We start from the raw sequence: 44,504 nt of genomic DNA, 5'->3' as shown, positions 1-44,504 counted from the left end.
TCGGTGCGTAGTTGACATCGATCATCTCAATTCTTGTGATTTGATTAAAAAGACATTATAATTTGATTATATAATATTGGAAAGTGGGTGAGCAAGTGCAACTTTTACAACGAATTGCGGCCGGGCCGCTTGTTTTGGACGGCTCGATGTCGACGCCGCTAGAGGCCGCTGGTGCTCAGACTAATAGTGACCTATGGACGGCCCAAGTCCTACTCGACCAACCAGACCTGGTTTGCCAGGTTCACAAAGACTACTTTCGGGCCGGGGCCGATTTAACAATTACCAATACCTACCAGACCAACGTCCCTGCCTTAATGGCCCACGGGCTCAATAATCAAGAGGCGCATAAGCTAATTCAAACGGCCGTTGACCTGGCTAATCAGGCGCGTGATGACTTTGAACAAGAAACCGGCCGCCACAATTACGTGGCCGGATCAATTGGGCCATACGGGGCTTACTTAGCCGATGGCAGTGAGTACCGGGGTAATTATGAATTAACCACCATTCAGTATCAGCATTTTCATTTACCTCGCCTGATGGCCATCTTAGCCACCGGGGTCGACTGCCTGGCGCTTGAAACCCAGCCCAAGTTGAGTGAGGTTCAGGCGATCCTAACCTTGGTTAAGACCCTGGACCCGACTATCCCCGTGTACGTCAGTTTCTCCTTAAAAGATGCAACCCACCTGAGTGACGGAACCAGCCTCAAGGAGGCGGTTCAGACCGTTAGCGAAGATCCTCAGGTCTTTGCCATCGGGGTTAACTGCGTTAAATTGGACCTGGTGCTCCCGGCGATTACAGAAATCAAGGCGGTTACCAAAAAGCCCATCGTGATTTACCCTAACTCAGGGGCAATTTATGACCCCAGGGTAAAAAAATGGCACTTTGAAGCGGACGCCCCACGCTTTAGCGATCAGATTGCCAGCTGGTACCAAGCTGGCGCTACCATTATTGGGGGCTGTTGTACCACTATGCCGGCTGACATTGAAGAGGTGGCTAAAGTAATGAAGGGATATAAAAAATGGCAGCCTGGCCATAGCCGGGTTGCCATTTTTTAGTACTGGTCTAAGATGTGATCGACGGCTGGACCATACGATTCACCAAAGAGAATTAGATGCATGCACAAGTAGTAAAACTGATAGTAGGGGAGCCGCTTTTGCCAGCCGTTTTCCAAGGGGTAAGCTGCCTGATACGCCTGGTAAAAGGCCGGTCGGAACCCGCCAAAGATGGTGGTCATGGCCAGGTCGAACTCGCGATCCCCATAGACTGCATCGGGGTCGATCAGGGTTGGTACTTTATCAGCTGTGAACATGAAGTTGCCGGCCCACAAATCACCGTGCAGGAGGCTGGGGGTAATACTGCGGTGCTGGCAGTCAGTTAAAAAGTGGCCTACCATGCGTTCAAAATGGGCGTTACGCCAGTCATTCCACCGACCGGCCTGAATGGCGGCGTCAACTTCGGGCTCCAGGCGCTGGTGGAAGTAGAATTCTGCCCAGGATGGTGTGAAGTGATTATTTTTGACCAGGGCCTTGGTACGGTGGTTTTCAAAGAAACCAAATTGGTCGTGGTGGACCTGGTGAAGGGCGGCGACGGCCTTACCAAGGTCTTCTTGCGACCCGGTACCTTCGTCAATCCAATTTAGGATTAAATAAGCATCGCCCTTAATCTGACCGTTAAAAAGCGGACTTGGGACGTTGACGGCTGCGCTAAGTGCCTTTAGGCCGTGAATTTCGTGGGTGAAGTAAGTAGCCGGCTGATTTTCTTGGACCTTCATAAAGTAGGTTTTAGTAGCTGTTTCGAGGCGAAAAGCCTTATTGATATCGCCACCACTAACGGGTTGCCAAGAAATGATTGGTTCTTGAATTGGTAGTTGGGCGAGCCATTCGTGATCCATTATTTCTGCACTTCCTTAAAGTAATTTTCTAAGCCGGTAGTGACATCCTTGGCGACCCGGGCTTGGTAACCGGCCCGCCTGATCTGACGGAAATCTTTAGTAGTGTTGATGTAGCCCATCTCGCATAGGATTGCTGGTTGAGTGTTGTTACGGATTACTAAGAAGTCGCCAAAGTCGATCCCGTTGTTACGCAGGGGGAGGTTGTCAAACTGTTTATTGACTGCGGAGGCAAGCCGTTTACTGGCCCCTGTGTGATAGTAATAGGTAGTAACCCCGGTGCCCTCGTTAGCACTTGGTGAGGAGTCGAAGTGAAAGGAGATAAAGGCGTTAGCGTGGCTACTTTCAGCCAGCTTAGGTCGGGGCGAGAGGCCAACGTAGCGATCGGTATTACGGGTCATGATTACACGGGCTCCCTTGGCTTGCAAGTCTTTTGCTACCTTTTTAGCCAGGCTCAGTGTGTACGTTTTTTCCATGTAGTACTTTTTGGTGGAGTTTTTGTACTCGGCTCCCGAGTCACTTCCCCCGTGACCGGGATCAATGACGATTGTAGCCTCGGCCAGACTGGAGGCCTTCGGGTTGGTCTTATCGTTGAGCAACCAGGAGGCAACCCAACCGGTCCTGTTATTGGCTAAGCGAATCTTATACCAGCCATTTTCCTGGCCGATCACCTGGGCGTGGATTGACTTAGTTAAAGCGATTCGTTTGTAATCCATCCCAGGTCCCGTCCGGACGTTGAGTTTTTCTGGGTTAATGGTGATGGTCTTCCATTGGACCAACAGGGTGATTAAAACCAAAGCAACAATGATGAAAACGGGGCCGAGAACCTTTCCCCGCGATAGCTGGCGTAACTTTTTGATAACGATTTCCTCCGCGCTCTGTCAACATTGATTTTATTATAACATTCGCATGGAATTTTACGATGCTTAACTAGGGAAGCTTTAGCAGATAATTCTTGATTAAGTGAAGGTGAGAACGCCCCATGAAAAAGAACTCTAACGCCCATAAAAAGGGATGACTGGTGCTTGACGGCGGGGCGGTTGCCGAGTAAGGTAGGAAGGGTAAATCAAAATAATGACTGTCAATGAAGAAGAATGATCAACCAGAGTGGTTTAAGCGAGTGGGTGGTGGTGCAAGACCCAACGGATGCTGGTTGAGTGACCCTTTGGAGACTGGGCGTCTGCCCCGCTGATTATTCAGCGTTACCCACGAGTTGATACCAAGGTGGTACCGTGCATTCTGCACCCTTGTAATACGGGGGTGCTTTTTTTATTGAGAGCTTTAGGAGGAAGAACATGCGCTACCAACGGCCAAAAGGGACAGCCGATATCTTGCCAGGACAAAGCAGCGCCTGGCAATACGTCGAAGGCCAAGCCCGTCAAATCTTTAAAACATATGGCTACCAGGAAATTCGAACACCCCTATTTGAATCATATGACATCTTCTCTCGCTCGGCCGGTGATACGTCCGACGTGGTGACTAAGGAAATGTATGACTTCAAGGATAAAGGAGATCGCCACATTGCTTTGCGTCCGGAAGGAACGGCGGGGGTTGTCCGTGCTTTTGTGGAGAACAAGTTATATGGGCCAGAATTTAATAAGCCTTATAAGGTTTACTACATGGGACCAATGTTTCGTTACGAACGGCCCCAATCTGGGCGGCAGCGTGAATTCCACCAAATTGGGGTTGAAGCCTTTGGGGCTGACAATCCAGCCGTCGACGTTGAAGTCATCACGATGGCTCTGCGTCTCTTCAAAAAGCTGGGCTTAACGGACCTGCGGGTAGCTGTTAACTCCTTAGGAGACCAGCAAAGCCGGGCTGACTACCGCCAGGCCTTGATTGACTACTTAAAGCCTCACTATGACGAACTTAGTGAAGATTCCAAGGAACGCCTGGAAAAGAATCCCCTGCGGGTGCTAGACTCCAAAGATGAGCGCGACCAACGCTTTGTTGAAAATGCCCCGTCAATCTTGGATTACCTAACTGATGAAGCCAAGCAACGCTTCGATTTAGTTAAAGAGATGCTAAACAGCCTGGGAATCGACTACGTAGTCGACTCAACGATGGTACGGGGGCTGGATTACTACAACCACACCATCTTTGAAGTGATGGTTAAGGCTAAGTCACTCGGCCACGGCTATACCACCATCTGCGGTGGGGGCCGCTATTCCGGACTGGTTAAAGAACTTGGTGGTCCAGATGAAGCCGGGGTCGGCTTCGGGATCGGCCTGGAACGCCTAATCCTCTTACTGGGTGACGAAGGAATCGAACTGCCAACTCAAAACAGCTTGGACGTTTACGTGGTTGGAATTGGCGAGGAAACCAACCTGGCCAGCTTCCAGCTGGTTACTGCTGCACGCGATGCCGGCCTGGTAGCTGAACGCGATTACTTAAATCGCAAGCCCAAGGCCCAGTTTAAGACGGCGGCCAAGGAAGGTGCCAAGGTAACTTTGACGATCGGGAAGCGTGAGATCGAAGAGGGAACAGTTCACTTTAAGGTGATGGCAACTGGCAAGGAAATTTCGGTTGCAATGCAAGACTGCTTAGCCGATTTCGGTAAGGTCTATCAAGAACACGTGGAGGAAGACTAATTATGAAGCGGACCAATTATGCTGGCCGGACGAGCGAAGAACAAATCGGCCAAGAAGTTGTTGTTAAAGGATGGGTGGCCAAGCGCCGCAACCTCGGGGGCTTAATCTTTATTGACCTGTGGGACCGCGAGGGGATCGTCCAGCTCGTTTTTAACGAAGAAGAGGACCAGGCGGCCTTTGAAGTGGCTAACCAGGCTCGCAACCAATATATCTTAGAGGCCCGCGGGCTAGTTCGGGCCCGGGCTGAGGTTAACCCAGACATTGCCACTGGGAAGATCGAAATTGAGGTTAAGGAAGCTAACATCTTAGCTAAGTCCCAAACGCCGCCGTTTGAGGTTCAAGACGACGTAGACGCTTCAGAAGACTTACGGCTTAAGTACCGCTACGTTGACTTGCGCCGGCCAAAGATGATGAACTACTTGAAGTTACGCTCCAAGGTGACCTCGGTGGTTCATAACTACTTTGATAACAATGACTTCATGGATATAGAAACGCCGGAATTGACCCGGTCAACGCCGGAAGGGGCACGTGATTACATTGTGCCGTCCCGTGTTTACCCGGGCCACTTCTACGCCCTCCCACAGTCCCCGCAACTCTTTAAGCAGCTCTTAATGGCTGCTGGGGTTGATAAGTACTACCAAATCGCCAAGTGTTTCCGGGACGAAGACTTGCGTGGGGATCGGCAGCCGGAATTCACCCAGATTGATACCGAAATGTCCTTTGCTGAGCCCGAAGAGATTCAAGAGATGGCGGAAGGTCTGATCAAGCGGGTCATGAAGGAAGCCGTCGGTGTAGACGTACCAACCCCGTTCCCACGGATGCAGTGGCAAGAAGCAATGGATAAGTACGGTTCCGATAAGCCGGATACCCGCTTTGACATGTTGATTCAAGATGTTTCCGATCTAGTCAAAGACTCTTCCTTCAAGGTTTTCTCGGCGACCGTGGAAGCTGGAAACTTTGTGCGGGCAATCGTCGTGTCCGGTGGGGCAGATAAGTACTCCCGTAAGGACATTACCAAGAAAGAAGATTACATCAAGCGCTACGGAGCAAAAGGGCTGGCCTGGGTTAAGGTAACTGAAGAGGGTTACAATGGTCCGGTGGCTAAGTTCTTAAATGACGACGCAAGCGCCCTTAATGAACGCTTGGATGCCAAGGTTGGCGACTTGATCCTGTTTGTGGCCGGTTCTTTTCACGTGGTCTGCGATTCCTTAGGTTACCTGCGTGAAAGCATTGCCGCGGAGATGGAGCTAATTGATGAAGATAAGTTTAACTACCTCTGGGTGGTTAATTGGCCAATGTTTGAATACGATGAAGGCTTTGGCAAGTGGATCGCCGCTCATCACCCGTTCACAATGTTAAATGAGGACGATCTTCACTACTTAGAAGAAGGCGAAGATCCTCACAAGGCTCATGCTCAATCTTATGATATTGTCTTAAACGGGAACGAAATCGGGGGTGGCTCGATCCGTATTCACGACCCGGAAGTTCAAGAAAAGGTCTTCAAGGCCCTGGGTTACACCAAGGAAACCGCCCAGAGTCGCTTTGGCTTCTTGATTAAGGCCCTAGAAAACGGGATGCCGCCGGAAGGTGGGATGGCCTTTGGCCTCGACCGCTGGGTAATGCTCTTAGCCCACGCTGACTCCATTCGCGACGTGATTGCCTTTCCGAAGAACTCCAAGGCCGTCGAACCACTGACTGCGGCCCCAGGTACGGTTGATGATGAACAATTAGACGTCTTGCACCTGACGATTCAAGAAAAGGGAACTGACGACGCTGAATAATTCAGTTTATCCTTAGTCCGGGATTACCAGCAACCATTATTAAATCAGCTTAAAGCGGGAGGAAGTAGGCATGCGCGTAAACGTTTTACAACACGTCAGTGATGAGGGACCGGGGGCGATTTTAAACTGGGCGGCCCAAAAAAAGGCCACTGTTACCATCTATCACCCCAACGACTTTGGAATTTTACCAACCGTTGATGAGACCGATCTGTTAGTGGTGTTGGGTAGCCCGGCCAGTCCGAACGATGACGATCAGTGGATCAAGGACGAACGAATATTGATCAAGGAAATGCTAAGTGCTAAAAAGCCGCTCTTCGGTGCTTGCTTTGGCGCCCAACAGATCGCAATGGTCTTGGGTGGAAAGGTTAAGGATGCCCCGGCTAAGGAAGTTGGCTGGCTTGAAATCACTAAGCAAACCGACCTAATTCCGGACCTGCCGGACACGGCAATGCCCCTCCACTGGCATCAACAGATGTTTACAATTCCAGAGGGGGCGCAGCTTCTTTACTCATCTAAGTACTTACGGGAACAAGGCTTTATCTATCAAAATCTGGCGATCGGCCTGCAGTGTCACTTGGAACCCTTGGAATTAAACGTTCGCGAGATGTGTGCTAACGATGGTGCATACGCCGTAGGGTCAGTTTTAAACCAGAGTGCAAATGAAATCGTCGGCCATGGGGTGCCAATCGACAATCAACGGGTTATGAACCGGCTGTTGGACTACTTAATGCAACAAAGTTGAAAAAACGTTCAAAAATTGATTGACGCTTAAATTATGCTTGTTTATAATGGTAATCGTAGTGGAAAGACCAGGAAACCTTGGTCATGACAGTACGATCTTAAGCTCGGAGGGAGGGAATTTTACAATGTCAAAAACTATCGTTCGTAAGAATGAATCGTTAGACGATGCTCTTCGGCGCTTTAAGCGTACCGTTTCACGTAACGGGACTCTGCAAGAATACCGCAAGCGTGAATTTTACGAAAAGCCAAGTGTTAAGCGTAAGTTAAAGTCTGAAGCGGCACGGAAGCGCAAGAACAAGCGCCGTCGTTACTAGTCGCGAAAAGCTCCCGCCGGTTATCTGGTGGGGGTTTTTTCTTATTATACTGGGGGTTTTAAGATGAGTTTATTAGATCAATTAACCAAGGACATGGTTAGTGCCATGAAGGCAAAGGATAAGGTCACGCTATCCGTGGTTCGAATGTTAAAGGCGGCTGTTCAAAACGAACAGATTGCCGTTGGTCATGACTTAACGTCGGATGAAGAAAATACGGTTTTAGCGCGGGAATATAAGCAACGCAAGGAAGCCTTGGAAGAGTTCACGACCGCTGGGCGCCAGGACTTGATCGACCAAACTAACCATGAGTTGGCCGTGGTTGCTAAGTACATGCCAAAACAAATGTCCGAAGAAGAGGTTCAGAGGGTAGTTAAGGAAACGATCGCAGAGGTCGGCGCCGAAAGCATGAAGGACTTCGGAAAGGTGATGGGGGCTATCATGCCGAAGGTCAAGGGACAGGCCGATGGGAAGTTGGTTAATCAAACCGTAAAGGACGCACTGCAAGGATAAGGTTAAGGGGCTACCATTTGGTGGCCCCTTAACCTTGCACCCGAGGGGCGCTCCGCGGTAGAATTAAGGAAATACTCTGCGCCCGGCGGCGTTATAAAGGAGACTTACGTTTTTGAGCGAAAACGAAACTTTTGCCGTGAACTTTCAAATTGAAAGCCCGGAAGTTGAAGTGGCCCTGTTGGGGACCCAGGACAAGTATGTTGCCCTATTAGAAGAGGGGATGAACGTGACAATCAACCCCTTTGGTGACCAGTTGCAAATCCAAGGGGACCCGGAAGATGTTCACTTGACCGAAGCGGTTTTAAAGCAGCTGGTGGGCTTGATTGAACAAAAGATTCAGATTTCTTCAACCGACATTGTTTCGGCGATGAAAATGGCGCACCGGGGGACCCTTGATTACTTCAAGGATCTTTATTCTGAAACGATCATTAATGATCGCAAGGGTCAGGCGATCCGAGTCAAGAACTTTGGTCAGCGTCAGTATGTTCATGCCATCAAGAAAAATGACATCACCTTTGGGATTGGTCCGGCGGGGACCGGGAAGACCTACCTGGCCGTTGCCATGGCCGTAGCAGCCCTTAAACGTGGGGAAGTAGAACGGATCATTCTGACTCGTCCGGCAGTGGAAGCTGGTGAAAGCCTTGGTTTCTTACCTGGAGACCTGAAGGAAAAAGTTGATCCTTACTTGCGGCCAATTTATGATGCCTTAAATGCCATCTTTGGGGCCGAGCATACCGAACGTCTGATGGAACGGGGGACAATTGAGATTGCTCCCCTGGCCTATATGCGGGGGCGGACCCTGGATAATGCCTTTGTTATCTTAGACGAGGCGCAAAATACGACCAACGCTCAGATGAAGATGTTTTTAACCCGGTTGGGCTTCGGCTCCAAGATGGTTGTTAACGGGGACGTCTCCCAAATCGACCTACCCCGCGGGGCGAAGAGTGGGTTAATGGGTGCCCAGCGGATCCTGAAGGGCGTCTCAGCAATTGAGTTTGTCACCTTCAGTGCCGCCGACGTGGTTCGCCACCCGGTTGTCGCCAAGATTATCACTGCATATGAACAAGAAGAGATACATGCTCGGGAGAGTAAGTAATGGAAATACAACTGCGTGACCACACCGATGGAAAATTGACTAGGGATCAATCGGAGCTTTCAAAGCGGGTGTTAGAACAGGCGGCTCAAAAACTGGCGGTCCCTTCTAACGCCGAGATGTCATTAACCTTTGTCTTGAATCCTGAAATTCGGGAATTAAACCGTGACTATCGGGGAGTTGACCGGGCAACGGATGTAATTTCCTTTGCCATTGAAGATGATGACGACCTGGCCGGGTTACCCGAAGAAGTTCGGGCAGAACTCCCGGTTGAACTGGGTGATTTGATCATCTCAGTTGATAAGATAGAAGAACAGGCCCTCTTTTTAAACCATTCTGAAGAACGGGAATTAGGCTACCTTTTAGTTCACGGTTTTTTACACCTTAACGGTTACGATCACGAAGAATCAGATGATGAGCAAGAGATGTTTACCCTTCAGGAGGAGATTCTAGATGAACTTGGACTCAGCCGGTAAGCAAACCGAGAAGAACCGCCATTTTGGCCAGTCCCTTCACCACGCGTGGGGGGGAGTCGTTCATGTCGTCAAACAGGAGCGCAATATGCGTTTTCACCTGTTAGCCGCGGTGGGGGCAATCTTGCTTGGGTGGCTTCTGAAGGTATCAACTTTAGAGTGGCTGTGGTTAGCTCTGGCAATTTTTACGGTCATCTCCGCGGAGTTTACCAACACGGTGGTTGAAGCTCTAGTGGATTTAATCGTGCACCACCACTATGACCTAGGTGCCAAGTACGCCAAGGACGTTGCTGCTGGGGTGGTTCTTTGTGCAGCCGTTTTTGCGGTTGTGGTTGGCCTGTTAATCTTCTTACCCCGCTTAATGAAACTTATGCAATAGAAACGAGGACCTAATGGATAATCCAAACTACAAGTCGGGCTTTGTCGCCTTAATCGGCCGACCTAACGTCGGTAAGTCAACCCTGTTAAACTACATGGTCGGTCAAAAGGTTGCGATCATGTCTAATGTTGCCCAAACCACCCGGAACAAGATTCAAGGGATCTATACCAGTGATGACGCCCAAATCGTCTTCATCGATACCCCTGGGATCCACAAACCGCAAACTCGTCTGGGCGACTTCATGGAACGCTCTGCCCTCTCTGCTCTGGATGAGGTTGATGCGATCCTATTTGTGGTGCCTGCTAACGAAAAGCGGGGCGCTGGGGATAACTTCATCATTGAACGTCTGAAGAAGGTTCAACAGCCAATCTATCTGGTTATCAATAAGATTGATCAGGTTAACCCCAATGACCTGCCGGATATCATTGCCCAATACGAAGGGGCGTTGCCGTTCAAAGAGGTTATTCCAGTCTCGGCTTTGCAGGGAAATAATGTCAACGGCCTGATTAACAAGCTGGTTGAACAGCTGCCGAACGGGCCACAATACTATCCGGCTGACCAGGTCTCTGATCACCCGGAGCGGTTCGTAATTGCTGAAATGATTCGTGAAAAGGTCTTTTTAAACACCCGCGAGGAAGTACCGCACTCGGTAGCCATTGACGTAACTTCGATTCAACGAGAAAACGACGAAACAATCCACGTGTCGGCCAACATCATTGTCGAACGGCCGGGACAAAAGGGAATTATCATTGGTAAGGGAGGCTCAATGCTCAAGAAGATTGGGACAGCCGCCCGCCAAGACATCCAGGCCCTCTTAGGTGACAAGGTCTACTTGCAGCTGTGGGTTAAGGTGGTTCCGGGCTGGCGCGATAAGTCGGCCATGCTCAAAGACTATGGTTATCGTCAAACCGATTATTAATCTAAATGGGGGCGCCCTTATGGTGCCCCTTTTAATTAAGGGGGGACTTTAAATGGCACGGGTAAATGAACCCTTTGAAGGAGTAATCATGTATCGGCGTGACTACCGAGAGCGCGACCTGTTGGTTAAGATCTTGACTGACAAGCGAGGACCACTGATGTTTTTTGTGCGCGGGGCTAAACGGCGGGGGTTTAGGATGGCCGCCGATATTCTCCCCTTTACCTACGGAACTTACGTGGGACTACTTGCTGATGACGGCCTATCCTACATTGTTTCGGCCCAGGAGACCCACCAAATGCGCGGAATTGGCAAAGATCTTAACCGTAATGCCTACGCTACCTACCTGTTGGAACTAGTCGATCAGGCTTTTGAAGAGGGGGTTGCGATGGGGGGCTGGTTTCAGCAGGTGATGGCGGCTTTGAAGCTGATCGATGCCGGCCGCGATCCTCAGGTGATTGTCAACGTCATGGAGGTTCAGTTATTAAACCGGTTCGGAGTGGCCCCAATTTGGACCCGGTGCGTGGTATGCGGGCGAAGTGACCTACCTCTTGATTATTCGGAGACCCAGGGGGGGATGCTCTGTATAAACCACTTTAATGAGGATGAGTACCGCCTGCACCTTAGTCCCAAGGTGACGGCTTACCTGAGGCTCTTTGCCACCCTTAATTTGGCCCAGGTCGACCGGGTTAACGTTGCTTTGGCAACCAAGCGCCAGTTAAAACGGGCCCTAGACAAGATTTACGACGATCAAGTCGGTTTACGGCTCAAGTCCAAGCGCTTCATTCATGAGATGGACAGCTGGACCAGCCGTTTACAGAACTCCCGGCAAACATCGGTATCAGATGATGAAAAAAGCCCGTGAGGAGTTGACTTTTCTAGGTAACGTTCGTATCATAAAAAAGTGTTAATTAAAAATCTGCAACGATGACGGAAGAGATGGTTCAACCGTTTTAAAAGCGACCGGGGAAGGGTGTAAGCCCCGGATGGCGGTAAACCTGGTGGCACTCCCGAGTTGCCTTAACTAAGCTGTCCCACCTTCCTGGGAAAGCAGGGTGGAACCGCGAAGTTATTCGTCCCTGCAATGACCGGCTCGGCCGGTGATTGTGGGGGCGTTTTTACGTTTGAAAGGAGTAAGACAATGGCAAAGAAACTGAGTGTTCAAGAGATCATCTTCACGCTTCAAAAGTACTGGGCAAGCCAGGGTTGTATGCTGATGCAATCCTACGACACGGAGAAGGGGGCGGGGACGATGAGCCCGTACACCTTCTTGCGGGCAATTGGTCCGGAACCATGGAACGTAGCTTACGTGGAACCTTCCCGGCGGCCAGCTGACGGGCGTTATGGAGAAAATCCAAACCGTTTGTACCAGCATCACCAGTTCCAAGTCTTAATGAAGCCAAGCCCGGCCAACATTCAAGAACTCTATCTGGGCTCCCTTCGTGAACTGGGAATCGAACCCTTGGAACACGATATCCGCTTCGTTGAAGATAACTGGGAAAACCCATCAATGGGTTGTGCCGGAGTTGGTTGGGAAGTTTGGTTAGATGGGATGGAAGTTACCCAGTTCACTTACTTCCAAGTTGTTGGGGAGCTCCAAATGGACCCGGTCGCCTCTGAAATCACTTACGGGCTGGAACGACTGGCTGAATACATCCAAAACGTTAACTCTGTTTTCGACTTGGAATGGGCGGATGGCGTCTTGTACGGTGATATCTTCCAAGAACCAGAATACGAACACTCCAAGTACTCCTTTGAAGAAAGCAATCAAGACATGCTCTTGCAATTCTTTAAGGATTACGAGCAAGAGGCTAAGCGCTTAATCGACCTGGGATTAGTCCACCCAGCCTATGATTACGTACTCAAGTGTAGCCACACCTTCAACCTCTTGGATGCTCGGGGGGCGGTCTCCGTTACTGAACGGGCCGGCTACTTACACCGAATTCGAATCATGGCTAAGTCGGTGGCCAAGGCCTTTGTTGAAGAACGGCGCAAGCTAGGCTTCCCGCTGATCCACGACGAAGAAAAACGCCAAGCTGTTGTGGCTAAGTACACTAAACAAGCTGAAGAATTAGCTAAGCGTAATGAAAAGCGGGCGAAGAAGGGAGAAAACTAATGGCACATTCATACCTACTCGAAGTCGGCCTAGAAGAAATGCCGGCCCACGTGGTTACCCCAAGTATTAAGCAATTAAAGACCCGGGTGGCCAACTACCTCAAGGAAGAACGAATCGACTTTGATGACATTCAAAGCTACTCAACGCCACGGCGCCTAGCCCTGTTGATCTCGGGCCTGGCCGACAAGCAACCGGACGTTGATGAATCCGTCAAGGGACCAGCTAAAAAGATTGCCCAAGACGCCGATGGCAACTGGACCAAGGCCGCCATTGGGTTCACCCGCGGTCAAGGAGCCACGGTTGATGACATTGAATTTAAGACCATCAAGGGCGTGGACTATGTTTACGTGGAAAAGCACATCCAAGGAAAACCGGTGGCTGAAGTCTTAGCCGGTTTAAACGACGTGATTACGGCGATGAACTTCCCAACCTTAATGCATTGGGGGAGTTATAAGCTTAACTTCATCCGGCCAATCCATTGGCTGGTTTCGCTGTTGGATGATCAAGTAGTCCCATTTGATATCTTGGATGTAACGGCGGGCCGTTTGACCCGTGGACACCGCTTCTTAGGCCACGACGTTGAAATCAAGTCCGCCACTGATTACGTGACCACTTTAAAGGACGACTTTGTGATCGCCGATGCCAAGGAACGTAAGGAAGAAATTCAGCGTCAAATCCAAGCGATCATTGACAAGCACGATTGGGTGATCGACTGGGATGAAGAGCTCTTGGAAGAGGTTAATAATTTAGTTGAATGGCCGACTGCTTTTGCCGGCGCATTTGATGCTAAGTACCTTGAATTGCCGGAATCCGTTCTGATTACTTCCATGAAGGACAACCAACGTTTCTTCTGCGTTCGTGACCACCAGGGTAAGCTTCAGCCGGCCTTCATTTCCGTGCGCAACGGGAACGCTATCCACTTAGACAACGTTATTAAGGGGAACGAACGGGTGCTGGTTCCACGCCTAGAAGATGCTAAGTTCTTCTTTGATGAAGACCAAAAGATGACGATTGATCAGTACGTGGAACGCTTGAAAAAGGTTTCTTTCCACGATAAAATTTCATCAATGTACGACAAGATGGCCCGCACCAAGGCCCTAGCAAACCTACTGGGCCAACAATTGGGCCTGAGCGATCAAGAACTGGCCGACCTTTCTCGGGCTGCTTCGATCTACAAGTTTGACCTGACTACCCAAATGGTCGGTGAGTTTGCCGAATTGCAGGGGATCATGGGTGAAATTTACGCTAAGCGTTTTGGTGAAAATGAGACCGTGGCTGCCGCCGTTCGTGAACACTACATGCCAATTTCTGCTGATGGAGAACTGCCGGAAACGACGGTTGGGACAGTACTGGCCATTGCCGACAAGTTGGATTCAATTTACTCCTTCTTCGCCGTTGACATGATCCCGTCTGGTTCCAATGATCCATATGCCCTACGTCGTCAGGCATACGGGATTGTACGAATGGTAACCGCTCGTAAGTGGCACTTAGATCTCTTAGATTTCCAGGCAACTGCTAAAAAAGCTGTTGAAGCGGCCACTCCAGCGATGGAATTTGATTACGAAAAGAATGAGGCAGCCGTTAAGGAGTTCTTTATCGACCGGCTCAAGCAACTCTTCAACTTAGATCATCTACGCCACGATATTGTTGATGCGGTTACGGATACCCACGTTACCGATCCGGTAGCGATTGTTGAAGCAGCCACGGTTTTAGATGCCCACAAAGATGATGCTGGCCTAAAGGATCAAGTTGAAGCCCTGACTCGGGTGATCCGGCTGGCGAAGAAGGGGAACTTGGCACAAGAGGACGTTAAGGTTGACCCGAGCCTGTTTGAGAACCCGTCAGAAGGTCAACTAGACGAAGCCGTTAAGGCATTGATTGACGCCCGAGCTAACCGGACGTTAGATGAACAGTTCAGCGCCCTTTTGGCATTGGAACCAATTATCTCAGCTTACTTTGAAGAGAACATGATCATGGATAAGGACGAAGCGGTTAAGAATAACCGCCTCTCCTTGCTGACGATCTTGGCTGACCAGACGGCAGCCTTCGGGAACTTAGACCGATTAATTGTTAAGTAAGCATCTAAGTTGGCCCACCATTAAATTTGTGTTATTATGTTAGCTAGTAAAAATGGGCCCCAAACAATTTAATGCTGTTTAATCCGAAAGGTCGCATTCCGGTGGGAAGGCGACCTTTCGTAACTATCGTCTACGAGAGGGGGAATGGTGGATGTCTCAAATCCCAAGGGAAACGATTGACCAGTTGCGCAACCAGGTCGATATTGCCGACGTCATCAGTCAGGATATTCAACTCAAAAAGCAGGGGAAAAACCTGATGGGTCACTGTCCCTTTCATGAGGATGCCACCCCGTCCTTCTCGGTCAATGAAGAAAAGCAGTACTTTTACTGCTTCTCGTGTCATCGTAGTGGGGACGTCTTTAGTTACTTGGAACAGCTTCATGATCTCTCCTTTACTGAGGCTGTTGCACAGGTGGCCGATACTGCGGGGGTTGATTTGCCTAAAGCAAGTGAACAAATGGAAACCACCGCATCGCCCAATACCCCCCTGTACCGCCTTCACGAAGAGGCCAGCCGCCTCTACCACCACGTATTGGTAAACACCGTTGCCGGTCAGGAGGCCCTAAAGTACCTAACCAACCGGGGGATGAGTCGGGATCTAATCGAGCAGTTTAACCTCGGCTTTGCTCCCGCGCGAACCAAGGAGGACCTTCTGGTTAAGTACTTCACCCAAAAGGACGTCGATTATCAATTGATGCGCTCGTCAGGTCTCTTCATTGAAGATCAGACGGGCCAGCTGCATGACCGCTTTGTCGGGCGAGTTATCTATCCGATTAAAAACGGCAACGGGCAACCAATTGCCTTTTCAGGACGTCTCTTGGATCAAAAGGCGACCGAAAACGCCCCCAAGTATCTTAATAGCCCGGAAACCCCGATTTTCAATAAGCGTCGGACACTCTTTAACCTTGACCAGGCTAAGAAGGCGGCCCGAACCGAGGGTCACTTAACCTTGTTTGAAGGCTTTATGGACGTGATTTCGGCTTTTGGAGCCGGGGTAAAGTCGGGGATCGCCTCGATGGGGACCTCCTTTACTGACGAGCAGGTGGCCGTAATTACACGGACCACCAATCAGCTAACCATCTGTTACGATGGCGACTCAGCTGGGCAAAATGCAATTCAGCGTGCTTTGACAATGCTGGAGAACCGACCTTTAACTTTACGGGTGGTTCGCCTACCGGCCGGAATGGATCCGGATGAATACGTTCAAAAAAACGGCCAGGCGAAGTTCCAGGATTATATGGCACACGCCGAGGAGACCCCAACGGCCTTTCGGCTTGATTTTCTAAAACAAGGACTTAACTTAGCTAACCAAAGTGACCTGCTACACTACGTTGAGGCAGCTCTACATGAGGTTGCTAAGGTTAAGGACCCGGTTGAGGCTGACCTGTACATTCAAAAGCTGGCGAAGGACTACCACTTAAACTCGGCCACCTTAACCGAACAAGTCAAGGCAATTACGCCGGCGCCACAGCTAGTGTCACGCTCACCAGCCCACCAGTCAACTGACCGGTGGCCAACCCAGCGAGTAAGAAATGCATCACACCCGCCAGCAGCTGAAGTAGCGGTACCTCCCCTTCTAGGGCGAGTGGAGCTGGCTGAGCAACGTCTTATGCGGGAGCTGTTTCACAACCCCGCAGTACGCAGTCATATTGCGGCAATTGAAAACTTTCACTTTGTTGACCAGCCCTACCAGTTGCTTGACGCGGCCGTAAAGGAGCAACTGGCTCAGACCGGTAGTGATGAGGTTGACATTGCCCAACTGATGGGGGCACTTAGCGATGGACACCTGCGGACCTTGGTGGGGCAAATTGAGCAGCGGGTGGTCCCGGATGAATCCACGGACGAAACCGTCGACGATTGTTTAGCCGTTCTCGTCGATGTCGCTCCGCTTGAACAACAAGTAAAAGCAAAAACGGCTGCCCTTCAGGAAGCTGCCGCCTTAAACGACCAACAGTTGATCACCAAGCTGACAATTGAACTGATCGAACTTCGGCGACAGGAACAGAAGATAAAAACGGAGGATGTTAATTAATGGCAAAGAGCAGTAAGAAGAACCTGGTAATTTCGAACTTAGATGATTTTAACCAAGCTGAATACGATAAGGCCGTCGGGGCTTTGATTCGTAATTACAAGAAGGCCAAAACCATCCAGTACGATGAACTAACCGAAAAGATTGCTAAGCCATTTGGGCTCAACGCCGATGGGATGGATAACCTGATACAAAATGTTGAAGACGCGGGGGTTTCCGTCGTTGATGAAAACGGCGATCCGGATCCCCGGGTACTTAAGGTAACCGAAAAGCTATCCTCCAAGGCCTTAAAGGACACCACGGCGCCATCTAGCGTTAAGATTAATGATCCCGTTCGGATGTACTTAAAGGAAATCGGCCGGGTGAACCTGCTGACGGCTGACGAGGAAGTAGCCCTGGCCTTGCGGATTGAAAAGGGTGATGAAACTGCCAAACAGGAACTAGCTGAAGCCAACTTACGACTAGTTGTATCAATTGCTAAGCGTTACGTTGGACGCGGGATGCAGTTCTTGGATTTAATCCAAGAAGGGAACATGGGGCTAATGAAGGCGGTCGAAAAGTTCGACTACCGGAAGGGGTTCAAATTCTCAACTTACGCTACCTGGTGGATTCGCCAGGCAATTACCCGGGCGATTGCTGACCAGGCCCGTACGATTCGGATTCCGGTTCACATGGTTGAAACGATTAACAAGTTAATCCGGATCCAGCGCCAGCTTCTCCAAGATCTTGGCCGGGAACCACTGCCGGAGGAAATTGGGGCTGAAATGGACATGGATACTCAGAAGGTTCGTGACATCCTAAAGATTTCCCAGGAACCAGTCTCCTTAGAAACACCAATTGGTGAGGAAGATGACTCTCACCTGGGTGACTTCATCGAAGACCACGATGCCACTAGTCCGGCCGATCACGCCGCATACGAGATGATGAAAAAGCAGCTCGAAAATGTGCTGGATACGCTGACGGACCGGGAGGAGAACGTCTTGCGGCTCCGGTTCGGTCTGGATGATGGTCGGACACGGACCTTGGAAGAAGTCGGCCGCGTCTTTGGGGTAACCCGGGAACGGATTCGGCAAATTGAAGCCAAGGCTCTGCGTAAACTTCGTCACCCATCCCGTTCTAAGCAATTAAAGGACTTTTTAGAATAGGTCAAATACAAAGGGAGGCTGTGATAGGATAACACAGCCTCCCTTTTGTTCAGTATTGTTGATATGTGATTGTAAGGAAGATTCCGGGAGGGATAACGATGCAAGCTGGAAGAACGGTTCACCTGATGGGAACGGTGATCACACTGGTGGTCAACGGAGACCAGAGGAGCGGAGCCTTAGCTGACCAGGCGGTGGAATACCTTAAGGAAGCTGAGCACCGCTTCTCAGCTAACGATCCAAGTGCCGACTTGATGAAGATCAATGCCCAGGCTGGCAGGGGGCCAGTTGAAGCAGCGCCGGATCTTTATCAATTAATTAAGCTGGGGGTCCACTACAGTAAGTACCCCGGGGGTAATTTAAACGTCGCTATTGGACCCTTGGTTAAGCTTTGGCACATTGGGTTTAAAGATGCCCGGGTTCCCAACCAAGTGGAAATTAAGCGGGCTCTGAGTCTCACCGACCCGCACCAGATTACCCTCGATGATTCAACACACTCGGTCAGCCTGGAGAAGGCCGGGATGGAAATTGATTTAGGAGCCCTAGCGAAGGGGTATATCGGCGACCAGGTGATTGCCTGGCTGAAAGATCAGGGGGTCAAATCGGCGCTCTTGAACATGGGCGGCTCAACCGTGATCGGATTGGGTGGCAACCCAGAAAATGAGGATGGCGGATGGCACGTGGGGATTCAGAATCCAGCCGATCCAAATTCCTCCTACGGTCAGGTGGTCTCAATCAAAGATCAGGCCGTTACCACCTCGGGAGTAGCCGAGCGTAAGCTAGTCGTTGATGGCCATCACTACCACCACATCTTAAACCCAATGACTGGCTATCCGGATGAGACGACGGTGGTCTCCTTGTCCTTGGTTACTAAATCGGCTTTCTTGGGTGAGTTATGGACGACGATGTTATTTGGTAAGACTAAGCAACAGATCGCTGCCGTAGTGGCTACTTTAGATGATACGGCGGGGATGCTGATTGAAGAAAGTGGCGCCGTTATGAGCTTGTAAAGGATAGGTAGTTACCTTAATCACGATACTGATTCATAAGGGCGGTTAGCTTTTTCAAATACCCTTGCACCAACGCATGCGGGCCTAAAATTTTAACGTGCTCACCAAAGGTTAATAGATAATCAATCACGTAATCAAAGGTTCGTTCGTCGTAATGGCCGGTTAAATAGATCTCATCATTTGTTTCATTGAGGTGCATACCGGGATAGTTGCCCCTTAAGTAGTGCTCTTTGCCATGCTTGGTCAGTACGGCTTTAAATGGCACTCCCGCTTGACCCTGTTTAAAACGAGTTATTTTTTTCTGAAGGATCTTTCGGGGGAGGATGAGGGCTGAATCAGCCAGTTCATGGCAGGTCGTTAAATAGTCGCAACGGTAATTCCAACAGGTTGCCGTATCAAAACGCCAACCGGTAACCAACCAGTAACCATCGCGATAAAATAGTTGGTAAGGCTGGATAGTAATCATCTGACCCTTAAAAGTTACCCGGGCGAGATGATTATTGATGATAATTGCTAACAGGTCCCTTAAAAAATGATTGTGGCCAATAGCAGGGACATTATAAAAGTTGACGATATCCTGCTGGAACAAGACCTGGGCTTGCCGATGCGGGGCAAGTCTTTTTAAAAGTTTGCTATTAATGCGCTGAAAGGATTCGTTAAAGGGGGTCTCACTCATTGTCTCCATCGCCTTAAGGGCGAAAAAGATGGCGTGGATCTCATCTGAATTAAAATAAACGTTAGCTAAGAGGTCGTTTTGGATTAGGCGGTAACCACCAGCGGGTCCGACTTCAGAATACAGAGCTAAACCAAGTTTTTCCAGGCTGGCGATGTCGCGTAGGGCGGTTCGTTTGGAGATGTTGAAGGTGGTTATTAAGTCCTGTAGGTTAAAAAATCTCTTGTCGCTTAGATAGATTAGTTCTTGGTTGAGACGTTCAGCTTTTTGCATAAGGGTTTCCTTTTTAGTTAATGGTGACATTATCTGACATCATTATACCGTAAGTTAAGATTACCGATAAAAGGAGGAATTGACGATGTTAGAAAAGAGCACGACTTTAACAAAGAACTTCTTAGAAATTCTATCCGACCCACAACCGGTGACGATTGTGTCAGTCGATGCTAACCCGGCCCACGTGGTTAACACCTGGAGTACTTACATTAAGGTTGTTGATGAGGCGACCCTCTTGGTGCCAGCGGCGGGGATGCGGTCAATTGAATCAGATATTCAAGAAAAAGAGAGCACACTGACGCTAACCTTTGGCTCTAAGAAGTTCGAGGGAAGCGAAGGGATGGGGCGTGGGTACCATCTTCATGCTAAGGGAGAATTCCTAAGTACAGGCGTGGAATTCGATGAGATGAAGGCCAAGTTCCCTTGGCTTCGGGAGGTCTTGGTGATTCACGTTCAAGATATCGAACAAAAGATTTAATCTAAATTCGGGTGGTTCGGAAAGCACTTATTTCCGGGCTACCCGTTTCTTTTGCCATTGAAGGGGTGGCGCCGTGCTAAAATAGGGAAGAGGAATGCCAAAGAGGGTGATGACCAATTGACGCATTAAGGTCAAATGGGTAATAATAGGGCTAAAAAGGGGGAAACCAGTGTGATCGAAATTAAAAACCATCAAACTTCCTTTCCCAAGCTGCTGACAATGGGCTTTATTGTCATCATCTTGGTAGGAACGGGGCTTTTAATGCTACCCCTGTCTACCAGGGGACAGCGGGCATCACTCATTACCGCCCTGTTTACTTCGACCAGTGCCACTTGTGTGACTGGCCTCTCGCTGGTTGATACTGCTAGGTATTGGACCCCCTTTGGTCAGGTGGTGATTGCTGTCTTGATGGAGCTAGGGGGGCTTGGCTTCATGACCTTTGCCGTCATGGCATCAATGTTAATTCGTAAGCGGGTACGGATGTCAACACGTATTTTAGCTCAGGAAGCCTTAAACCTGGACCACCTGTCCCAACTTCGGGTTGTTGGGCTGATCATTCAGCTCTCATTGATTATTCAGGCGGTGGGGGCCCTATTATTGTGGTGTGATTTTGGTCCTCGCTATGGTTTTTTTAAGGGACTGTGGTTAAGTATCTTTCACGCTATTTCCGTCTTTTGTAACGCTGGTTTTGACCTCTTTGGAAATTCACTGGTTAACTTTAGGGAAGATCCTTACGTGCTGATCGTCATGGCACTATTGATCATCGCCGGTTCGTTTGGTTTCTTGGTCTGGGAAGATCTGTTGACATTAAGAAAACACCGGCAGATGTCTCTTCATACCCACCTGGCTCTTCGGACGGGATTGGTGTTAACAATCGGCTCAGTCATAATTTATTTACTCACTGAGCAGAACCTCCATCAGTTTGCGGGCCAGATGAATGGTTTTAACCGCTTCGTTAATACGGTCTTCATGGCAATCACCCCACGGACGGCAGGCATGACGACCTTTTCATACACTCAGCTATCGACGGCCGGGGTCGCCTTGACCATTTTGTTAATGTTTATCGGTGGGACGCCGGGTTCAACGGCCGGTGGGATCAAGACGACAACCGTTGGCCTCTTGGCTTTGCAAACCCTTGCTACCTTACGGGGGAAGAATGAGCCCACCCTGGCCCACCGACGCTTTGCTCAGGATAATGTTCACCGGGCATTATCCCTAGTTTTTATCTCGCTGGTGATTTTATCGGGGGCGATTTTTTTACTGGCGGAAACTCAACCGTTGCCGACCCATGATGCCTTATCCATGATTACTTTTGAGGCGGTATCGGCTTTTGGAACGACCGGGATTTCACTTGGGTTAACGAGCCGGTTTAACGTTTTGGGAAAGTTAATTTTGATCGCCCTAATGTTTATCGGCCGGGTTGGTATTTATACGGTAATGTTTTCGGTCTTTAACGCGCGCCCGACGCGTCAGACCTATCGGTACCCAAAGGAGCGTGTCTTAATTGGATAAAGCGGAAAGCTTTGCGGTGATTGGAATTGGTCAGTTTGGGGCCTCCTTGTGTGAAGCTCTCGTAGAAGCGGATCAGGAGGTTTTGGCGATTGATATCAACGAGGACGTGATTAACGATATAGCCGGATCGGTTATGCGGGCCGTCATCGCTGACGCCCAGGATGAAGAGACGATGAGAGACCTTGCAATTGGCAGTTTTGACCATGTTTACATCTCGATTGGTAAGGACATCGAGGCCTCCATTATGGCGACTTTAATCGTCAAGGACCTGGGGGCTAAAGACGTGATTTGCCGAGCAGAAAACCATAATCACGCCCGGGTTTTGGAACGGGTCGGGGCCGACCTAGTTGTTCGTCCGGAACATGACCTTGCTAAGCGATTGATCTTTTCGAAGCTCAACCCGTCGGTGATCGATTACGTCCACATTAATAAGAACACCACAGTTGCTGAAGTCGACGTCAAGAACCCAGCCTTTTTTAACAAGACGCTCCTGGAGCTGGACTTCCGTAATCGCTATCAGGTTAACGTAATTGCTGTGGTTACTGTAGACGATCAGGTCAATACGATGCCAACCGGACAGGACCGGATCCACCAGGGAGATAAAATTACCGTCCTTGGTGAAATGAAAGAAATACAAAAACTAAATGAGATAATTGGTGAAGGGTAGGAAACAAAAATGGATGCAGAGAACTTATCAAAGCGCTTAGCTGCGGTGGCCGCACAAGTACCTAAGGGGAGCCGTTTGGCAGACATCGGCTCTGACCATGCTTACTTACCCGCCCACTTATTGATGACGGGACAGATCGACTTTGCCGTGGCTGGCGAGGTGGTAGTCGGACCCTATGAGAACATGCTCAAAGAAGTAGCCCACCGGGGGTTAAGTGATCACCTAATCCCCCGGCTGGCCAACGGGCTGGACGCAATTAAACTCGACGATAAGATCGATACGGTGGTGATCGCCGGGATGGGGGGAACCTTAATCACTAAGATTTTAGACGCTGGCCAGGATAAGCTGGTGAACGTCAAGCGCTTGATCTTGCAACCTAACGTTGGTGAAGAAGGACTCCGGAAGTGGTTGGCTAATCAGCACTTTGAAATTGTTCACGAGGAAATCCTGGAAGAAGACGATCACGTTTACGAGATTATCGTGGCGACGCCAACCCTTAACCCAGTGGCCTACAATCACCGTGAGGCCTTATTCGGGCCCCTACTGATTCAAAAGGGCGGAGCAATTTTTAAACAAAAGTGGCAAAAGGAATTGGCCCGAGACCAATATGCAATTGAACAGATGCAGGGGGCTAAAAGTGTCCCGGTTAAGCGCTTGAGTGACTACCAGGCCCGGGTTAAGCTGATTGAAGAGGTGTTAGAAAATGACAACCGGAACTGATATCATCAATCGTTTTGAACGCTATGCCAGCCCCCAACTGGCCGAAAGTTGGGACCACGTGGGCGTGCAGGTTGGCAATCCCAACCAGACCGTTACCAAGCTAATGACGACCCTAGACGTGCGGCCGGCGGTGGTTGATGAAGCGATTAAGAAGGGGGTGGACTTTATTTTTGCTCACCATCCAGTAATGTTCAAACCAGCCAAAAACCTTGACACTCGGGATCCGCAAAACGCAATGTATGCCAAGCTCTTGGCCAATCAGATTACCGTTTACGCTGCCCACACCAACTTAGACACAGCTAACAACGGGATGAACGACTGGCTTGCTGCTCAGCTGGGCCTCACTAACTGTGTACCGCTGGTTGATGCGGGGAATGATCCGGTTTCTGGATGTCCAGTTGGAATGGGCCGGGTGGGGGACTTACCCCAGCCACTGAGCGTTCAAGATTTTACCCGTATCTGCCTAGGAGCCTTTGGGGTTGCCGGGGTGCGGCTGGTAACCCCAAAGGATGGCCCAGAACTGATTAGTCGAGTGGCGATCCTTGGCGGGTCGGGAAGTGAGTTTTACCCCCAGGCCCAGGCCTCTGGTGCCCAGGCCTACGTAACTGGTGACGTTAGCTACCACACTGCTCACGACATTCAAGCCAGTGGACTGGTCGTAGTTGACCCGGGTCACCACATTGAGGTTATCGCTGCCAAAAAACTGGCCGCGTTGCTCAATACTTGGAAAAAAGAGGAACAGTGGGACTTAACGGTGGAAGAATCCCAAGTCAACACTGAACCATTTGTTTTTGTTACTGCGTAATTTTTAGAAGGGAAGCGCGTCATTTATGACTGATTCAAAGTACCCAGGGTTGTTGGAACGGTTTATTAAGTATGCAAAGGTGGATACCCGCTCGGATGAGCAATCTGGGACGGTACCCTCCAGTCCTAAGGAAACCAACTTTTTAAAACTGTTAGCGGGTGAACTTAAGGAGCTTGGACTTCAAAATGTTCGGCTGCACCCAACTAACTCCTACCTATTGGCAACCATTCCATCCAACATTGACCGACCAGTTCCGGTGATGGGGCTACTTGCCCACGTCGATACGGCTGACTTCAATGCCGAAAACGTCAACCCACAGATTGTGGAAGACTACGATGGGAAAGGTGACATCGCCTTGGGAGATTCTGGCTTTAAGTTAACGGTTGATGAATTCCCATCCCTAAAGAAGTACACGGGCCAAACCCTGGTTACGACCGATGGGACGACCCTGCTAGGGGCTGATGACAAGGCTGGGGTGGCCGAAATTATCACCTTGGCGGCCTACTTGAAGGATCACCCCGAGATTAAGCACGGTAAGATTCAAATTGGCTTAGGGCCCGATGAAGAAATTGGGACCGGGGCCGACCATTTTGACGTTGACGACTTCGGAGCCGACTTTGCCTACACGATTGATGGGGGTCCGCTGGGGGAACTAGAGGACGAAACCTTTAATGCTGCCCAAGCTGAAATTGATATTCAAGGAAAAAACGTTCATACTGGGACGGCGAAGGATACGATGATCAACGCCATTCAAATCGGGATTGACCTGCAAAACCAATTACCCGCTCATGATCGGCCGGAAAAGACGGCTGACCGGGAGGGATTCTTCCACCTCGATAAGTTTGATGGAACCGTTGATCATGCCCGCCTGGTATACTTAATCCGCGATCACGATAAGAAATTATTTGAAGCTAGAAAGGAAACATTAAGGGCGATTGTCAATGATTTAAACGTTGCCCTGGGCGAAGAGCGGGTGACAATGAACCTGTACGATCAGTACTACAACTTAAAGGACGCCTTGAATGGTCACAAAGAAGTGGTTGAACTAGCTAAAAAGGCGATGGAAGAGCTGGGGATTACTCCTGATATCTACCCGGTTCGCGGGGGAACGGATGGTTCGACGATTTCGTACCTGGGATTGCCAACGCCAAACCTATTTGCCGGGGGTGAAAACATGCATAGCCGCTTCGAATACGTTTCAGTGCAAACGATGGAAAAAGCGGTCGATGTCTTGTTAAAGATGGTGGTGTTAAACGCCGCAGAGTAAATAAAAAGGGAACAGGAGCCGGTAAATTTAACCGGAATCCCGTTCCCTTTTTGAGTTGATCATCGCAATCCGTAGTTTAGTTAGAATTGCGGGATGGGTCAGCGTGGCTAGTCATCCAAGACATGACGTTAACAAAGATCAAGGCAACCACTCCGCCTAAGATAGCAGCGGTGGTAAAGTTAGTAGTTGCGGATTCAAGTTGACCAGCAATATAGCCAATTACAACGCCAAAGATAGCGCCCCAAAAGACAGCCATAACGTTTTGTATTACTAATTTCATGTGGTTCACCCCTTTAAAATACGCTTATATTTTAGCACAAATTTGGGGGTACGAACAGTAAGGATCTATGAACTTGACCTGTGGTAAGATAAGATGGAATTAAGGAGGGGTGAGAATGGATTTTGTACCCTTAGCAGTTAAGAGCATGTACTCCTTGTTGGAATCGCCAATCCGCCCGGTAGAACTAGTCAAGGTGGCTAAGCAACGGGGTTACCAGGCGATAGGAATTAGTGACCGGCGAGTTTTGTATGGGGCAGTTAACTTTGTTCGTCAGGCAAACCAAAGCGGTCTCCACCCGGTGATCGGGGTAAGCCTGCCAGTAACCTTTGAAGACGGTACGGTTGATTTAACCCTGTTGGCTAGGAATCAGGCTGGTTACCAAAACTTAATGCGCCTTTCCACGCTTGCGATGACCAAATGCAGTAACCAGGCACTCCCATTAAAAGAATTCATGGCCTTAGCCGGCGGCCTGGTGGTAATTGCTGAACCTCAGCTTACTTTAGCCGGTATGGGATCCCAAACGCTCTCAAAGCTTGGTCGGGTTGCAGACTATATGGGGATCAACTTAGATTTCAATGAGCGTGAACGTCAGAAGTTGATGGAGATTGCGGCTCATGGTCAGCTACCTCTGATTGCCCTAGAACGGGTGGAGTACTTAAATAGGGATGATTACTTTGCCACCCAGGTCCTGCGTGCCATCAAGGCTGGTCACACCATTGATGAGCCACTAAAAAAAAGCCACCGGCAGGGTCAGCACTTCCTTCACCCAATGGAGGATGTAGTGAGTGCCTATCGTAGAGCTGGCCTACAGGAAGCGGTTGAAGCAACCGTAACGGTGGCCCGAGCCTGCCAGGTGACCTTTGAACATCGAACGCCGGTGCTTCCCGATTTCCCGACTCCCGAGGGCCAAGGGGTGAAGCAGTACTTACAGGAGCTGTGTCAAGCAGGCTTAGCTAAGCGAGGGTTAACTGCAAATCACCGGGCCTACCAGGAGCGGTTGGCAAAGGAGTTGGCGGTTATCCACCAAATGGGCTTTGATAATTACTTTTTGATCGTTTGGGACCTGATGAACTTTGCGCACCAACACAACATTTTAACCGGACCTGGCCGGGGGTCGGCGGCCGGATCCTTGGTGGGGTATGCGTTAGCGATTACAGACGTCGATCCGCTTAAGTACGGACTCTTATTCGAACGTTTCCTGAACCCGGAGCGGGCCCAGATGCCAGACATCGACATTGACCTGCCAGATAACCGACGTGAAGAGGTACTGAATTACTTACATCACCGTTACGGTCACGACCGGGTGGCGCAGATTATCACCTTTGGGAGTTTAGGAACCAAGCAGGTACTTCGTGATGTCAGTCGGGTCTTCAGTTTGCCTAAGTACCAGGCCGATCAGATCAGCCAGGTTGTTGAATGCGCCCGGGATCCGAAAAAGCCGCAGCAAACACTTGCTGACCTGACACAAACCGCTCAACCCGTCCAAAACCTAGGCCGGGATGATGCACTAGTGGGACTGCTTTTGAAGGTGGCTGCCCGGCTCGAGGGACTGCCCCGGCACGACTCCATTCACGCCGCCGGGGTCGTGTTAGCCGCAACCCCCTTAATTAACACGGTGCCCTTGCAGGCCGGCAATGACGAAGGGGCGATGCTAGTCACCCAGTTTGAAAAGGATACCGTCGAATCGTTAGGCTTGTTAAAAATCGATTTGTTGGGCTTACGTAACTTAACGACGATGGAAACCGCGTTGGAGTTGATTCACCAGCGGTCACCGGAATTTTCCGTTCGCGAGATTAACCTAAACGATCAAGCCACCCTGAATTTGTTTGACCGTGGGCAGACCAGTGGGATTTTTCAGTTTGAGTCTAGCGGAATCCGGGCAACCCTAGTTAACCTACACCCGGATAACTTTGAAGAAATCGTTGCTGTTAACGCCCTTTACCGGCCGGGACCGCTGGAGAATATCCGTCACTTTATTGCTCGTAAGAAGGGGCAGGAAAAAGTGACCTTACCGGCCAAGGAACTGGCGCCCATTTTAAGCCCAACCTATGGAATCCTAGTCTACCAAGAACAGGTTATGCAGGTAGCTGCGGTGATGGGGGGCTTTAGCCTTGGAGAGGCCGACCTTTTACGTCGGGCGATGAGCAAAAAGAAGGCGCAGACGATGGTCAGTATGAAAGAAGCCTTTTTAACGGGGGCAAGGCAACGCGGCTACCAAGAGGCAGCTGCCGAGCAGGTCTTTTCTTACATTGATCAGTTTGCCAATTATGGTTTCAACCGTTCGCACGCGGTTGCTTATTCAAAAATGGCCTTTGAGATGGCCTATTTAAAGGTTCACTTTCCAGCCGAATTCCTGGCTGCTCTGATGGAAACTGATCCGGACACTAAGAAGGTATGGGCCTATTTCAATGAGGCTAAAGAGCTGGGGATCACAACGCACGGTCCATCAATCAACCACAGTCGAGAAGGGGTTAGCTTAATGGATAACCAAATGTGGCTGGGATTGAATATGATTAAAGGGATGCGCCGTGATTTTGTTCGTGCTGTCATTGAGCAACGTCAAGCCAGGGGTCCGTACCAAAATTTAGCGGACCTTGTCAACCGTTTGGACCCAAAGTGGCGGAAGGAAAACCTCTTGATTCCGCTGATTGATGCTGGGGCGTTGGATGGACTTGGATACAATCGGGCTGAGATGACTGAGGGAATTACGGCCGTTTTGGGCGGGGCTGAGTATGCCAGCCTTAGTGGAGACGGTGACCTAGCACCGGTTATTGTCCGACGTAATGAGTACCCCCTTGCTGTTCGGTTGGAGCGCGAGCAACGGGCCTTGGGTACTTATTTGTCTGGTCACCCGGTTACTCAGTACCAAGACCTGCGCGAACAGCTAGCTTTAATTCAAGTTAACCAGTTACGAGTAAACCAACGGGCCACCCTCCTTTTGATGGTAACTCGGTTAAATCAGGTAACTACCAAACGTGAACATAAGCCAATGGCCTTTTTAACCGCCAGTGATGAGACTGGGACGATCGAAGTGACGGTCTTTAACCGTCTCTATCAACGAGTAGAACCAATTTTGAAGATCAACGAAATCTACTTGGTAACCGGTAAGACCGAAGAACGTGAGGGTCAGGTTCAGCTGTTGGCTGATCAACTAGTCTTGGCTCGGGTTATTAACCGAAGATTTCACCCTGCTGATCATCGCTGGGTACTTCGCCTCCCTAGTGGGGTTGAGCAAACCACCGTGGTAAATGGGGTCAGGGCCCTTGCCAAGGAACATACTGGCAACGTGCCGGTTGTCATTTATAATCCGTTAACCAAACGGGGCACCCAGTTACCAGAGGACCTATGGTTAGCTAAGCAACGAGCGGTCCAGGAAGGGCTAATTAATCTTGTGGGTCGGGATAATTTAGCCTTCCAGCCGTTAAGTTAGGCAAACCGAAACAAGAAAACGTTTACAGCGAAAAATGCTGGAAATATACAAGACACTCATCGCAAAAGGTGCTATGATAAGCAGTGTGTAAAAAGGGACTAACTAGTCCGTAAAACGCAAAAGGAGAGATGTCACTTATGAAGAAGACCAAGATTGTCAGCACTTTGGGGCCGGCAAGTACGGATGTTGACACGATTGTAAAGTTAATTAACGCCGGGGCAAATATTTTCCGGTTTAACTTCTCCCACGGTGATCACCCTGAACACCTTGGGCGGATCGAAAACGTTCACAAGGCCGAAGAAATTACTGGCAAGCACGTTGGGATCATGCTTGATACCAAGGGGGCTGAAATTCGGACGACCGTTCAAAAGGAAGGGAAGATCGAATTCAACATCGGCGACAAGGTTCGTATCTCCATGGACGACAGCCTGGAAGGAACCAAGGATAAGATTGCCGTTACCTACGCCGGTTTGTACGATGACGTTCGTGAAGGCGGCCACGTCCTCTTTGACGATGGGCTGATCGATATGATGGTTGATGAAAAGGACGAAGCAAACAAGGAATTGGTTTGCCACGTCTTGAACCACGGAATCCTCGGTTCCCGAAAGGGGGTTAACGCACCGGGCGTTTCCATCAACCTACCAGGGATTACTGAAAAGGACTCCAGCGACATTCGCTTTGGTCTGGACAACGGGATCAACTACATTGCTGCTTCCTTTGTTCGTAAGCCACAAGACATCGAAGATATCCGTGTTCTCTTACGGGAAAAGAATATGGAGGATGTTCAAATCTTCCCGAAGATCGAATCCCAAGAAGGAATCGACAACTTCGAAGCAATCATCGAAGTTTCCGATGGTTTAATGGTTCCGCGTGGGGACATGGGGGTTGAAATTCCGGCAGAAAACGTTCCGCTGGTTCAAAAGAACATGATCCGTCGTTGTAACGAACTAGGAAAGCCAGTTATTACGGCCACTCAAATGCTAGACTCCATGCAAGAAAATCCACGCCCAACCCGGGCCGAAGTTTCTGACGTTGCAAACGCCGTCTTTGACGGGACTGACGCAACGATGCTTTCAGGGGAATCCGCTAATGGTGATTACCCGGTTGAAGCAGTTGCAACTATGAACCGGATCGACATCAAGGCTGAAAACAACCTTGAAAAGTTTGGTCGTGAAGTCTTTGACTTTGACAAGTCAGACGTTACTGAAACGATTGGATCTGCTGTAGCAACCGCAGCTCGCGACTTAGGCGTTAAGGCCATTGTTGCCGCAACGGCTTCTGGTTACACGGCCCGGATGATCTCTAAGTACCGTCCATCTGCTGACATCTTGGCTTTGACCTTTGATGAACGCACGGAACGCGGCCTGATGATCAACTGGGGGGTTCAACCATACGTTGTTGAAAAGCCAACCAGCACTGACGAAATGTTCGAATTAGCCTCTAAGGAAGCTAAGGACTTAGGCTTTGCCAACGCCGGTGACAAGATCATTGTGGTTGCTGGTCTTCCGATTGGTCAACACGGGACGACTAACATGATGCGGGTTCAAGAAGTTAAGTAATTCCCATTGGATTAATTAAAAATAATCCCCCAAGGTGAAGAATGGTTTGAATGACATTCCTCGTACTTTGGTTGGGAGCGCGATGACAGAGTCAGTACTGACTTTGGCCGCGCTCCTTTTTTGGTTAAGGAAACTTTTCTTTTGGGGCGATCTTTTGTATCATAGGTTAATTGAGAAATAAGGCGAGTGGAGGAACTGAAATGAATCAAGCATTAGGGAAAGTCGTGACGGCCGTCATGATCGATGAAAATGACCAGGACTACTTTGTCCAACCAGATCGTAACGGGCAAACGTATCGTCTGCCTAAGGAGGAAGCACCCCAAATTCTCCACATTGGAGGCTCCGTGGCGGGCTTCGTGTACGAAAACGACCATCACCAGCTTCAGATGACCTGTCAGCATATTCCGACCGTTTCGGTTGATCACTATGACTTTGGGACGGTAGTTGCGGTCCGGCGGGATCTAGGGGTTTTCGTTGACATTGGCTTGCCCAACAAGGACGTTGTAGTGTCCTTAGATGAGTTACCGACCTTAAAACACCTCTGGCCCCAACCTGGTGACCGACTCCTGATTGCCTTGAAGGTTGATGATCACGATCGGTTATGGGGAACTCTAGCTGATGAGGCAATCTTTGAAACGATTGCCAACCGGCCGCAAAAGAAGATGGTTAACTGGAATTTGAAGGCAACCGTCTACCGTCTGAAAATGGCGGGGACCCTGGTCTTAACTGAAAATTACTGCCTGGGCTTCATTCATCCTAGCGAACGGGACCAGGAACCCCGCCTGGGCCAGGTGGTTGATGCTCGGGTGATTGGCTTGTCTGGACACGGAAGTTTAAACCTGTCACTGAAGCCACGGGCCTACCAGGCGATTGGTGATGACGCCGAGCAGATTATTGAGCTCTTAAAGCGATCCCCGCAAAAGCAGCTACCTTTGACCGATAAGAGTTCACCGGAAGAAATCAAGGAGTTACTGGGGATCTCCAAGGGGCAATTTAAGCGTGCTGTCGGACACCTCTTGAAAGAACGGATGGTCAGTCAGGTCAATGGTAAGCTCATCCTGCTGAAAGAGGAAGAAAATGGCTAGGACCAAGGGGGGGCTGGCTAGCGACCTAGCCGGCTACAAGGCCTACCTCTTAGAAAAGGAAGTCGCTCAGCTCACTGTGGCCAGTTACCTTGCCGATTTGCAGGATACGATTAAGTACTTAGAGGAGCAGGGAGTTGATGATTGGGCAAGTGTTGACAGGGCAAGCTTGATGGGATATTTGACGAGCCTTAAAGATACCGGACATAAATCCTCAACGCTTAATCGTCGGGTGAGCAGTCTACGCCGTTTTTTTGCCTTTTTGCAGCGAGAGAGGAAGGTTGCAAGCGACCCGGTTTCTCTGATCAGGGTCGATCAGACTAAACGCTTGGCACCACGGGGCCTGGAGATTGAAGAATCAAATGTGCTAATTGAAAATGCGCCGGGAAAAGGGGACACCAAGGTGCGCAATCGGGCCCTACTTGCCTTATTGGTGGCCACTGGTGCCCGTGTCAACGAGATCATCGATTTAAAACTTTCCGATCTCGACCTCGACCTTGGGGTGGTTTACCTGGGTAAGAAAATTCGCCGCCTGGTGCCCCTAAACGAAGGGGCGAACCAAATCATCGGTGACTATATCAAAACTGAGCGGGCGAACCGAGTTCAACCAGAAGCTTCGTCAACCGTCTTTTTAAATAACCGGGGTGCGCCCCTATCGCGTCAATCGGTATGGGAAATTGTCAACCAGGCGGGGAAGTTGGGACAAATTAAGGGATCCGTTACCCCGCAGCGGGTGCGTGATGGCTTCGCCTATCGCCTCCTGAAACACGGTGCCGATCTGACCCTGGTTCAGAACTTAATGGGGCACCAAAGTATCTTGACCACCCAGATTTACCTGGAAAAATAAGGGGGACACCACGATGTTGGTTGCATACCGTAAGGATTATCAAAAGATTGCCATGGGCCTATTGTCTTTACTGCCGGCCTTTAAGGATTACCACCGCCTGAAGTTGGCGGTTGACTGGTCAGACAACGAGAGCGAGCCGATCTTTTTATGGCAAAACGAAACCATTAACCAGTTTACTGGGATTGTGGTGACCTCGGTGGGGCAATACTACGTTCTGGTTCGTCAACTGTCCTTTACCCCTAGTGACCGGGCGGGCAAGAACGTTTTTGCTCTGCTCTCGGCGTTACAGGAACGCTACCCACAAAAACGAATCATGGGGACCTTAAGCACCCAGGGACTGGTAACTAATTGGGCCCGGGATCGCTATTTTCGTCAGGGAGGAAAGCTAGATGACTGAAGAAGGACTTGCCCGGTTTGTGGGCCAGCCAACGATCGTTTTGCAAGATTTTGAGGGCCCCTTAGACCTTTTGTTGCACCTAATCAAGAAAGCTGAAGTTGACATTTACGATATTCCGATCGCAAGGATTACCAATCAGTACGTTGACTTCTTGCACCAGCAGCAAAAAAATCAGCTTAACATCGCTGGGGAGTACTTTGTGATGGCAGCAACCCTAATGTCAATCAAAAGTACCATGCTTTTACCCCACCCAACCACTGTTGACGATGAGCAAGTGGAAGAAGAGGCTGAGGACCCGCGTTCAGAACTAGTAGCGCAGCTCTTAGAATACCAGCGCTATAAAAAGGCAGCGGCGGCTTTAAAGGACAGGGAAGAATACCGTCAGCGTGAGTACACCAGAGAGGCCATGGCGGTACCAAAAGACCTGGTACAAAGCCGCTTTGCACCCGGGGTTGGGATTGAGGAGTTACAAAGGGCCTTTGAGCAGGTTATCAGGCGCCACCACTTTGAGGAGCCAGTGACGCAAACGGTTGACCCGGATCCGGTGACAGTAGCTCAGCGGATTGAACACGTGGTCGAAGTCGTTACCCGCCCAACCCGTTTTGAGGATTTATTTGATAACGATTGGACTAAGGATAGCTTGGTGACGACCTTTTTGGCGATCTTGGACCTAACCAAGCACCAGGTAATTTCTTTGGCCCAGTCTGAACGCTTTGGCCCGCTAATTGTTATGCCAGGCCCACGAAACGAGGAATATCGAAATAATGGAGAATATCGCACAGATTGAGGGACTGCTGTTCATCGCCGGTGACGAAGGAATCAGTATCGCTGATCTCGCCCGAATCACGGGCTTCATGAAACCAGCCGTCAACGAACTGCTGTCCCGTTTGAAAACTAAGTATCAAGAGGATGAGCAATCGGCCCTAACCTTGTTAAACAGCGGGGAAGTTTTCCGCTTAGCAACCAAGGCCGAATTAGCGCCGGTAATGAAGACTTACTTTGAGATTCCACTCACCACGTCCCTATCCCAGGCGGTCTTGGAGGTGTTAGCGATCGTTGCTTACAAGCAACCACTGACCCGGCTAGAAATCGATGATATCCGGGGGGTCCAAAGCTCTGGCTCATTGCAAAAGCTGGTGGTGCGGGGATTGGTTCAGACTCACGGACGTCTGGAAGTTCCGGGCCGGCCATTCCGCTACGTTACCACCCCGGCCTTTTTAGATTACTTTGGCCTGGAATCGCTGGAAGACCTGCCGCCATTAGCAATTGACCTGACGGAAGCGGATCTGGACGGGGATGTCTTCTTACGGGCCCTTCAATCACGAAATCAAGAACAAATGGGAGAGGATTAAATGGCAAAGGAACGTTTGCAAAAGGTTATTGCCCACGCTGGGGTTGCTTCACGGCGGGCGGCGGAGGGGCTCATCTTAACCGGTAAGGTTCGGGTCAATGGTGAACTCGTCACCACCCTGGGAACCAAGGTTGATGGTAATGATGAGGTCACTGTTAACGGTGAACCATTAGAACAAGAACAACACGAATATTACCTGCTGGATAAGCCACGCGGGGTCATTTCCTCGGCCCATGATGAAAAGGGGCGTAAGACGGTTGTCGATATCTTAAAAGACGAGGGGGTCACAACCCGGGTCTACCCGGTTGGACGACTTGACTATGACACTACCGGCCTCTTGGTGATGACCAATGACGGAGAGTTAGCTAACCAACTGATGCATCCTCGTTTTGAAGTAAACAAGGTTTATATCGCCAAAGTTAAGGGGATTTTGACTAATGATGAAATGCGTCAGCTCCGTGAAGGGGTGATGGTTGACGGTCAAAAGACCAAGGAGGCCAAAACCAAGCTGTTGGAAACTAATCAGCGTCAAAAGACATCGGTCGTTAAGCTGACGATTCATGAGGGTCACTACCACCAGGTCAAATTGATGTTAAAGGCAGTTGGCCACCCGGTCCTTAAGCTTCACCGGGAGAGTTACGGTCCCCTGAACCTGACGGGACTTAACCCAGGACAATTTCGGCAACTGAAGAGTAGTGAGGTTCGGGCGCTCAAGAAGCTAAACTAATTGTTATTTGACACCGGAAGGGTTATAATTAATAAAAGTTAAATAAATTAATTAGGTTTGTCTTCAAGGCAGGGTGAAATTCCCGACCGGCGGTATAGCCCGCAACCCGCATTAGCGGTGGAATCCGGTGTAATTCCGGGTGCCGACAGTATAGTCTGGTATGCAGAAGATCATTATAACGATTGTTTCAACCGGGAGGCGCCCATTTGGTGTTCCCGGTTTTTTCATAGTAGTGATTAAGAACCAAGAAGATGACCTCCTGGAGGTTATAAAAATGAATTTTTCCCACACGCGTGTTCAACGTTTAGCCGTTATGGCCTGTATGAGTGCACTGGCCTTTATCTTGATGCTGTTTGAATTCCCGGTGATTCCCGTAGTCAGCTACCTGAAGATGGACTTTTCCGACCTGCCGATTTTGATCACCACCTGGCTATACGGACCGGTAGCCGGAATCGTGGTGGCAGCCATTAAGTGTCTCCTACACGGGCTGATGTACGGCCTGTCAGTCGGTGAGTTGCTGGGTATTATTTCCAACCTGCTATCGTCACTATCACTTTTAATTCCGTTTGCCTGGTTCATGCGGCGGGGCAAAGGAGGCTTAAAGCGGCGCCTCGTGATGGGGGGGATTGTAGCGACCGTTACCTTAACGGTGGTTATGTCGTTGTTAAACTACTTTGTTTTAACGCCCCTTTACATGGCGCTGTGGGGGTGGAAGCCAAGCTTACCGCTGCCGGAATTAGTGGCCTTCGGAGTGATCCCGTTTAACCTGATAAAAGGGGTCTTAATAAGCTTAATTTTCGGTTTCTTAGCCTGGAGTCTACGTAACTGGGTGGCAACAAAATTAGAACGTTAAAATCGAGGCCCTGTCGTTCATGGTAGCGAGCGACGGGGCCTTGTTGTATTCTAAGGAGGTAGTAAAAGGGGGACTGGAAATGAATGATTACTGGCTGGTTTTATTTGATCAGCAGCCGCGCCGAATCCGGGTTATTGAAAATTTATTAAAAAACCGTCTTTCTGAAGCTACCATCTTCTGGGCAATGGTTTATGGAATTAGCGATGCAGTTGCTAGCCAACGCCATCTACAAAGAAGGGATTTTGAGGGGTGGCTGAAGCACCAGGAACAAGCGGGTCTGTTGATTAAAAAGGAGGGGCAGGCTTATTTGACCCCGGCTGGTTTGGTTAAAAAGAGGGCTTACTTAATGAACCACTACCGCCCTCACTTTGGCCGCTGGGGTTGGCAAATCAACCCGGAACGCCTTGCTAACCGTCTCTTGCTAGGGATTCAAGTAACTTCGGAGTTTGCTCATCATAATCGTCACTACCGGCCCCTAAACATCGGTAATTATGAAATGAACGCCGTCAAGCAATGGTTAATTAGGACTGGACGAGGAGTACAAAGAACGGTCTTTGAACAGATGAATCAGGCCTTTTACACCCTTGAAAGGACTGATCCCCGCCTACCCAAGGCGTTAGGAGCATTGTTGATCGGCTATCAAACCAACGGGGCCACGCTTGATCAGTTGGCAAGGCAACTAGAATTAAGTCAGGGAGAGACTGCGATTTTGGTTCGAGATGCCTGGCTTGGTATGGGGGTGCTTTTGACGGAAACACCTGGTCCGCTTAGCACCCTTGTAGCACCACTGATTAGCCAGAGCCCCCTATCGGCCAGTGCCCAACAGACCATGGCGGATTTTTTACGGGGGATGAGCCCAGAACAGATCAGCAACCGGCGGCATCGCAAGCTTTCGACAATTCGCGATCACCTCTTAAACGCTGCTATTTTAACCCCAACGGTTACCAACTTCTACCGCCTCTTCCCGGCTGGGATGCTGAATGAACTGGGTGCTCGCTATCAGGGACCGGTGGAAGAGTGGTCCTTTCTGGCCACCCACCCGGAGATGGACCTTAACCAGGAGTTTTTTTTGTTTCGCCTGTACCAGATACTGAGGTGCCAAGAAAGTGACTGAACAAATTGAACAGATTCGGGCTGTTATGAAGCGTGTCTTTGGCTTTGATGATTTTCGGCCCGGCCAAGAAGAGACCCTGTTAAAGACGATGACGGGGCAGCCAACCCTGGCTGTCTTGCCAACTGGAGCTGGTAAGACCTTACTTTACCAACTGCCAGGCGTGATGCTAGATGGCCTGGTGGTGATAATTACCCCTCTGATTTCATTAATGCAAGACCAGGTTGACCGGCTCCGAAATGTTGGACAGAGCCGGGTCGCAGCCCTTAATTCTAGTCTTGATTATCAAGAACAAAGGTGGGTTTTAAGCCACTTAAGCGACCTGGATTTCCTGTTTACCTCACCGGAAACGTTGATCAAACCCGATGTTTTAAGGGCGTTACACAATCAAACCATCAGTCTCTTTGTGATTGATGAAGCCCACTGTATCTCCCAGTGGGGGCCTGATTTTCGCCCGGAGTACCTCTTATTAAACCAGGCCTTAACGACCTTAAAGCCTCAACGTCTCTTGATGCTAACGGCAACCGCAACCCCGGCTGTTCAAGATGATATTATTAATCGACTAGGTTTAAATATCAATCAAGTAAGCCGGGTGGTGGAGTCGGTCAACCGTCCCAATATCTTTTTGGCTGTCCAGCACCTAGATAATCAGGACGCAAAACGACGACGCCTCTTGGAATTAGTTACCAAACTCGGGACGAGTGGAATTGTCTATCTTTCTAGCCGGGAAGGGGCTAATCAATTGGCGGCCTGGCTAAATGAACAGACGAGCTTACGGGTGGCCGCTTACCACGCAGGAGTTGCCCCAATTGATCGTTACCGAATTCAGCAGCAGTTTTTAACCGGCACGCTGGATCTAGTGGTTGCCACGTCGGCCTTTGGGATGGGAATTGACAAGTCAGACATTCGTTACGTCATTCACTTTCAGATGCCGGTCAGCTTGGAGGCCTATGTTCAAGAGATTGGTCGTGCTGGCCGGGATAGTCGGCAGGCCCTGGCAATTCTTTTATACTGTAGAGGTGACGAACAAATCCCCCTTCTACTGGGAAAGATTGACCTGCCGAGCGCCGAGATTCTCGATCAAATTAAGGTTGGGAAGACCACAGACACGATTTTAGGTGATGCTGCGCACGTGGTCAGTTTTTACCTTACTCAGGGGATGAGCGGACGAGAGGTCGTTAATGTCTTTGCTAAACTGGAGGAAAAACGAGCGGGGCAAGTTCAACGAATGCTGTCCTATGTTCAAGAAGATGGGTGCCGCCGTCAGAACTTGCTAGCCTACTTTGGTCAACGAGAATTTTTGAGTGATAAGTTTACCTGCTGTGACCTAACAAATCCGGATTGGGTAGTGGCAGATTTAGATTTGCCACCGGTCCAAAAGAAGGTCAGCCTACCAGTGCTTGACTGGCGTTCCCGATTAGAAAGTCTATTTGCCCAGCCGGGGTTGGGCTAGACACGTAATGCTTTTATGCGCTACAATCGTTGATGAAATCTACTTAAGGGGGTGTGGCGCATGACGGAACGCCGGAAAGACCAACGCAACGAAAAGCTCTGGGATAAGACCTTTACTGACAATCAGGACGTGGATGAGGAGGGACACCTTTCACGGACGGCCCACCGGAAGCAACGTTCGCATAATACTCAAATCACCACGATCTTGATCGTTTTGATTATTATTTTAGCGGCAACGCCAGTTCTGTATTGGGTTAACCATCAACAGTCGTTCAATCACCCACAACAAACCGTCAAAGTAGCATCGGCATCATCAGCTAAAAAAAAAGCCAGTTCGTCCAGTACCTCAGCTAGCGTGAGTAAGGCCAAACGGACGAGTAGTTCATCTGTAAAAAAGGCGTCTAGTGCGGCTAGTGTGTCCAGCTCATCACAGACTTCGTCATCGGTGAGTTTGGAGCAAAGTTCGGCTAGCCCGTCATCGTCAAGCAGTACGGCGGTCTATACTACGGTTGAATCCGGCCAAGGAATTTACCGGGTGGCAACCAATAATGGCCTGACGGTGGCCGAGTTGGCATCCTTAAATAATATCTCGCCCGCTACCCGGCTTTACCCGGGGCAGCGGCTACGGGTCAAATAAAATCTAGGAGTGATCTTTTTTAATGTCAAAGGGAATTCAAGTTGCAATTGATGGTCCTGCTTCAGCGGGAAAGAGTACGGTAGCTAAACTGGTTGCTAAGCGTTTTGGGTACGTGTACTGTGATACCGGGGCGATGTATCGTTCGGTCACCTTAGCCGCCTTGCGAAGGGGGACGGATTTAACGGACGAAGATCAGATTATCAAGGTCGCTAATGAGATTAAGATTACCTTTGCTCCGGGTAACCCGCAAAAGGTCTTTATCGATGGTCAAGAAGTCACCCAGGCAATTCGAGAGACCACAGTTGCCAAAAACGTTTCGGCCGTAGCTGCCATTCCAGGTGTACGGAGCCGGATGGTGGAATTGCAACGACAGATCGCTCAAGAGGGTGGAATCGTGATGGATGGCCGCGACATTGGGACAACCGTCTTACCGGATGCTCCCGTTAAGGTCTTCATGGTTGCCTCAGCTCACGAACGGGCTCGCCGTCGTTTCTTGGATAATCAAGAGCGAGGAATTGATGGTGGGACCATTGAAGAATTACAACGAGCAATTGAATTACGAGACCAAAAGGACTCCACCCGGGCAGTGTCACCGCTTACGCAGGCGGTTGACGCACACTTGCTCGATACCACACATTTAACGATTGATCAGGTGGTTGATCAAATTGCAACGCTGATTGAAAAAACTCAGCAACAAAAACAGTAAAATACTAGCAATGTCAGCTTAGATCCTGTAAAATATGATTTAGAGTTGATTGTTGCAAGGAGGATATTTTTAGATGGCTGAAAACGAAAACAATAACGCTATGTTAGAAGCACTTGACTCCATCAAGACGGTAAACGTCGGTGATGTTGTTAAGGGGAAGGTATTACAAATCGATGACGACCGCCAAGCGATCGTTGGGATTGAAGACTCTGGTGTGGAAGGAGTTGTTCCGGCCAACCAATTGTCTACCAAGCCCGTTGACAACATTAATGATGTTGTCAAGGTCGGTGATGAACTTGACCTGGTTGTTATTTCCAAGATTGGGAGCGACAAGGAAAATGGTTCTTACCTGCTTTCTCACCGGCGCTTAGAAGCCATGAAGGTTTGGAACGAAATTCAAAAGAAGTTTGACGATGGTGAAACAATCACCGCTACGGTTACGCAAGCTGTTAAGGGTGGTTTGGTTGTTGACGCCGGTGTCCGTGGGTTTGTTCCTGCCTCAATGATTACTGACCACTATGTTGAAGACTTGAACCAATTCAAGGGTCAAGAACTTGAATTTAAGATCGTTGAAATTGAACCAAGCGAAAACCGCCTGATTCTTTCCCACAAGGAAATTGTTCAAGCACAACACGAAGAAGCTGCTAAGAAGATCTTCTCTGAATTAGCCGCTGGCGACGTTGTTGAAGGTAAAGTTGCTCGGATGACTAACTTTGGTGCCTTCATTGACCTCGGTGGTGTTGATGGTTTAGTTCACGTTTCTGAAATTTCTTACGACCACGTTGCTACGCCTGCTGACGTGCTTGAAGTTGGTCAAGAAGTTAAGGTTAAGGTCTTGAATGTTGACCCTGAACGGGAACGGATTTCCCTTTCCATCAAGCAAACGTTACCTGGACCATGGGATAACATTGAAGAAAAGGCTGGCGTTGGTACTGAGTTAACTGGTACTGTTAAGCGTCTTACCAGCTTTGGTGCCTTCGTGGAAGTCTTCCCGGGTGTTGAAGGTTTGGTACACATTTCCCAAATCTCCCACAAGCACATTGCTACGCCAGCAGATGTACTTGAAGCCGGTCAAGAAGTTAAGGTTAAGGTCTTAAATGTTGACCCTGAACGTCAACGTTTAGGCTTGTCCATTAAGGCGCTTGAAGAAGCTCCGGCGGGCAGCGAAAACAACAATAACAATGGTGGTTCACGTCGTCCGCGTCGTCGTAATAACAACTACATTGCCGACGCTCCTGAAGAAGAAAGTGGTTTCAACTTTGGGGACCTGATTGGTGACAAGCTTAAGGGTTTTGACAAGTAATTATAACCATTTATTTAACATGGCCGGGAGCAATCCCGGCTTTGTTTTTGCTAAAATTTCTTGAAGGGAGGAAATACAATGGCAAATCCAGTTGTTGCAATTGTGGGGCGGCCTAATGTCGGGAAATCGACCCTTTTTAACCGGATCGCCGGGGAACGAATTGCAATTGTTGAAGATACCCCGGGAGTAACCCGGGACCGCCTTTACGCCCATGGTGAATGGTTGGGGAAAAACTTCTCCATGATTGATACGGGGGGGATTGAAATGTCTGATCAGCCCCTCTTGACTCAAATTCGCCAGCAGGCCGAAATTGCGATCGAAGAAGCTGACGTGATCATCATGGTTGTTAACGTCGAGAATGGGGTTACCGATGCCGATGAGCAAGTGGCCCAAATCTTATACCGCTCCAATAAACCGGTTGTCTTAGCGGTTAACAAGGTTGATAATCCTGAACGGCGAATGGATATCTTTGACTTTTACCAGCTAGGGCTGGGTGAACCCTACCCGGTTTCTTCCGTCCATGGGGTTGGCCTGGGGGACATGCTAGATGCGGTAATCAAAAACTTTGACGAAAAAGACGCTGAAGAAGAGGATAATCGAATTCGCTTCTCCTTCATTGGCCGTCCTAACGTCGGGAAGTCCTCCCTGGTTAACGCCATTCTGGGGGAAAACCGGGTGATTGTCTCAGACATTGCCGGGACCACCCGGGACGCGATCAACACTCAGTTTACGGCCCAGGATGGGCGTGAATTTACGATGGTTGATACGGCTGGGATTAAGAAAAAGGGGAAACTCTACGAGAATACCGAGCGGTATGCCTTGATGCGTTCGATGCGGGCAATTGATGACTCTGACGTTGTCCTGGTTGTTTTAAATGCCGAAGAGGGAATCCGCGAGCTTGACAAACATATCGCCGGGTACGCACACGAAGCTGGCCGAGCGGTCATCATTGTGGTCAATAAGTGGGATACAATTCCAGAGCGGGATCAGCGGACAATGACTGACTTCACGAACCTCATTCGTCATGAGTTCCAGTACTTGAGCTATGCACCAATCGTCTTTGTTTCCGCTAAGACCCGCCAGCGTCTCTCCCGTCTGCCGGAGATGATTGAAGAGGCCTATGATCATCAACACCGCCGGGTTCAATCGGCAGTCTTAAACGATGTTTTAATGGATGCCCTGGCCGCCAATCCGACCCCCTCATCCAACGGACGACGGCTACGGGTGTACTATGCTACTCAGGTTGCGGTAGCACCACCAACCTTTGTAATCTTTGTTAACGATCCAGACTTGATGCACTTTTCCTACGCACGTTATTTGGAAAATCAAATTCGGGCAGCCTTCGACTTTACTGGGACACCGATTCGTCTTATTAAACGCCGACGTAAGTAGAAAGAAAGCGTTTGTGCGATCTTTTGAGCTAAATTAAGAAGAGAAAATGCCAAAAATGGTAAAAACCCCGTGAAATGCCTTGCTTACGGGTTTTTACTATGATACCCTAGTTTTTGAAATAAGGCGAAGGTTCGTCATTGTTTCGTTAATTTTGGACCACTCAAAATTAACAATCGCTGGATCATCCCCTTAAGTGGGGGTGATCATTAGTGGGAGGTGAAAATGACATGGCAAATAAGGCAGAATTAGTTACCTACGTTGCAACTGCAACCGGTCTGACTAAGAAGGATGCAACCGCAGCTGTTGACGCAGTTTTCAGCTCCATCCAAGCTTCCTTGGCTAAGGGTGAAAAGGTTCAACTGATCGGCTTTGGTAACTTCGAAGTTCGTGAACGTGCTGCTCGTAAGGGTCGTAACCCACAAACTGGTCAAGAAATCCAAATTCCTGCAAGCAAGGTTCCGGCATTCAAGCCAGGAAAGGCGCTTAAGGACGCCGTTAAGTAAGCTTTTTGCTTAGCGTAAACGTGAGGGGCTGTGACATTTTGTCGCAGCCCCTTTAATATTGACAAGTACGTAACATGATAATCTGTCATGAACCATTTTATTAGTACCAAACATGATGAAAGGGGAGCGAAACGTGACCTATTCGGAACAGATGTTAAACCACATTGAAGAAGGGGATATGGCCCAGGCCCAAAAGTCCTTTGCCTGGGCCTTACGTAAGGATGATGATGATACCCTTTTTAGCCTGGCAGAGGAATTGTATGCCCTAGGCTTGACCAACCAGGCTCAGCGGACTTACCTAAAGCTGTTGGAACGCTACCCGGGTGAAGATGAGTTAAGGACGGCGTTGGCCGAAATTGCCATTGATAATGGCGATAACGATGAGGCCTTGGCATACCTGACCCAGATTAAGCCAACCTCTTCAGCCTACCTACAGTCCTTGCTGGTGCAAGCGGACCTTTATCAAACCGAAGAACAATTTGAAATTACTGAGACTAAGTTAAGAGAAGCCTACCAGATGGCGCCCGAGGAACCGGCGATCTTATTTGCACTGGCTGAGTATTACTACCTGATTGGTAAGTTTAAAGAGGCAATTCCCTTTTACTTTGCCCTGATCAAGAAGGGAAATCTCGAATTTGCTAAGGTTGACATTGCTGGGCGTCTGGGGACAGCCTATGGGCAACTAGGCAAGTTTGACCAGGCCCTAGGGTACTTAAACCAGGTGGCACCAGGTTATCAAACCAGCGATATTCGCTTCCAGACCGGTTTGACCCAGTTGGCTCTCCACCAGGTCAAAGAAGCAATTACGACCTTTAAGGGATTGATTGAAGATGACCGTCAGTATGCCTCAGCCTACCCAGCCTTGGCTCAGGCCTATGCTGATGAACACCACTACCAGCAGGCGCTAACCACCCTTCAAGAGGGGCTGGCCGTTGACCAATACAATGAGAACCTGTATGCTCAGGCTGCTGAAGTAGCTAGCCACGTTGGTGATATGGAGCTGGTGGGGACCTATCTTAAAAAGGCTCACGATCTTGCCCCTGACAATCAGACGATCACCCTACAGTTTTCTAACTTCTTGTTACACCAAGGTCAAGACGATCAAAACCTGGCCCTATTAACGGCGATAAGAGATGAGAATGATGACCCACAAGTTGAATGGAATCTGGCCCAGTCTTACTGGCGAAAGGAAGACTTTGATGCCGCTCAAGAATCCTTTGAAGCGGCGGCCCCGGCCATGGGTGACAATCCCGCCTTCTTGCGCCAGCTAATTGACTTTTACCAGGAGATGGGTTACCAAGACCAGCTTAAGGAGACTGTTGAGCATTACTTAACCATCGCCCCAGCTGATATTGAGATGCAAGCTCTTCTGGATGAATTAGAAGAATACTAAGGGAGTATAGTCAACTACGCACCGA

Annotated in this window: 43 protein-coding genes and 1 riboswitch; of the genes, 39 read left to right on the top strand and 4 right to left on the bottom strand. The window is 49.5% G+C overall.

The window, feature by feature from the left end; all coding sequences use genetic code 11:
• The first annotated feature begins 95 nt into the window (after positions 1-95).
• Entirely contained in the window at positions 96-1,055 is a 960-nt protein-coding gene (mmuM, locus tag AOQ57_RS04405) for a homocysteine S-methyltransferase (RefSeq protein ID WP_093625596.1), read from the top strand.
• Here the strand turns inward: mmuM and AOQ57_RS04400 are convergent.
• On the bottom strand, positions 1,052-1,891 hold the full coding sequence (locus AOQ57_RS04400; RefSeq protein WP_093625594.1) for a fructosamine kinase family protein: 840 nt from the start codon (positions 1,889-1,891) through the stop codon (positions 1,052-1,054). The two genes, mmuM and AOQ57_RS04400, sit on opposite strands and share 4 nt — an antisense overlap.
• Entirely contained in the window at positions 1,891-2,694 is an 804-nt protein-coding gene (locus AOQ57_RS04395; protein ID WP_268871488.1) for an N-acetylmuramoyl-L-alanine amidase family protein, read from the bottom strand. Before AOQ57_RS04395 ends, AOQ57_RS04400 begins: the two co-directional genes overlap by 1 nt.
• Positions 2,695-3,183: 489 nt before the next feature.
• Here AOQ57_RS04395 and hisS point away from each other — a divergent pair, with 489 nt between their 5' ends.
• The 15 genes from hisS to AOQ57_RS04320 all read left to right on the top strand — a co-directional run bounded on the left by hisS (position 3,184) and on the right by AOQ57_RS04320 (position 19,061).
• Entirely contained in the window at positions 3,184-4,479 is a 1,296-nt protein-coding gene (hisS, locus tag AOQ57_RS04390) for a histidine--tRNA ligase (RefSeq protein WP_093625590.1), read from the top strand.
• A 2-nt stretch (positions 4,480-4,481) separates the two neighbouring features.
• The gene (gene aspS, locus AOQ57_RS04385; protein WP_093625588.1) at positions 4,482-6,260 is read left to right on the top strand and encodes an aspartate--tRNA ligase; all 1,779 of its coding nucleotides are present in this window, start codon (positions 4,482-4,484) and stop codon (positions 6,258-6,260) included.
• Positions 6,261-6,330: 70 nt separating this feature from the next.
• On the top strand, positions 6,331-7,002 hold the full coding sequence (locus AOQ57_RS04380) for a type 1 glutamine amidotransferase (protein ID WP_093625586.1): 672 nt from the start codon (positions 6,331-6,333) through the stop codon (positions 7,000-7,002).
• A 124-nt stretch (positions 7,003-7,126) separates the two neighbouring features.
• Positions 7,127-7,315 carry a 30S ribosomal protein S21 gene (gene rpsU / locus AOQ57_RS04375; RefSeq protein ID WP_003684990.1) on the top strand — a complete coding sequence of 63 codons (189 nt, stop codon included), beginning with the start codon at positions 7,127-7,129 and terminating at the stop codon, positions 7,313-7,315.
• Positions 7,316-7,378: 63 nt separating this feature from the next.
• Positions 7,379-7,825 (top strand): GatB/YqeY domain-containing protein, encoded by a 447-nt coding sequence (locus tag AOQ57_RS04370; RefSeq protein WP_093625584.1) that lies wholly within the window; start codon positions 7,379-7,381, stop codon positions 7,823-7,825.
• A 112-nt stretch (positions 7,826-7,937) separates the two neighbouring features.
• A complete protein-coding gene (locus AOQ57_RS04365; RefSeq protein WP_093625582.1) occupies positions 7,938-8,921 on the top strand; it encodes a PhoH family protein in 984 nt (327 codons plus the stop codon).
• Positions 8,921-9,394: an rRNA maturation RNase YbeY gene (ybeY, locus tag AOQ57_RS04360; RefSeq protein ID WP_093625580.1), complete on the top strand. Its 474-nt coding sequence runs from the start codon at positions 8,921-8,923 to the stop codon at positions 9,392-9,394. The genes AOQ57_RS04365 and ybeY overlap by 1 nt, the downstream gene beginning before the upstream one ends.
• A complete protein-coding gene (locus AOQ57_RS04355) occupies positions 9,372-9,770 on the top strand; it encodes a diacylglycerol kinase family protein (RefSeq protein ID WP_093625578.1) in 399 nt (132 codons plus the stop codon). The genes ybeY and AOQ57_RS04355 overlap by 23 nt, the downstream gene beginning before the upstream one ends.
• Positions 9,771-9,783: 13 nt before the next feature.
• On the top strand, positions 9,784-10,689 hold the full coding sequence (era, locus tag AOQ57_RS04350; protein WP_093625575.1) for a GTPase Era: 906 nt from the start codon (positions 9,784-9,786) through the stop codon (positions 10,687-10,689).
• Between the two features lie 52 nt (positions 10,690-10,741).
• Positions 10,742-11,551, top strand: coding sequence for a DNA repair protein RecO (gene recO / locus AOQ57_RS04345; protein ID WP_093625573.1), 810 nt, complete (start codon positions 10,742-10,744; stop codon positions 11,549-11,551).
• A gap of 276 nt (positions 11,552-11,827) precedes the next feature.
• Positions 11,828-12,802: a glycine--tRNA ligase subunit alpha gene (gene glyQ, locus AOQ57_RS04340; RefSeq protein WP_093625571.1), complete on the top strand. Its 975-nt coding sequence runs from the start codon at positions 11,828-11,830 to the stop codon at positions 12,800-12,802.
• Complete coding sequence (glyS, locus tag AOQ57_RS04335) at positions 12,802-14,880, top strand: glycine--tRNA ligase subunit beta (protein WP_093625569.1); 2,079 nt, start codon at positions 12,802-12,804, stop codon at positions 14,878-14,880. Before glyQ ends, glyS begins: the two co-directional genes overlap by 1 nt.
• A 151-nt stretch (positions 14,881-15,031) precedes the next feature.
• Entirely contained in the window at positions 15,032-16,912 is a 1,881-nt protein-coding gene (dnaG, locus tag AOQ57_RS04330; protein ID WP_093625567.1) for a DNA primase, read from the top strand.
• Entirely contained in the window at positions 16,912-18,054 is a 1,143-nt protein-coding gene (gene rpoD, locus AOQ57_RS04325) for an RNA polymerase sigma factor RpoD (protein ID WP_093625565.1), read from the top strand. Before dnaG ends, rpoD begins: the two co-directional genes overlap by 1 nt.
• 98 nt (positions 18,055-18,152) lie before the next feature.
• Positions 18,153-19,061: an FAD:protein FMN transferase gene (locus AOQ57_RS04320; protein WP_093625563.1), complete on the top strand. Its 909-nt coding sequence runs from the start codon at positions 18,153-18,155 to the stop codon at positions 19,059-19,061.
• 16 nt (positions 19,062-19,077) lie between these two features.
• On the opposite strand, the gene AOQ57_RS04315 is transcribed toward AOQ57_RS04320, so the two are convergent.
• Entirely contained in the window at positions 19,078-20,007 is a 930-nt protein-coding gene (locus AOQ57_RS04315; RefSeq protein WP_174498189.1) for a helix-turn-helix transcriptional regulator, read from the bottom strand.
• Between the two features lie 85 nt (positions 20,008-20,092).
• Between AOQ57_RS04315 and AOQ57_RS04310 the strand changes: the two genes are divergently transcribed.
• From AOQ57_RS04310 to pepT, 6 genes are all read left to right on the top strand, one after another.
• Complete coding sequence (locus tag AOQ57_RS04310; protein WP_093625559.1) at positions 20,093-20,485, top strand: FMN-binding protein; 393 nt, start codon at positions 20,093-20,095, stop codon at positions 20,483-20,485.
• A 171-nt stretch (positions 20,486-20,656) separates the two neighbouring features.
• Positions 20,657-21,997, top strand: coding sequence for a TrkH family potassium uptake protein (locus tag AOQ57_RS04305; RefSeq protein WP_093625598.1), 1,341 nt, complete (start codon positions 20,657-20,659; stop codon positions 21,995-21,997).
• On the top strand, positions 21,990-22,664 hold the full coding sequence (locus AOQ57_RS04300; RefSeq protein WP_093625557.1) for a potassium channel family protein: 675 nt from the start codon (positions 21,990-21,992) through the stop codon (positions 22,662-22,664). Before AOQ57_RS04305 ends, AOQ57_RS04300 begins: the two co-directional genes overlap by 8 nt.
• 9 nt (positions 22,665-22,673) lie before the next feature.
• Positions 22,674-23,384: a tRNA (adenine(22)-N(1))-methyltransferase gene (locus AOQ57_RS04295; protein ID WP_093625555.1), complete on the top strand. Its 711-nt coding sequence runs from the start codon at positions 22,674-22,676 to the stop codon at positions 23,382-23,384.
• The gene (locus tag AOQ57_RS04290; protein ID WP_093625553.1) at positions 23,368-24,189 is read left to right on the top strand and encodes a Nif3-like dinuclear metal center hexameric protein; all 822 of its coding nucleotides are present in this window, start codon (positions 23,368-23,370) and stop codon (positions 24,187-24,189) included. The genes AOQ57_RS04295 and AOQ57_RS04290 overlap by 17 nt, the downstream gene beginning before the upstream one ends.
• 25 nt (positions 24,190-24,214) lie before the next feature.
• Positions 24,215-25,456 carry a peptidase T gene (gene pepT, locus AOQ57_RS04285; RefSeq protein WP_093625551.1) on the top strand — a complete coding sequence of 414 codons (1,242 nt, stop codon included), beginning with the start codon at positions 24,215-24,217 and terminating at the stop codon, positions 25,454-25,456.
• Between the two features lie 76 nt (positions 25,457-25,532).
• On the opposite strand, the gene AOQ57_RS04280 is transcribed toward pepT, so the two are convergent.
• A complete protein-coding gene (locus AOQ57_RS04280; protein ID WP_093625549.1) occupies positions 25,533-25,736 on the bottom strand; it encodes a DUF2929 family protein in 204 nt (67 codons plus the stop codon).
• A 115-nt stretch (positions 25,737-25,851) separates the two neighbouring features.
• Here AOQ57_RS04280 and AOQ57_RS04275 point away from each other — a divergent pair, with 115 nt between their 5' ends.
• The 17 genes from AOQ57_RS04275 (at position 25,852) to AOQ57_RS04195 (ending at position 44,479) form a co-directional block, all read left to right on the top strand.
• The gene (locus tag AOQ57_RS04275) at positions 25,852-29,166 is read left to right on the top strand and encodes a DNA polymerase III subunit alpha (protein ID WP_093625547.1); all 3,315 of its coding nucleotides are present in this window, start codon (positions 25,852-25,854) and stop codon (positions 29,164-29,166) included.
• Positions 29,167-29,303: 137 nt separating this feature from the next.
• The gene (gene pyk, locus AOQ57_RS04270; RefSeq protein WP_093625545.1) at positions 29,304-30,725 is read left to right on the top strand and encodes a pyruvate kinase; all 1,422 of its coding nucleotides are present in this window, start codon (positions 29,304-29,306) and stop codon (positions 30,723-30,725) included.
• A gap of 200 nt (positions 30,726-30,925) precedes the next feature.
• On the top strand, positions 30,926-31,810 hold the full coding sequence (locus AOQ57_RS04265; RefSeq protein WP_093625542.1) for a CvfB family protein: 885 nt from the start codon (positions 30,926-30,928) through the stop codon (positions 31,808-31,810).
• Positions 31,803-32,654, top strand: a complete 852-nt coding sequence (locus AOQ57_RS04260) for a tyrosine-type recombinase/integrase (RefSeq protein ID WP_093625540.1) — start codon at positions 31,803-31,805, stop codon at positions 32,652-32,654. Before AOQ57_RS04265 ends, AOQ57_RS04260 begins: the two co-directional genes overlap by 8 nt.
• A 13-nt stretch (positions 32,655-32,667) precedes the next feature.
• Positions 32,668-33,051 carry a reductase gene (locus AOQ57_RS04255; RefSeq protein WP_093625538.1) on the top strand — a complete coding sequence of 128 codons (384 nt, stop codon included), beginning with the start codon at positions 32,668-32,670 and terminating at the stop codon, positions 33,049-33,051.
• Entirely contained in the window at positions 33,044-33,838 is a 795-nt protein-coding gene (locus tag AOQ57_RS04250; RefSeq protein ID WP_093625536.1) for a segregation and condensation protein A, read from the top strand. The genes AOQ57_RS04255 and AOQ57_RS04250 overlap by 8 nt, the downstream gene beginning before the upstream one ends.
• Positions 33,816-34,403, top strand: a complete 588-nt coding sequence (scpB, locus tag AOQ57_RS04245; protein ID WP_093625534.1) for an SMC-Scp complex subunit ScpB — start codon at positions 33,816-33,818, stop codon at positions 34,401-34,403. The genes AOQ57_RS04250 and scpB overlap by 23 nt, the downstream gene beginning before the upstream one ends.
• Positions 34,404-35,129, top strand: coding sequence for a pseudouridine synthase (locus AOQ57_RS04240; protein ID WP_093625532.1), 726 nt, complete (start codon positions 34,404-34,406; stop codon positions 35,127-35,129).
• Between the two features lie 55 nt (positions 35,130-35,184).
• Positions 35,185-35,304: riboswitch (FMN riboswitch) on the top strand.
• Between the two features lie 99 nt (positions 35,305-35,403).
• A complete protein-coding gene (locus AOQ57_RS04235) occupies positions 35,404-35,982 on the top strand; it encodes an ECF transporter S component (RefSeq protein WP_093625530.1) in 579 nt (192 codons plus the stop codon).
• Between the two features lie 79 nt (positions 35,983-36,061).
• Positions 36,062-37,096, top strand: coding sequence for a helix-turn-helix domain-containing protein (locus AOQ57_RS04230; RefSeq protein ID WP_157686480.1), 1,035 nt, complete (start codon positions 36,062-36,064; stop codon positions 37,094-37,096).
• Positions 37,089-38,546, top strand: coding sequence for a RecQ family ATP-dependent DNA helicase (locus tag AOQ57_RS04225; protein WP_093625526.1), 1,458 nt, complete (start codon positions 37,089-37,091; stop codon positions 38,544-38,546). The genes AOQ57_RS04230 and AOQ57_RS04225 overlap by 8 nt, the downstream gene beginning before the upstream one ends.
• A 60-nt stretch (positions 38,547-38,606) precedes the next feature.
• On the top strand, positions 38,607-39,182 hold the full coding sequence (locus AOQ57_RS04220; protein ID WP_093625524.1) for an SAG1386/EF1546 family surface-associated protein: 576 nt from the start codon (positions 38,607-38,609) through the stop codon (positions 39,180-39,182).
• A gap of 22 nt (positions 39,183-39,204) precedes the next feature.
• The gene (cmk, locus tag AOQ57_RS04215) at positions 39,205-39,888 is read left to right on the top strand and encodes a (d)CMP kinase (RefSeq protein WP_093625522.1); all 684 of its coding nucleotides are present in this window, start codon (positions 39,205-39,207) and stop codon (positions 39,886-39,888) included.
• A 73-nt stretch (positions 39,889-39,961) separates the two neighbouring features.
• Entirely contained in the window at positions 39,962-41,191 is a 1,230-nt protein-coding gene (rpsA, locus tag AOQ57_RS04210) for a 30S ribosomal protein S1 (protein WP_093625520.1), read from the top strand.
• Between the two features lie 78 nt (positions 41,192-41,269).
• Positions 41,270-42,583, top strand: a complete 1,314-nt coding sequence (gene der, locus AOQ57_RS04205) for a ribosome biogenesis GTPase Der (RefSeq protein WP_093625518.1) — start codon at positions 41,270-41,272, stop codon at positions 42,581-42,583.
• 227 nt (positions 42,584-42,810) lie between these two features.
• Positions 42,811-43,086 (top strand): non-specific DNA-binding protein Hbs, encoded by a 276-nt coding sequence (hbs, locus tag AOQ57_RS04200; protein ID WP_093625516.1) that lies wholly within the window; start codon positions 42,811-42,813, stop codon positions 43,084-43,086.
• Positions 43,087-43,219: 133 nt separating this feature from the next.
• Complete coding sequence (locus AOQ57_RS04195) at positions 43,220-44,479, top strand: tetratricopeptide repeat protein (protein WP_093625514.1); 1,260 nt, start codon at positions 43,220-43,222, stop codon at positions 44,477-44,479.
• Positions 44,480-44,504 lie beyond the last annotated feature (25 nt).

The organism is Limosilactobacillus gorillae (genome assembly GCF_001293735.1).
In the GTDB taxonomy this organism is placed as follows: domain Bacteria; phylum Bacillota; class Bacilli; order Lactobacillales; family Lactobacillaceae; genus Limosilactobacillus; species Limosilactobacillus gorillae.
This window is presented reverse-complemented; position numbering and strand designations above follow the sequence as displayed.

Coding starts and splice junctions, on each gene's coding strand:
- AOQ57_RS04230 (WP_157686480.1), top strand. CDS start 36,062: ATGAATGATTACTGGCTGGTTTTATTTGATCAGCAGCCGCGCCGAATC.
- pepT (WP_093625551.1), top strand. CDS start 24,215: ATGACTGATTCAAAGTACCCAGGGTTGTTGGAACGGTTTATTAAGTAT.
- AOQ57_RS04310 (WP_093625559.1), top strand. CDS start 20,093: ATGTTAGAAAAGAGCACGACTTTAACAAAGAACTTCTTAGAAATTCTA.
- aspS (WP_093625588.1), top strand. CDS start 4,482: ATGAAGCGGACCAATTATGCTGGCCGGACGAGCGAAGAACAAATCGGC.
- scpB (WP_093625534.1), top strand. CDS start 33,816: ATGGAGAATATCGCACAGATTGAGGGACTGCTGTTCATCGCCGGTGAC.
- rpsA (WP_093625520.1), top strand. CDS start 39,962: ATGGCTGAAAACGAAAACAATAACGCTATGTTAGAAGCACTTGACTCC.
- AOQ57_RS04355 (WP_093625578.1), top strand. CDS start 9,372: ATGAACTTGGACTCAGCCGGTAAGCAAACCGAGAAGAACCGCCATTTT.
- ybeY (WP_093625580.1), top strand. CDS start 8,921: ATGGAAATACAACTGCGTGACCACACCGATGGAAAATTGACTAGGGAT.
- pyk (WP_093625545.1), top strand. CDS start 29,304: ATGAAGAAGACCAAGATTGTCAGCACTTTGGGGCCGGCAAGTACGGAT.
- rpsU (WP_003684990.1), top strand. CDS start 7,127: ATGTCAAAAACTATCGTTCGTAAGAATGAATCGTTAGACGATGCTCTT.
- era (WP_093625575.1), top strand. CDS start 9,784: ATGGATAATCCAAACTACAAGTCGGGCTTTGTCGCCTTAATCGGCCGA.
- AOQ57_RS04265 (WP_093625542.1), top strand. CDS start 30,926: ATGAATCAAGCATTAGGGAAAGTCGTGACGGCCGTCATGATCGATGAA.
- AOQ57_RS04220 (WP_093625524.1), top strand. CDS start 38,607: ATGACGGAACGCCGGAAAGACCAACGCAACGAAAAGCTCTGGGATAAG.
- cmk (WP_093625522.1), top strand. CDS start 39,205: ATGTCAAAGGGAATTCAAGTTGCAATTGATGGTCCTGCTTCAGCGGGA.
- AOQ57_RS04315 (WP_174498189.1), bottom strand. CDS start 20,007: ATGCAAAAAGCTGAACGTCTCAACCAAGAACTAATCTATCTAAGCGAC.
- AOQ57_RS04380 (WP_093625586.1), top strand. CDS start 6,331: ATGCGCGTAAACGTTTTACAACACGTCAGTGATGAGGGACCGGGGGCG.
- glyS (WP_093625569.1), top strand. CDS start 12,802: ATGGCACATTCATACCTACTCGAAGTCGGCCTAGAAGAAATGCCGGCC.
- AOQ57_RS04400 (WP_093625594.1), bottom strand. CDS start 1,891: ATGGATCACGAATGGCTCGCCCAACTACCAATTCAAGAACCAATCATT.
- hisS (WP_093625590.1), top strand. CDS start 3,184: ATGCGCTACCAACGGCCAAAAGGGACAGCCGATATCTTGCCAGGACAA.
- AOQ57_RS04295 (WP_093625555.1), top strand. CDS start 22,674: ATGGATGCAGAGAACTTATCAAAGCGCTTAGCTGCGGTGGCCGCACAA.
- AOQ57_RS04280 (WP_093625549.1), bottom strand. CDS start 25,736: ATGAAATTAGTAATACAAAACGTTATGGCTGTCTTTTGGGGCGCTATC.
- AOQ57_RS04235 (WP_093625530.1), top strand. CDS start 35,404: ATGAATTTTTCCCACACGCGTGTTCAACGTTTAGCCGTTATGGCCTGT.
- AOQ57_RS04320 (WP_093625563.1), top strand. CDS start 18,153: ATGCAAGCTGGAAGAACGGTTCACCTGATGGGAACGGTGATCACACTG.
- AOQ57_RS04260 (WP_093625540.1), top strand. CDS start 31,803: ATGGCTAGGACCAAGGGGGGGCTGGCTAGCGACCTAGCCGGCTACAAG.
- AOQ57_RS04290 (WP_093625553.1), top strand. CDS start 23,368: ATGACAACCGGAACTGATATCATCAATCGTTTTGAACGCTATGCCAGC.
- AOQ57_RS04370 (WP_093625584.1), top strand. CDS start 7,379: ATGAGTTTATTAGATCAATTAACCAAGGACATGGTTAGTGCCATGAAG.
- hbs (WP_093625516.1), top strand. CDS start 42,811: ATGGCAAATAAGGCAGAATTAGTTACCTACGTTGCAACTGCAACCGGT.
- AOQ57_RS04250 (WP_093625536.1), top strand. CDS start 33,044: ATGACTGAAGAAGGACTTGCCCGGTTTGTGGGCCAGCCAACGATCGTT.
- rpoD (WP_093625565.1), top strand. CDS start 16,912: ATGGCAAAGAGCAGTAAGAAGAACCTGGTAATTTCGAACTTAGATGAT.
- AOQ57_RS04275 (WP_093625547.1), top strand. CDS start 25,852: ATGGATTTTGTACCCTTAGCAGTTAAGAGCATGTACTCCTTGTTGGAA.
- glyQ (WP_093625571.1), top strand. CDS start 11,828: ATGGCAAAGAAACTGAGTGTTCAAGAGATCATCTTCACGCTTCAAAAG.
- AOQ57_RS04240 (WP_093625532.1), top strand. CDS start 34,404: ATGGCAAAGGAACGTTTGCAAAAGGTTATTGCCCACGCTGGGGTTGCT.
- recO (WP_093625573.1), top strand. CDS start 10,742: ATGGCACGGGTAAATGAACCCTTTGAAGGAGTAATCATGTATCGGCGT.
- AOQ57_RS04255 (WP_093625538.1), top strand. CDS start 32,668: ATGTTGGTTGCATACCGTAAGGATTATCAAAAGATTGCCATGGGCCTA.
- dnaG (WP_093625567.1), top strand. CDS start 15,032: ATGTCTCAAATCCCAAGGGAAACGATTGACCAGTTGCGCAACCAGGTC.
- der (WP_093625518.1), top strand. CDS start 41,270: ATGGCAAATCCAGTTGTTGCAATTGTGGGGCGGCCTAATGTCGGGAAA.